53 protein-coding genes (1 of these 53 cut by a window edge) are annotated in these 56626 nt (G+C 73.0%); 34 read left to right on the top strand and 19 right to left on the bottom strand.

Going from position 1 to position 56626, the window contains the following annotated elements:
- Together ABZ805_RS14075 and sdhC are read right to left on the bottom strand one after the other, a co-directional pair.
- Positions 1-73 carry the start of a succinate dehydrogenase hydrophobic membrane anchor subunit gene (locus ABZ805_RS14075; protein WP_224955936.1) on the bottom strand. Its footprint begins 347 nt before the window's first position, so only the first 73 of its 420 coding nucleotides appear in the window; it begins with the start codon at positions 71-73; the stop codon falls past the left edge of the window.
- 3 nt (positions 74-76) lie between these two features.
- The gene (gene sdhC, locus ABZ805_RS14070; protein WP_224955935.1) at positions 77-514 is read right to left on the bottom strand and encodes a succinate dehydrogenase, cytochrome b556 subunit; all 438 of its coding nucleotides are present in this window, start codon (positions 512-514) and stop codon (positions 77-79) included.
- Between the two features lie 417 nt (positions 515-931).
- On the opposite strand from sdhC, the gene ABZ805_RS14065 reads away from it, so the two are divergent.
- The 6 genes from ABZ805_RS14065 (at position 932) to ABZ805_RS14040 (ending at position 8340) form a co-directional block, all read left to right on the top strand.
- Positions 932-2098 (top strand): BMP family ABC transporter substrate-binding protein, encoded by a 1167-nt coding sequence (locus ABZ805_RS14065; protein WP_358439239.1) that lies wholly within the window; start codon positions 932-934, stop codon positions 2096-2098.
- A 224-nt stretch (positions 2099-2322) separates the two neighbouring features.
- Positions 2323-3894: an ABC transporter ATP-binding protein gene (locus tag ABZ805_RS14060; protein ID WP_358439236.1), complete on the top strand. Its 1572-nt coding sequence runs from the start codon at positions 2323-2325 to the stop codon at positions 3892-3894.
- Positions 3894-4955, top strand: coding sequence for an ABC transporter permease (locus ABZ805_RS14055; RefSeq protein ID WP_358439233.1), 1062 nt, complete (start codon positions 3894-3896; stop codon positions 4953-4955). Before ABZ805_RS14060 ends, ABZ805_RS14055 begins: the two co-directional genes overlap by 1 nt.
- Positions 4952-6208, top strand: coding sequence for an ABC transporter permease (locus ABZ805_RS14050; RefSeq protein ID WP_358439230.1), 1257 nt, complete (start codon positions 4952-4954; stop codon positions 6206-6208). Before ABZ805_RS14055 ends, ABZ805_RS14050 begins: the two co-directional genes overlap by 4 nt.
- 174 nt (positions 6209-6382) lie before the next feature.
- A complete protein-coding gene (locus ABZ805_RS14045) occupies positions 6383-6760 on the top strand; it encodes a cytidine deaminase (RefSeq protein WP_358439227.1) in 378 nt (125 codons plus the stop codon).
- 302 nt (positions 6761-7062) lie between these two features.
- Entirely contained in the window at positions 7063-8340 is a 1278-nt protein-coding gene (locus ABZ805_RS14040; RefSeq protein ID WP_358439224.1) for a thymidine phosphorylase, read from the top strand.
- A gap of 136 nt (positions 8341-8476) precedes the next feature.
- Here the strand turns inward: ABZ805_RS14040 and ABZ805_RS14035 are convergent, their stop codons facing one another.
- Positions 8477-9682 (bottom strand): hypothetical protein, encoded by a 1206-nt coding sequence (locus ABZ805_RS14035; RefSeq protein WP_358439221.1) that lies wholly within the window; start codon positions 9680-9682, stop codon positions 8477-8479.
- Between the two features lie 289 nt (positions 9683-9971).
- Between ABZ805_RS14035 and ABZ805_RS14030 the strand changes: the two genes are divergently transcribed.
- On the top strand, positions 9972-11060 hold the full coding sequence (locus ABZ805_RS14030; RefSeq protein WP_358439219.1) for an adenosine deaminase: 1089 nt from the start codon (positions 9972-9974) through the stop codon (positions 11058-11060).
- A gap of 188 nt (positions 11061-11248) precedes the next feature.
- Here ABZ805_RS14030 and ABZ805_RS14025 read toward each other — a convergent pair whose 3' ends face one another.
- Positions 11249-12481: a primosomal protein gene (locus ABZ805_RS14025; protein ID WP_358439216.1), complete on the bottom strand. Its 1233-nt coding sequence runs from the start codon at positions 12479-12481 to the stop codon at positions 11249-11251.
- 265 nt (positions 12482-12746) lie between these two features.
- Here ABZ805_RS14025 and ABZ805_RS14020 point away from each other — a divergent pair, with 265 nt between their 5' ends.
- The 3 genes from ABZ805_RS14020 to ABZ805_RS14010 all read left to right on the top strand — a co-directional run bounded on the left by ABZ805_RS14020 (position 12747) and on the right by ABZ805_RS14010 (position 14380).
- The gene (locus ABZ805_RS14020; RefSeq protein WP_358439213.1) at positions 12747-13271 is read left to right on the top strand and encodes an SMI1/KNR4 family protein; all 525 of its coding nucleotides are present in this window, start codon (positions 12747-12749) and stop codon (positions 13269-13271) included.
- Between the two features lie 153 nt (positions 13272-13424).
- Positions 13425-13778 (top strand): PadR family transcriptional regulator, encoded by a 354-nt coding sequence (locus ABZ805_RS14015; RefSeq protein WP_358439211.1) that lies wholly within the window; start codon positions 13425-13427, stop codon positions 13776-13778.
- A complete protein-coding gene (locus tag ABZ805_RS14010) occupies positions 13775-14380 on the top strand; it encodes a hypothetical protein (RefSeq protein WP_358439208.1) in 606 nt (201 codons plus the stop codon). Before ABZ805_RS14015 ends, ABZ805_RS14010 begins: the two co-directional genes overlap by 4 nt.
- 180 nt (positions 14381-14560) lie before the next feature.
- Here the strand turns inward: ABZ805_RS14010 and ABZ805_RS14005 are convergent, their stop codons facing one another.
- From ABZ805_RS14005 to ABZ805_RS13985, 5 genes are all read right to left on the bottom strand, one after another.
- Positions 14561-15445 (bottom strand): aldehyde dehydrogenase family protein, encoded by an 885-nt coding sequence (locus ABZ805_RS14005; RefSeq protein WP_358439205.1) that lies wholly within the window; start codon positions 15443-15445, stop codon positions 14561-14563.
- A complete protein-coding gene (locus ABZ805_RS14000) occupies positions 15435-16868 on the bottom strand; it encodes an aldehyde dehydrogenase family protein (protein ID WP_358439202.1) in 1434 nt (477 codons plus the stop codon). The genes ABZ805_RS14005 and ABZ805_RS14000 overlap by 11 nt, the downstream gene beginning before the upstream one ends.
- Positions 16865-17842 (bottom strand): deoxyribose-phosphate aldolase, encoded by a 978-nt coding sequence (gene deoC / locus ABZ805_RS13995; protein ID WP_358439200.1) that lies wholly within the window; start codon positions 17840-17842, stop codon positions 16865-16867. The genes ABZ805_RS14000 and deoC overlap by 4 nt, the downstream gene beginning before the upstream one ends.
- A gap of 72 nt (positions 17843-17914) precedes the next feature.
- A complete protein-coding gene (locus ABZ805_RS13990; protein ID WP_358439197.1) occupies positions 17915-18235 on the bottom strand; it encodes a CU044_2847 family protein in 321 nt (106 codons plus the stop codon).
- A gap of 79 nt (positions 18236-18314) precedes the next feature.
- Entirely contained in the window at positions 18315-22250 is a 3936-nt protein-coding gene (locus ABZ805_RS13985) for a trypsin-like peptidase domain-containing protein (protein WP_358439195.1), read from the bottom strand.
- A 212-nt stretch (positions 22251-22462) separates the two neighbouring features.
- On the opposite strand from ABZ805_RS13985, the gene ABZ805_RS13980 reads away from it, so the two are divergent.
- The 5 genes from ABZ805_RS13980 to ABZ805_RS13960 all read left to right on the top strand — a co-directional run bounded on the left by ABZ805_RS13980 (position 22463) and on the right by ABZ805_RS13960 (position 26225).
- Positions 22463-23596: a glutathione-independent formaldehyde dehydrogenase gene (locus ABZ805_RS13980; protein ID WP_358439192.1), complete on the top strand. Its 1134-nt coding sequence runs from the start codon at positions 22463-22465 to the stop codon at positions 23594-23596.
- A gap of 107 nt (positions 23597-23703) precedes the next feature.
- Complete coding sequence (gene upp / locus ABZ805_RS13975) at positions 23704-24327, top strand: uracil phosphoribosyltransferase (protein WP_358439190.1); 624 nt, start codon at positions 23704-23706, stop codon at positions 24325-24327.
- A gap of 49 nt (positions 24328-24376) precedes the next feature.
- Positions 24377-24583 (top strand): type II toxin-antitoxin system VapB family antitoxin, encoded by a 207-nt coding sequence (locus ABZ805_RS13970; RefSeq protein WP_358439187.1) that lies wholly within the window; start codon positions 24377-24379, stop codon positions 24581-24583.
- 14 nt (positions 24584-24597) lie between these two features.
- Entirely contained in the window at positions 24598-24978 is a 381-nt protein-coding gene (locus ABZ805_RS13965) for a Fic family protein (protein WP_358439184.1), read from the top strand.
- 77 nt (positions 24979-25055) lie between these two features.
- A complete protein-coding gene (locus ABZ805_RS13960; RefSeq protein WP_358439181.1) occupies positions 25056-26225 on the top strand; it encodes a glycosyltransferase family 2 protein in 1170 nt (389 codons plus the stop codon).
- A gap of 58 nt (positions 26226-26283) precedes the next feature.
- On the opposite strand, the gene ABZ805_RS13955 is transcribed toward ABZ805_RS13960, so the two are convergent.
- From ABZ805_RS13955 to ABZ805_RS13935, 5 genes are all read right to left on the bottom strand, one after another.
- The gene (locus ABZ805_RS13955) at positions 26284-26622 is read right to left on the bottom strand and encodes a hypothetical protein (RefSeq protein WP_358439178.1); all 339 of its coding nucleotides are present in this window, start codon (positions 26620-26622) and stop codon (positions 26284-26286) included.
- Between the two features lie 599 nt (positions 26623-27221).
- Positions 27222-27677, bottom strand: coding sequence for an NAD(P)H-dependent oxidoreductase (locus ABZ805_RS13950; protein WP_358439175.1), 456 nt, complete (start codon positions 27675-27677; stop codon positions 27222-27224).
- A 19-nt stretch (positions 27678-27696) separates the two neighbouring features.
- Entirely contained in the window at positions 27697-29367 is a 1671-nt protein-coding gene (locus ABZ805_RS13945) for a phospho-sugar mutase (RefSeq protein ID WP_358439172.1), read from the bottom strand.
- 301 nt (positions 29368-29668) lie between these two features.
- Positions 29669-30478, bottom strand: a complete 810-nt coding sequence (locus ABZ805_RS13940; protein ID WP_358439169.1) for a purine-nucleoside phosphorylase — start codon at positions 30476-30478, stop codon at positions 29669-29671.
- A 118-nt stretch (positions 30479-30596) separates the two neighbouring features.
- Positions 30597-32288: a protein kinase gene (locus ABZ805_RS13935; protein ID WP_358439166.1), complete on the bottom strand. Its 1692-nt coding sequence runs from the start codon at positions 32286-32288 to the stop codon at positions 30597-30599.
- Between the two features lie 492 nt (positions 32289-32780).
- Between ABZ805_RS13935 and mbhE the strand changes: the two genes are divergently transcribed.
- The 13 genes from mbhE (at position 32781) to ABZ805_RS13870 (ending at position 44977) form a co-directional block, all read left to right on the top strand.
- Positions 32781-35186, top strand: a complete 2406-nt coding sequence (gene mbhE, locus ABZ805_RS13930) for a hydrogen gas-evolving membrane-bound hydrogenase subunit E (protein WP_358439163.1) — start codon at positions 32781-32783, stop codon at positions 35184-35186.
- Positions 35183-35752 carry an MnhB domain-containing protein gene (locus ABZ805_RS13925; protein ID WP_358439160.1) on the top strand — a complete coding sequence of 190 codons (570 nt, stop codon included), beginning with the start codon at positions 35183-35185 and terminating at the stop codon, positions 35750-35752. Before mbhE ends, ABZ805_RS13925 begins: the two co-directional genes overlap by 4 nt.
- Positions 35749-36183, top strand: coding sequence for a Na(+)/H(+) antiporter subunit C (locus ABZ805_RS13920; protein ID WP_358439158.1), 435 nt, complete (start codon positions 35749-35751; stop codon positions 36181-36183). The genes ABZ805_RS13925 and ABZ805_RS13920 overlap by 4 nt, the downstream gene beginning before the upstream one ends.
- Positions 36180-37709: a Na+/H+ antiporter subunit D gene (locus ABZ805_RS13915; protein WP_358439155.1), complete on the top strand. Its 1530-nt coding sequence runs from the start codon at positions 36180-36182 to the stop codon at positions 37707-37709. The genes ABZ805_RS13920 and ABZ805_RS13915 overlap by 4 nt, the downstream gene beginning before the upstream one ends.
- Entirely contained in the window at positions 37706-38275 is a 570-nt protein-coding gene (locus ABZ805_RS13910) for a Na+/H+ antiporter subunit E (protein ID WP_358439152.1), read from the top strand. The genes ABZ805_RS13915 and ABZ805_RS13910 overlap by 4 nt, the downstream gene beginning before the upstream one ends.
- The gene (locus tag ABZ805_RS13905) at positions 38275-38541 is read left to right on the top strand and encodes a monovalent cation/H+ antiporter complex subunit F (protein WP_358439149.1); all 267 of its coding nucleotides are present in this window, start codon (positions 38275-38277) and stop codon (positions 38539-38541) included. Before ABZ805_RS13910 ends, ABZ805_RS13905 begins: the two co-directional genes overlap by 1 nt.
- Positions 38538-38885, top strand: a complete 348-nt coding sequence (mnhG, locus tag ABZ805_RS13900; RefSeq protein ID WP_358439146.1) for a monovalent cation/H(+) antiporter subunit G — start codon at positions 38538-38540, stop codon at positions 38883-38885. The genes ABZ805_RS13905 and mnhG overlap by 4 nt, the downstream gene beginning before the upstream one ends.
- Before the next feature lie 142 nt (positions 38886-39027).
- The gene (locus ABZ805_RS13895; RefSeq protein WP_358439143.1) at positions 39028-39567 is read left to right on the top strand and encodes a hypothetical protein; all 540 of its coding nucleotides are present in this window, start codon (positions 39028-39030) and stop codon (positions 39565-39567) included.
- 120 nt (positions 39568-39687) lie between these two features.
- Complete coding sequence (locus ABZ805_RS13890) at positions 39688-39978, top strand: hypothetical protein (protein WP_358439141.1); 291 nt, start codon at positions 39688-39690, stop codon at positions 39976-39978.
- 536 nt (positions 39979-40514) lie between these two features.
- Entirely contained in the window at positions 40515-41804 is a 1290-nt protein-coding gene (locus ABZ805_RS13885) for an amidohydrolase (protein ID WP_358439138.1), read from the top strand.
- A gap of 113 nt (positions 41805-41917) precedes the next feature.
- On the top strand, positions 41918-43150 hold the full coding sequence (locus tag ABZ805_RS13880; protein WP_358439294.1) for an amidohydrolase: 1233 nt from the start codon (positions 41918-41920) through the stop codon (positions 43148-43150).
- A 78-nt stretch (positions 43151-43228) separates the two neighbouring features.
- Positions 43229-44035, top strand: a complete 807-nt coding sequence (locus ABZ805_RS13875) for a hypothetical protein (RefSeq protein ID WP_358439135.1) — start codon at positions 43229-43231, stop codon at positions 44033-44035.
- A gap of 153 nt (positions 44036-44188) precedes the next feature.
- Positions 44189-44977 (top strand): HAD family hydrolase, encoded by a 789-nt coding sequence (locus ABZ805_RS13870; protein WP_358439132.1) that lies wholly within the window; start codon positions 44189-44191, stop codon positions 44975-44977.
- 5 nt (positions 44978-44982) lie between these two features.
- Here ABZ805_RS13870 and ABZ805_RS13865 read toward each other — a convergent pair whose 3' ends face one another.
- Positions 44983-45747 carry a DeoR/GlpR family DNA-binding transcription regulator gene (locus ABZ805_RS13865; RefSeq protein ID WP_358439129.1) on the bottom strand — a complete coding sequence of 255 codons (765 nt, stop codon included), beginning with the start codon at positions 45745-45747 and terminating at the stop codon, positions 44983-44985.
- Between the two features lie 106 nt (positions 45748-45853).
- Positions 45854-46306 carry a gamma-glutamylcyclotransferase gene (locus ABZ805_RS13860; protein ID WP_358439127.1) on the bottom strand — a complete coding sequence of 151 codons (453 nt, stop codon included), beginning with the start codon at positions 46304-46306 and terminating at the stop codon, positions 45854-45856.
- Positions 46307-46477: 171 nt separating this feature from the next.
- On the opposite strand from ABZ805_RS13860, the gene ABZ805_RS13855 reads away from it, so the two are divergent.
- Together ABZ805_RS13855 and ABZ805_RS13850 are read left to right on the top strand one after the other, a co-directional pair.
- Positions 46478-47881: an NAD(P)H-quinone dehydrogenase gene (locus ABZ805_RS13855; RefSeq protein ID WP_358439124.1), complete on the top strand. Its 1404-nt coding sequence runs from the start codon at positions 46478-46480 to the stop codon at positions 47879-47881.
- Between the two features lie 76 nt (positions 47882-47957).
- Positions 47958-48341, top strand: coding sequence for a DUF393 domain-containing protein (locus ABZ805_RS13850; RefSeq protein WP_358439121.1), 384 nt, complete (start codon positions 47958-47960; stop codon positions 48339-48341).
- A gap of 458 nt (positions 48342-48799) precedes the next feature.
- Here the strand turns inward: ABZ805_RS13850 and ABZ805_RS13845 are convergent, their stop codons facing one another.
- Both ABZ805_RS13845 and ABZ805_RS13840 read right to left on the bottom strand, forming a co-directional pair.
- The gene (locus ABZ805_RS13845; RefSeq protein WP_358439117.1) at positions 48800-49960 is read right to left on the bottom strand and encodes a macrolide family glycosyltransferase; all 1161 of its coding nucleotides are present in this window, start codon (positions 49958-49960) and stop codon (positions 48800-48802) included.
- 700 nt (positions 49961-50660) lie between these two features.
- Positions 50661-51683 carry a tetratricopeptide repeat protein gene (locus tag ABZ805_RS13840; protein ID WP_358439114.1) on the bottom strand — a complete coding sequence of 341 codons (1023 nt, stop codon included), beginning with the start codon at positions 51681-51683 and terminating at the stop codon, positions 50661-50663.
- Between the two features lie 398 nt (positions 51684-52081).
- On the opposite strand from ABZ805_RS13840, the gene ABZ805_RS13835 reads away from it, so the two are divergent.
- The 4 genes from ABZ805_RS13835 to ABZ805_RS13820 all read left to right on the top strand — a co-directional run bounded on the left by ABZ805_RS13835 (position 52082) and on the right by ABZ805_RS13820 (position 54765).
- Positions 52082-52921 carry an NAD(P)H-binding protein gene (locus tag ABZ805_RS13835; protein WP_358439111.1) on the top strand — a complete coding sequence of 280 codons (840 nt, stop codon included), beginning with the start codon at positions 52082-52084 and terminating at the stop codon, positions 52919-52921.
- Positions 52918-53865, top strand: a complete 948-nt coding sequence (locus ABZ805_RS13830; RefSeq protein WP_358439108.1) for an alpha/beta fold hydrolase — start codon at positions 52918-52920, stop codon at positions 53863-53865. Before ABZ805_RS13835 ends, ABZ805_RS13830 begins: the two co-directional genes overlap by 4 nt.
- Positions 53866-53908: 43 nt before the next feature.
- Positions 53909-54448 carry a GNAT family N-acetyltransferase gene (locus tag ABZ805_RS13825; protein ID WP_358439105.1) on the top strand — a complete coding sequence of 180 codons (540 nt, stop codon included), beginning with the start codon at positions 53909-53911 and terminating at the stop codon, positions 54446-54448.
- A gap of 173 nt (positions 54449-54621) precedes the next feature.
- Positions 54622-54765 carry a hypothetical protein gene (locus ABZ805_RS13820; RefSeq protein ID WP_358439102.1) on the top strand — a complete coding sequence of 48 codons (144 nt, stop codon included), beginning with the start codon at positions 54622-54624 and terminating at the stop codon, positions 54763-54765.
- A gap of 247 nt (positions 54766-55012) precedes the next feature.
- Here ABZ805_RS13820 and glpK read toward each other — a convergent pair whose 3' ends face one another.
- Positions 55013-56512, bottom strand: a complete 1500-nt coding sequence (gene glpK, locus ABZ805_RS13815; RefSeq protein WP_358439099.1) for a glycerol kinase GlpK — start codon at positions 56510-56512, stop codon at positions 55013-55015.
- Between the last annotated feature and the right edge of the window lie 114 nt (positions 56513-56626).

The raw sequence follows: 56626 nt of genomic DNA, 5'->3' as shown, positions 1-56626 counted from the left end.
TGCTGCGGCGAGCGGCCGGGCGGTGCGGGGACCGCGGCTTGTCGACCGACAGCGGCGCGTCGATGGTGGTCATGGGTCAGTGCCCCCCGAACAGTTCCGTGACGGCGCGCGTGAGCATGCTGATGGCGGCGGGCACGATCAGCACCAGCCACACCACCAGAACGGTCCAGAGCATCGGCTTCTGGTATTTCGGCCCGTTCGACCAGAAGTCGACCAGCATGACGCGGATGCCGTTGAACGCGTGGAACAGCACCGCCGCGAGCAGACCCAGTTCGAACAGGATCATGATCGGGCTTTTGTAGGTTTCGATGACCGTGTCGTACGCCTCGGGCGATACCCGCACGAGAGCGGTGTCCAACACGTGCACGAACAAGAAGAAGAATGTGAGCACGCCCGTGATCCGGTGCGCTACCCACGACCACATGCCCAAGTCACCGCGGTAGAGGGATCCCTTGGCACGAGGGTTGCCCTCGCGCTGGGGGGCCTCCGCCGCGGAGGCGGTGGTGCTGGCCATGGTGGAAGGCCTCCAACGTCGCTGGTGGACTGACGGCCCGTTCGGGAACATGACGACCGGTCCGAGTCGTCGTCATTCGTACGCCCGTCACCGGCCACCTGAACAAGGCCTGGACGTCTCGGATGCTAGACCTGCACCATCCGTGCGGCCTACTCGCCTGTGCTCTGTGTGATCGACCAGACAAAGGCCGCTACCTGGTGGATCGATGTAGAAATCAACTCGTGACACCGGGGCAATACGCAAGCAGCAGGGTCAAGCCTTAATTTCGAGAGCCACGTCACCGGACGTGTGCTGCGTATCGGCCCGCATTCCCCGGAAGGGGAACGGGCCGCGGTCCGCGCCCCGCGATTCGCTCCGATCCGGAGCGGTCACCGGGGCGCGGAGCTGTGCGGCGGGGTTGTCGAAAGGGGAACGGCGATGCGGCGAACGGCCGGCTCGTCCAAGGGGTACGGGGCGGGGTGGCGGCGCTCCGGCGCCGCGCTGACCGCGGTGGCGCTGGCGGGGGTGCTGGCGCTGTCGGGCTGCGCCAAGGACGCCCGCGGCGGCGGGGGCGCCGTCGAGGGGCAGCCGTGCCGCACCGAGCAGCCACCGGCGGTGACGGCGCCGGTGAGCACGTCGGAGCGCGCCGACGCACCCGCGCCGGACGCGAGCCGGATGCAGGTCGGGCTGGCGTTCGACATCGGCGGCCGCGGCGACGCGTCGTTCAACGACGCCACCGTCGCCGGTCTGGAGCGCGCGAAGTCCGAGATGGGGCTCACCCGGACCAAGGAGCTCGACGCCGCCGCCGGTGAGCCGGAGGACGCGAAGCAGACCCGGCTGCGCCAGCTGGCGCGCGAGGGCTTCAACCCGGTCATCGCCGTCGGCTACGCCTACGCGGACTCGGTGAAGGTCGTCGCCCCCGAGTTCCTGGGCACGAAGTTCGCGCTGATCGACGAGAAGATCGACGGCATCCCGAACGTCACCTCGCTGGTGTTCGCCGAGGAGCAGGGTTCGTTCCTGGTGGGCGTGCTCGCCGCGCACAAGTCCCGGAATTGCAGCATCGGGTTCGTCGGCGGGGTGGAGACGCCGCTGATCCAGAAGTTCCAGGCCGGGTTCGAGCAGGGCGCGAAGGCCGCCGCGCCGGACGTGCGGATCCAGACCGACTACCTCACCCCGGCCGGGGACTTCTCCGGCTTCCAGGACCCGAACAAGGGGTCCGAGGTGGCGCGGGGCCAGCTCGACGCCGGGGCCGACGTGATCTACCACGCGGCCGGTGCCTCCGGGAAGGGCGTGTTCGCGGCCGTGGCCGGGGCGGACGCGATGGCCGTCGGCGTGGACTCCGACCAGTACGTGCAGCCGACCGTGGCGCAGTACAAGGACGTGATCATCACCTCGATGCTGAAGCGGATCGACCTCGCCGTGTTCGACTACGTGGCGGCCGTCGCGCGGGGCGATCTGTCCGCGGTGCCGCCGAAGTTCGACCTGTCGATGGACGCGGTCACCTACTCCACCTCCGGCGGGAAGGTGGACGACCTCACCGCGGTCGCCGACGCCTACAAGGCCGCGATCGCCCGCGGCGACATCCAGGTCAGCCCCACCCCGTGACCCGGCGGCGGGCCGCCCCCACCGGCGGCCCGCACCGGTCCCGAACCCGTGCCCGCCGCATCCGCGGACCTGGCGCACCAGCCGCGCCGGCGCGGCACCGAGCCGCCGCGCACCGGCGCGGCCCGGAACGGCCGCCGCATCGGTGCGCCCCGAGAGACCGCCGCGCACCAGCGCGGCCCGGAGATCCCGCCGCGCGACGGTGCGCGGCCCGGAGACGGAGTCAGATGAGCACCACCAGACCGGACGACCCCGGTCCGCCCCTCGCCGCGGCAGGCGTCCCCGATCAGGGACCGCCCGCCGTCGCGCTGCACGGCATCACCAAGTCGTTCCCCGGCGTCGTCGCCAACTCCGACGTGCACCTGACCGTGCGCGCCGGGGAGGTGCACGCGCTGTGCGGGGAGAACGGGGCGGGCAAGTCCACCCTGATGAAGATCCTCTACGGCATGCAGTCGCCGGACGAGGGCACCGTCGAGCTCGGCGGCGAGCAGGTGCGGCTGCGCACCCCTGCCGACGCGATCCGGCACGGCGTCGGCATGGTGCACCAGCACTTCATGCTCGCCGACAACCTCACCGTGCTGGAGAACGTGGTGCTCGGCGCCGAGCAGGAGCACGGCATCGGCGCCCGGGCGCGGCGCCGCATCGCGGAGCTCGCCGAGCAGGCCGGGTTCGCGGTGCGGCCGGACGAGCTGGTGGAGCGGCTCGGCGTCGCCGACCGGCAGCGGGTGGAGATCCTCAAGGTCCTCTACCGCGGCGCCCGCACGATCATCCTCGACGAGCCGACCGCGGTGCTGGTGCCGCAGGAGGTCGAGGAGCTGTTCACCACGCTGCGCGCCATGCGGGAGCGCGGCTTCACGTTCCTGTTCATCTCGCACAAGCTGGACGAGGTGCTGGCCATCGCCGACGCGGTGACCGTGCTGCGCCGCGGCACCACCGTCGGCACCGTGCCCGCGAGCGAGGTGACCACCCGCGAGCTGGCCGAGCTGATGGTCGGCAGCGAACTGCCCGACCCGTCCACCGGCGACTCCACCGTCACCGATCGCCCGGTGCTCACCATCACCGGACTGTCCGCAGTGGACGGTGGGCGGGCGGTGCTGGACGACGTCGACCTCGTGGTGCACGCGGGCGAGGTCGTCGGCATCGCGGGCGTCGAGGGCAACGGGCAGACCGAACTCGTCGAAGCCGTGCTCGGGATGCGGCCGATCAGCGCGGGCGGCATCCGGCTCGGCGACACCGACCTGACCCGGCTGTCCACGCTGCGCCGCCGCGCCGCGGGCATCGGCTACGTGCCGGAGGACCGGCACCGGCACGGCCTGCTGCTCGACGAATCCTTGTGGTTCAACCGGATCCTCGGTCACCAGACCCGCAGGCCCGCCGCGCGCGGGCCGTGGCTGGACCGGGCGGGCGCGCGCGCCGACACCGAGCGCATCGTCGCCGAGTTCGACGTGCGCACCCCCGGCATCGACGTGGACGCGGTCGCGCTCTCCGGCGGCAACCAGCAGAAGCTGGTCGTCGGCCGGGAGCTCTCCGGTGATCCGGAGTTGCTCATCGCCGCGCACCCCACCCGGGGCGTGGACGTCGGCGCCCAGGCCGGGATCTGGGAGCACCTGCGCACCGCAAGGGCCGCCGGGCTCGCGGTGCTGCTGATCTCCGCGGACCTCGACGAGCTGATCGGGCTGTCCGACACGATCCGGGTGCTGTTCCGCGGCGCGCTCGTCGCCGAAGCCGATCCGCGCACCGTCACGCCGGAACGGCTCGGCGCGGCCATGACGGGAACTTCCGGGGGAGGTGCCGACTGATGGGGGCGAAGCGCTCGACCCTGCTGCCGCCGGTGCTGGCGATCGCGTTCGCCGTGGTGCTGTGCAGCCTGGTGCTGCTGCTGTCCGGGGCGAACCCGATCGCCGCGCTCGGCGAGATGATCACCCAGGTGGGCACCGGCACCACCGCGGTGGACATCGTCAACACCGCGGCCGCCTACTACCTGGTGGCGCTGGCCGCCGCCGTCGGGTTCCAGATGAACCTGCTCAACATCGGCGTCGAAGGCCAGTACCGGCTCGCCGCGTGCGTGGCGGCCATCGTCGGCGGCTCGCTGAGCCTGCCGTTCGGGGTGCACGCCCTCGTGGTGATCGTCGTCGGCGCGGCCACCGGTGCCGCGTGGGCGGGCATCGCCGCGCTGCTGAAGATCTACCGCGGCGTGTCCGAGGTCATCTCGACGATCATGCTGAACGTGCTGGCGGGCGGCGTGATCGCGTTCCTCGTCAAGCAGTTCGGCGAACTGCGCGGCAACACGCAGGGCACCGCGCTCATCGGCGAATCCGGGCAGGTGCCCGGAATTCCGCTCGGCTCCGCCGGAACCGTGTTCGGGCTGGTGCTGCTGGCCGCCGTCGTCGGCGCCGCCTACTGGGTGCTGCTCGGCCGCACCCGGTTCGGGTTCGAGCTGCGCGCCACCGGGCTGTCGCCGACCGCTGCGCTGGCAGGCGGGGTGAGCTCGAAGAAGATGGTGCTCGGCGCGATGCTGCTCTCCGGCGGCGTCGCGGGACTCGCCGGGCTGCCGGAGATCCTGGGCCGCGACCACACGTTCACCATCACCTTCCCCACCGGCTACGGCTTCGCCGGGCTGGCCATCGCGCTGCTCGGGCGCAACCACCCGGTGGGGGTCGCGTTCGGCGCGCTGCTGTGGTCCTTCCTGGACAAGAGCTCGCTGACGCTGGACAACATCGGCGTACCGAAGGAGATCGTGATCATCTTGCAGGGCACGATCGTGCTGTCGGTCGTCGTCGCCTACGAACTGGTGCGGCGCCGCAGGCTCGACGCCGAACAGCGCCGCGTCGGCCAGGTCCTGTCCGGAGGTGCGGTATGACCGCCACGCTCACCCCCGGCCCCACCCGGCCCGCGACCCGTCGGCGCACCATGCCCGGCTGGGCGCGCGCCGCGCTGTGGGTCGCCGTCGCGGTCGTCGCCGTCTCCTACACCTCGTACGCGACGGGACTGCCCGAGCTGACCGCCTCCGGCACCGTGCAGTCCGCGGTGCGCCTAGGTGTGCCCATCCTGCTCGCCGGGCTCGGCGGGCTGTGGGCCGAACGCGCCGGTGTGATCAACATCGGGCTGGAGGGCATGATGGTCCTCGGCACCTGGGGCGGTGCCTGGGCCGGGTACCAGTGGGGACCCGTCGCCGGGCTCATCGCCGCGGCCGCGTTCGGCGCCCTCGGCGGGCTCGTGCACGCCGTCGCGACGGTGAGCTTCGGGGTGAACCACATCGTCTCCGGCGTCGCCGTCAACCTCCTCGGGCTCGGCGTCACCCAGTACCTGTCGAGCCTCGTGTTCGAGCCGATCTCGCAGAACCCGCGGGAATCGCCGCCGGTGCCGAAGTTCGACACCTACTCGGCCTACCCCTTCGGGGAATGGCTGCGTTCGCTGGAATCCCTGCAACGGGTGGGGATCTCCGACGCGGCGGGCATCATCGGCGGGCTCGTCACCGGGGTGTCGCCGCTGACGATGCTGGCGTACCTGCTGGTGCCGGTGAGCTACCTGGTGCTGTGGCGCTCGCCGTTCGGGCTGCGGCTGCGGTCCTGCGGGGAGAACCCCGTCGCCGCCGCCTCGCTCGGCGTGCCGGTGCAGCGGTACAAGTACCTCGCGGTGATCGTGTCCGGAGCGCTGGCCGGGCTCGGCGGCGCCGCGCTCATCCTCAACCCCGGGCAGGCCGGCTACCTGGAGAACCAGACCAACAACCGCGGCTACATCGCCCTCGCGGCGATGATCTTCGGGAACTGGCGGCCGGGCGGGCTGCTCGGCGGGGCGGCGCTGTTCGGCTACTCCGACGGGCTCCAGCTGCGCAGCGGCGAGACCACGGTGCACGCGCTGTTCTACGCGGCCACGCTGGTGCTGGTGGTCGTCTCCGCCGTGCAGGTGTACCGGCGCCGGTGGTTCGCCGCGGGCATCGCCGCCGTGAGCGCCGCGGTCGTGTACTCGGTGTACTGGTACACCGACCAACTGCCGGAGGAGCTGACCGCCTACACCCCGCATCTGGTCACCCTCGTGGTCCTCGCGGCCGCCGCGCAGCACCTGCGACCACCCGCCGCGGTCGGCGTCCCGTACCGGCGCGGCGAGGACTGACCCGGCGGCCGCGGACCGGTCCGGCATCGACCGACCGGCTCGGCATCAATCGACCGGCCCGGCATCGACCGACCGGCCCCGGGCACCGCGCCCGGGGCCGGTCCGCACGGCGGAAGCTTTCCCGCCGCGCGCGTGCGAAGGTCTTCCGGACACCGGAACGAGCTCGGGAGCGATGTGGACACCATCAACTGGGAGGCCCTGCGGGCCGCGGCGGTCGAAGTCGCGGCGAAGGCCTACTGCCCGTATTCGAAGCTCCAGGTCGGCGCGGCCGCGATCTGCGACGACGGGCGGCTCGTCGTCGGCTGCAACGTGGAGAACGTGTCCTACGGGCTGACGTTGTGCGCCGAGTGCACGATGGCCGGGCAGCTGCGGCTGACCGGTGGCGGCCGGTTCGTCGCCGTCGCCTGCCGCAGCGGGGAGGGCGAACTGCTGATGCCGTGCGGGCGGTGCCGCCAGCTGCTGCAGGAACTGGGCGGCCCGGACTGCCTGGTGGACACCCCTCGGGGAGTTCTCCCCATGCGACAAGTTCTCCCGGACGCTTTTGAGTTGTGAAAGGCCTCCGGGGGGCGTCTTGCGAGGTGGGGCGGGTGGCGGAACCTCAGCGCTCTCCTCGCTGCGGGATCGTTTTCACAGGTGGCTCCGCCACATGCGAAAACGCTGTCCTCGCGAGGAAAGCGCTGAGAACCCGCTGCGGTGCCGGTGGCTCTGGTGGTCGGCAGTTCAGCGACTGCGTCGCTGAGAGGAACGACCGGGCTGCCGGATGATCGGCGGCCTCGTCGGTGTCGTGGGGACTGCGGAAGTGATCTGATCGGGGTGGCGCTCGGCAGCGGGTCGGGCTCGGTGGAGGGAATGGCATGGCGCACTCGGTGATCGACGTGATCCGGGCGAAGCGGGACGGCGGGCGGCTCGCCGACGAGCAGATCGACTGGGTCGTGGACGCCTACACCCGCGGCGCGGTCGCCGACGAGCAGATGTCCGCCCTGGCCATGGCGATCCTGCTGCGCGGCATGGACCGCGCCGAGATCGCCCGCTGGACCGCGGCGATGATCGCCTCCGGAGAGCGGCTGGACCTCGGCGGCGTGCCCCGGCCCACGGTGGACAAGCACTCCACCGGCGGCGTCGGCGACAAGATCACGCTGCCGCTCACCCCGCTCGTCGCGGCCTGCGGCGCCGCGGTGCCGCAGCTGTCCGGGCGCGGCCTCGGGCACACCGGCGGCACGCTCGACAAGCTGGAATCCATCCCGGGCTGGCGGTCCGGGCTCACCGCGGCCCAGATCCGCGCGCAGCTCACCGAGCTCGGCGCCGTGGTGTGCGCCGCGACCGAGGGCATCGCGCCCGCCGACCGCAAGCTGTACGCGCTGCGCGACGTCACCGGCACCGTCGAATCCATCCCGCTGATCGCCAGCTCCATCATGAGCAAGAAGATCGCCGAAGGCGCCGGATCGCTGGTGCTGGACGTGAAGTGCGGTTCCGGCGCGTTCATGAAGGACCAGCGGCAGGCCCGCGCCCTCGCCGACGAGCTGGTGTCCATCGGCACCGCGCACGGGGTGCGCACCAGCGCGCTGCTCACCGACATGTCGGTGCCGCTGGGCGTCGCCGTCGGCAACGCGCTGGAGGTCGCGGAGTCCGTCGAGGTGCTGCAGGGCGGCGGCCCGGCCGACGTCGTCGAGCTCACGCTGGCGCTGGCGCGGGAGATGCTCGCGCACGCCGGACTGTCCGATGTGGACCCGGCGGAGGTGCTGGCGTCCGGGAAGGCGTACGACTCGTGGCGCGCCATGATCGGCGCCCAGGGCGGTGATCCGGAGGCACCGCTGCCGCGCGCCGCGCACGTGGAGACCGTCGCCGCGCCGGAGGACGGCGTGCTGTCCGCGCTGGACGCCTACGCGGTCGGCCTGGCCGCGTGGCGGCTCGGCGCGGGCCGGGCCCGCAAGGAGGACGCGGTGCAGCACGCCGCGGGAATCCGCTGCCTCGCCAAACCCGGCGACCGGGTCACCGCGGGCGCTCCGCTGCTGGAGCTGCACACCGACGACGCCGGCAAGATCCCGGCCGCCCGTGAGGCGCTGACCGGCGCGATCGCCGTCGCCGCCGCGCACACCCCGGCCGACCTGATCATCGACACGATCCGCCCCTGACCTCCCGGGCGAACGGCCTGCCCGCCCGGCCGGATCGGGGCGGGCAGGCCACCCGGTGCGGGAACGCGGCAGGGCCGCGGCTCCCGGAGGAACCGCGGCCCTGTCGGTGCTGCGGAGATCAGCCGTGCTGCGGAGCTCAGGCGCTCTCGGCGGCGTAGCCCTCGTCGGACGAGTCGTCGGAGCCCAGCGCCTTCGCCTCGCCGTCGCGCTTGGCGCTCTTCGAGCGGCCGCGGTTGCGCTGCTGGCGGGGCAGCGTGGTGGGCGGCGGCGGGCTGGACGGGCCGCTGCCGCCGAGGATCAGCTCGGCGAACGTGGCCATGGCCTCGTCGAGCTGGCCCGCGTGCTTGCGCTCGGTCTCCTCGCTGGCCTCGCGCACCATCGAGTTCACCGCCTCGGAGTCCGGGCGGGACGCGAGGGTGCCGCTGATCTGCGACAGGTTCTGCGCCAGCGTGCCGCCGAGCTCGCCGAACCCGGTCTTGACGCCCTCTTCGACCGTGTCCAGCCGGGTGCTGACGCCCTGCTCCACCGCTTCGATGCGGGTGTGCACGTTGTCCTCGACGTTGTCCAGCCGCCCGGAGACGCGGTCCAGCCGCTCGGTGAGCTGCTCGAGGCGCTCGGCGAGCTTGTCCAGCTTGTCCGTCGGGTCCACCGCGGGGCGCTGCGCGAGGGCGTCGATGCCGGTCTGCAGCTGGTCGCGGCCACCGGTGACGGCTTCGGTGACGGCGTTCTGCACGCCGCTGCCGGTCTCGGTGACGGCGCGCTGCAGCGTTTCGCGGGTGCCGTCGAGGTGCTCGTGCACGCCCTCGTCGATCTCGGCGAACCGGCCGCGGAGGCTGGTCTCCAAGCCGTCGATGCGCTCGCGGACCGGGCCGGTGACCGAGCCGGGCAGCGCCTCCAGGCGGGAGTCCTGCTTGTCCAGGTGGCCGCCGAGCTCGTCCAGGCGCTTGTGGATGTGCGCGAGCTTGTCCTCCAACCCGTCCATCCGGCCCGCGACGCCGTCGAAGCGGCCGGACACGCCGTCGAGGCGGCCGTCGAGCTGCGCGAACGGCTTGGCGAGCTTGTCGAACAGGCCCTCCACCGCGGCCTTGACGTCACCGATCACGCCGTCCTGGGCGTCGATCTTGGTGAGGGCTTCGTCGACGCGCTCGGTCAGCACGCCGAGCTCGGTGCGGTCGGGGAGTTCGGACAGCCGCTTGCGAACCGAGCCCAACGATTCCAGCGGGGACATCCGGGCGTGGATCTCGTCGAGTGCGTCGAAAATCTGCTGCTGCTCGCTCTCGCGGATTTCGGCCGCACGCGTGAGCATGTTCCGCATGCGGTCGAAGGACATGTTCTCGTTCACGGCTCGGACGTCCTTCGTCGAGGGGCAGGTTGAGGACTCAAGGAGCGTAGCTAGTCGTTTCCCGGGTTCCCAGCCGCCCCCGGATACATTGAGTGAGGTTCAGGTGAACCATCACTCCGAATGGTGGGCCTTCGCTGGGCTGTTCGGCCGAAGATTTCGAGGTGCCGTTGGGCCTCCGGAGTCACCCTTGGTCTGTACGGGTGACTTCCCGGACGACGTGCATTCGGGTGGTCTTCGCAGCCGCCGCCGCGCGCACCGGACGACCGTGGCCGGGTTGTAACGTAGGGCCATGTCAACACCGGTGAGCTTGGACACGATCCGACTGGCCCCCAAAGTCCTGCTGCACGACCACCTCGACGGCGGTCTGCGCCCGCAGACGGTGATCGACCTGGCCACCGCGGCCGGGTACGACGGGCTGCCGCACCAGGACGCGGCCGAACTCGGCGCGTGGTTCCGGGAAGCGGCCGATTCCGGCTCGCTGGAGCGCTACCTCGAGACGTTCTCGCACACCGTCGCCGTCATGCAGACGGCGGATGCGCTGCGCCGGGTGGCCGCCGAATGTGTCGAGGACCTGGCCGCCGATGGGGTGGTCTACGCGGAAGTCCGCTACGCGCCGGAGTTGTTCCAGGAAGGCGGACTGAGCCTTTCCGAGGTCGTGGAATCCGTGCAGGACGGATTCCGCGAAGGTGAGCGTCGTGCGGAATCGCAAGGAAAGCTTGTCCGGATCGGAACATTGCTGTGCGCGATGCGGCAGAACGCCCGTTCCGCGGAAATCGCGGAGCTCGCGGTCCGCTACCGCGACGCCGAAGTCGTGGGCTTCGACATCGCGGGTCCGGAGGCCGGCTTCCCGCCCACCCGCAACCTGGACGCCTTCGAATACCTGCGCCAGCAGAACGCGCACTTCACCATCCACGCCGGTGAGGCGTTCGGGCTGCCGTCGATCTGGGAGGCGATCCAGCACTGCGGTGCCGAGCGGCTCGGGCACGGGGTGCGGATCGTCGACGACATCAAGGTCGACGAGGACGGCGAGGTGCACCTGGGCAGGCTGGCGTCCTACGTGCGGGACCGGCGCATCCCGCTGGAGATGTGCCCCTCGTCGAACCTGCAGACCGGTGCCGCGGCCTCGCTGGCCGAGCACCCGATCGGGCTGCTGAGCAGGCTGCGGTTCCGCGTCACGGTCAACACCGACAATCGGCTGATGAGCCACTGCTCGATGTCCAGCGAGTTCGCCGCGCTGCACGAGACCTTCGGCTACGGCTGGGCGGACATGCAGTGGTTCACGGTGAACGCGATGAAGTCGTCGTTCCTCGGCTTCGACGACCGGCTCGCGGTCATCAACGACGTGATCAAGCCGGGCTACGCCACGCTGATGGGGTGACGGAACGGCCCTGAACCCCGCCCGGCGGGTCTTGTCGGTTTCCCGTCAGCGGCGGAGCCGCTGAGCCGACGACCACCCGAGATGCCGGCACCGCCGCGGGTTCTCAGCGGTTTCCTCGCGAGGAAACCGCTGAGGTTCCGCCACCCGAGCGCTCTGCAGCAGAAGTAGCGAGACTCCGCTGCGCGGGGTCAGTGCTTGCGCAGGCGCTGGTCCTCGAACTGGGCCACGAGTTCCCGCCAGGCCGCGACCTCGTCGTCGAACGGCGGGCTCGGCGGCATCCGGTTCGGGTTGGGGCGCAGCACGAACGACACCAGCCAGCCGAGCAGCTCGGAGGGCTGCAGCGCCTCGTCCACGGTCTTGTCGTCGGCCCAGGCCGCCGCGTCCAGCAGCAGCTCCTCCGCCAGGTCCAGCTGGTTCGCGTCCACTTCGGACGGTCCGGCGGCGAGGTCCTCGTCCAGCCCGGTGAGCACGTAGCTGTTGTCCGCCCCGACCTCGATCTCCAGCTCGCCGCCGGTCGCCCGCTGCGCCACCTGCGGCCAGGTCGCGACCCGGGTCAGGTCGTTGTCCTCCAGCGCGGCGTCCTCGGCGAGGAAACGGGCCAGCGCGCGCGGCGAGCCGAACACGTCGATGCGCCCGTCGGAGCCGAGGAACACCGGGTCGTCGTCCAGGTAGCAGCGCAGCGAGTAGAACTCGCCCTGCGCGGTGGTGATGCGGATCGGGTCGATGCCGATCTCGCCCCAGAACCCGGGCTCGGACTCCTCGTCCACCGGGTCCACATCGGAGTCGTCGTCGGACTCGGAGCTCTCCGCGCCGTCGTGCTCCATCGCCTCGGCCAGCTCGGTCTCGGCGGTGGCGACCGCGTCCGCGGGTACCTCGGGGGTGGCCACCACGCCGTCGAGGGCGTCGAGCAGGTCGTCCCAGCGCTCGGCGACCACGGCGCACAGCTCGGACCAGCGCTTCTGGCCGTCCTTGCCGGTGAACACCAGGGTTCCCTGGTCCAGCAGGCTGAAGCCGGTGGCGGCGTCGAGCACCTCGTGCACCGTGTCCAGCTCGCACACGTCGGCCAGCGAACGCGCGATCTCCACGATGTCGTGCAGCTCGTTGATCGTCCACACGTCGGGGGTGTCGGCGACCAGTTCGGGCACGCCCACCAGGTCGAACTGGTGGTCCTCGTCCGGGTTCAGCTCGACCGCGGACAGCGCGGGGACCACGTGCCAGGCCGGGTGGTCGTCGAGGTCGTGCTCCCGGGCGGTGCGCACGAACGCGGCCAGCCGGGCGGCATCGGGGAAGGCGTAGAGGTCCTCGTCGTGGCCCAGGAACGCCTCCCAGTCCTCGCCGTCCTCCCGCCAGCGCGGTGCCCACAGGGTCACCACGTCGCCTTGCGGCAGCCCCAGTTCGATGGGGACGATGTCCTGCGCCATCTTCCTACCTCCGGTCGCCGAACAGACGTCCGCGAAGCCTACGGGTTCCCCACCGCACGCCTGCCGTCCGGTCGGGCTGCCCACCGTATCGACCATGTCGAGCGGCCTCGCAACCGAACCGGCGGGACGGGTCGTCCGAGGTGAGCCGGGTGGGCATGATCACGGTTGGCGGTACCGGCGCCCGGTGGCCCCGTCGATCATGATGCGAATGGATGTCACGGAGCTGTGGACGAGAATCGTGCTTTGGTTGGGTGAGCACGCACCGGTGACCGCAGCGGCCCTGCTCCCGCCTTCCCCGCCGCCGGATTTCGCCGAACTGGAGGCGGAATTCGAGATCCGGTTGCCTGCGGAGCTGCGCGAGTGGTGGTCGACCTGCGGTGGGACCGAGGGTGACGTCCTCGCCGACGTGCTGCCGCCGTTCTACACGCCCTACAGCGCGCAGCGCGCGTGGCAGGTGTGGGCCGGGCACCGCGAGATCTGGGCGGCGCAGTGGGAACGGCCCGCGTGCGACTACTACGCGGGTTCGCCGGGGTCGAGCTACCACCCGGCGTGGATCCCCATCGCCGGGGACGGGTTCGCCGACGAGCTGGTGGTGGACCTGCGGCCCGGGCCGATGCGGGGCTGCGTGCTGGAGTGGGAGCAGGAGGCGGGGCAGGTGCAGCGGCCGGAGTGGCGGGACATCTCGTCGATGCTCTCCGACGTGCACCGCTCGCTGACCGAAGGAGCCCCCGCCGGGTACAGCCACCCGACGGTCACCGAGGACGGCAGGTTGGACTGGCAGGTCCGCTGATCCCGCCGGTGGTCCGCGTCCCGGTCGGGGACGCGGACCGTTGCTCCGCACCGCCCACCCGGATCGCCCCGGGTGGGCGGTTTTTTCGTCCGCACCAACCCTGGCTCGGCCTACTAGTTGGCCTCGCCTACTAGTTGGTGTTACCTTGGGGATGTGCCTGAGAAGAAGCCCGATGCGCGACAGACCCAATGGCTGCGCGGTGTCCTCGACCTCGCGGTCCTGGCGCTGCTCGCCGAGAGCCGGGAGGGCTACGGGTACCTGCTGCTGCAACGGCTCGCCGAGGCCGGACTGCCGGACATGAAAGCGGGAACGCTGTACCCGCTGCTCAACCGGCTGGCCGCCGACGGGCTGCTGAGCACCGAGTGGCGGGCGGGGGAGAGCGGCCCCGGCCGCAAGTTCTTCGCCCTCACCGAACGGGGACGCGCGGTGCTCGCCGAACAGGGACCGAAGTGGACGGAGTTCGCGAAGAGCGCGAGCTCGGTGATCGAACGGGGGACGGGACGATGACGATCGAGGCTCAGAAGTACCGGGACGAGCTGCTGATCGCGCTGCGGGGGCACGAGATCTCCGGCGCCCGCGTCGGCGACGTGCTCGCGGAGGTGGAGGCGCACCTCGCCGAATCCGGTGAAGACCCGGTCGAGGCCTTCGGCACTCCGCGCGAGTACGCCGCCCACGTCGCCGCGCAGCTGGAGGGCGATCCCGCGAAGCGGTCCCGGCCCGCCGTTCTCGGCAGCGCGCTCGGCACCGCCGCGCTCACCCTGTTCGGGCTGGAGTTCCTCGTCGACGGCGTCGGCGGGCCCGTGCCGTTCGCGCTCGCCGACGCGGTCGGCGCGGTGTGGATGCTGCTGCTGGTCGTGGTGGCCGTCGGGGCGGCGTTCCGCGCGGGGACCGCGCTGCGCGGCAGGCGCTGGTACGCCGCCGGTGCGGTGGTCGCGGGCCTGCTCGCCATCGCGGGCACGAACGTGGTGGATCGGTTGCTCGGCGACGGGCCGGTGCTGTTCGAGCTGCCCGGCTGGGTGGCGATCGTCCTCGGCGCGGTCCTGCTCGCGGGCGCGGTCCGGGTGCTGATCCTCGCGATCCGGCGCTGCCGGGTCGTTCCCCCGGCCTGAGCGGAGGACCCGGTGGCCGGGTGCGCGGAGCCGGTCGCGCCGCGCACCCGGGTGGGGACCGCGGCCGCGAGGTCGGTCCGGCGGTCCACCTGCTGAGCAGGTGGCGCCCGTCCGGAACGCGGCACCGGGGCGGCCACCGCGTTCCGCCGTCGCAGTCCGCCGCCGCGCGGCGGCGAGCGGTCAGGTGCCGATCGGGTGCCAGGTGGTCTTGATCTCGGTGAACGCGCGCAGCCGCGCCAAGCCGGGGGCGGCGGCCCAGTCCGGTTCACCGCGTCCGGCGCGCAGCACCCGCTTCACGCTGCCCGCGGCGGCCCGCTCCAGCTCCGGGCGCAGTTCCGCGTCCGCGCCGGTGAGGTCGAGCGCATCGACCTCGCCGTGCGCGGCCAGCCACGGCCCGAGCTCCGCGGCCCGCCCGGTGAGCAGGTTCGCCGCGCCACCCGGCACGTCGGAGGTCGCGAGCACCTCGGCCAGCGTCACCGCGGGCAGCGGGCGTTCCGCGCTGGTCACCACGACCGCGGTGCAGCCCGTCGCCAGCACCGGCGCGAGCACGCTCACCAGTCCCAGCAACGAGGAGTCCTGCGGGGCGAGCACGCCGACGACGCCGCTCGGCTCCGGCACGCTGAACGAGAAGTACGGCCCCGCAACGGGATTCGCCGCCCCCAGCACGCCCGCGATCTTGTCCGTCCAACCGGCGAACCACACCACCCGGTCGATCGCCGCGTCCACCACGGCGGCGGCCGCGTCCGCACCGAGGCCCTCCGCGGCGCCGACGTCCGCGGTGAACTGGGCGCGGCGGCCCTCCATCACCTCGGCGATGCGGAACAGCACCTGGCCGCGGTTGTAGGCGGTGGCCCCGGACCAGCCGGGGAACGCCCCGCGCGCGGCCACCACCGCGTCCCGCAGGTCCTTGCGCGACGCGTGCGCCACGTTCGCCAGCGGTGCTCCCGCCGCGTCGCGCACCGGGTACACCCGGCCGGACTCGGAGCGGGGGAACTTCCCGCCGACGTAGAGCTTGCAGGTCTTGGCCACCGCGACCCGGGCGGGCTCGTGCTGCTCAGACGTCAAGGTATGCCTCCAGACCGGCGCGGCCGCCCTCGCGGCCGAACCCGGATTCCCGGTAGCCGCCGAACGGCGCGGTCGGATCGAACCGGTTGAACGTGTTGGCCCACACCACGCCGGCGCGCAGCCGCTGCGCCGCCCACAGCGCGCGGGAACCCTTCTCCGTCCACACGCCCGCGGACAGGCCGTACGGGGTGTTGTTCGCCTTGGCGATCGCCTCGTCCGGGGTGCGGAACGTCAGCACCGACAGCACCGGGCCGAAGATCTCCTCGCGCGCGATGCGCATCGACTGCTGCACCTCGCCGAACACGGTGGGGGAGAAGAAGAAACCGCGCTCCGGCAGCGGGCACGAGCTGCTCCACCGGGTCGCGCCCTCGGCCTCCCCGGCCGAGACGAGGTCGGTGATGCGGGCCAGCTGCTCGGCCGAGTTGATCGCGCCGACGTCGGTGTTCTTGTCCAGCGGGTCGCCGACCCGCAGCAGCTCCACCCGGGAGCGCAGCTTGCCGAGCAGCTCCTCGGCGATCGACTCCTGCACCAGCAGCCGCGATCCCGCGCAGCACACCTGGCCCTGGTTGAAGAAGATGCCGCCGACGACGCCCTCCACCGCCTGGTCCAGCGGCGCGTCGTCGAACACGATGTTCGCGGCCTTCCCGCCGAGCTCCAGGGTGAGCTTCTTCCCGCTCCCGGCGAGCGTCCGCTGGATCTCCTTGCCGACCGCGGTGGAACCGGTGAACGCGACCTTGTCCACGTCCGGGTGCGCGACCAGCTGCGCGCCCACGTCACCGGCGCCGGGCAGGACGTTCACCACACCGGGCGGCAACCCGGCCTCCTGGCACAGCTCGCCGAACACCAGCGCGGACAGCGGCGTGGTCTCGGCCGGTTTCAGCACCACGGTGTTGCCGCAGGCCAGCGCGGGGGCGATCTTCCACGCCAGCATCAGCAGCGGGAAGTTCCACGGGATCACCCCGGCGGCCACGCCCAGCGGCCGCGGCTCGGGGCCGTACCCGGCGTAGCCGAGCTTGTCCGCCCAGCCCGCGTGGTGGAAGAAGTGCGCCGCGGCGGTGGGGATGTCGGAGTCGCGGGACTCCTTGATCGGCTTGCCGTTGTCCAGCGTCTCCAGCACGGCCAGCTCCCGGCCGCGCTCCTGGATGAGCCGGGCGATGCGGAACAGGTACTTCGCGCGCTCCGCGCCCGGCATCGGGCCCCAGGTGGTCTCGAACGCGCGCCGCGCCGCCCGCACCGCGGTGTCCACATCGGACTGGGCGGCGGTGGCGACCTCGGCGAGCGGTTCGCCGGTGGCCGGGTTGATCGTGGTCAGCGGGGTGCCCGCGCCGTCGGTGAACTCGCCGTCCACGAACATCCGGTACCGGTCGCGCAGGTTCGCCACGGCCGCCGACTCCGGCGCGGGCGCGTACTCCCAGTCGCTCATGCGTCCACCGCCACGTGGTGCGCGGCCGCGTAGTGGCCGGTGCGTTGCGTTCGTCGTTGCATCAGCAGATCTCCCAGCAGGCTCGACGCGCCGAAGCGGAACAGCGCCGGGGTCAGCCACTCCGGCCCGGCGACCTCGCGGACCGCGACCAGGTAGCGCATCGCGTCCTTCGTGGTGCGGATGCCGCCCGCCGGCTTCACCCCGCGCGGCTCACCGGTGCGGTCCCGCCAGTCCCGCACGGCCTGCAGCATCAGCGTCGTCACCGGCAGCGTGGCCGCGGGGGAGACCTTGCCGGTGGAGGTCTTGATGAAATCGCCGCCCGCCAGCAGCGCCAGCCAGGACGCGCGGCGCACGTTGTCGTAGGTGGCGAGCTCGCCGGTCTCCAGGATCACCTTCAGGTGCGCGTCGCCGCAGGCCGCCTTCACCTGCTGGACCTCCTCGAAGACCTGGCCGTAGCGACCGGACAGGAACGCGCCCCGGTCGATCACCATGTCCACTTCGGACGCTCCGGCGGACACCGCGAGCGCCACCTCGTCCAGCTTCACCTGCCGGGCCGACCGGCCGGACGGGAACGCCGTCGCCACCGAGGCCACGCCGACACCGGAACCCGCCAGCGCCGCCACCGCCGTCGCCGCCAGGTCCGGGTACACGCACACGGCCGCGACCGGCGGGGTGTCCGGGTGCTCGGCGTCGGGGCGGCGGGCCTTCGCCGCCAGCGCGCGCACCTTGCCCTCGGTGTCGGCGCCCTCCAGCGTCGTCAGGTCCACCATGCCGATCGCGGCGTCGATCGCCCACGCCTTGGCGTCCTTCTTGATGCTGCGGGTGGCGAGTCCCGCGGCGCGCTGCTCCAGCCCCACCTGGTCCACGCCGGGCAGGCCGTGCAGGAATCGCCGCAGCGACCGCTCGTCCCGGGTGACCTCGGCGAGTTCCGGCGGCAGCGCGCCGGTGCGCGGACCGTCCAGTGGTTCGACCATGCCGCGCAGTCTAGGTCAGCACCGCCGCGGTGAACGGTCCGTTCGCCCGCCCGGCTCGGTCGAACGGGCCACTCACGAGCCCGTCGGCTCCCATTCCAGCGTGACCGTGAAGTTGGCCTCGCCGGAGGTCTTCGCCACCGCGAGGTTCGCCTCGCCGGTGAGCTTGACGCCGAACTGGACCTTGATCTTCGAGGGGGTGGTGTCCATCGCGCGGAACTCGTCGAGCACCGCCTCGGCGGCCGGGCGGACCTTGCCCAGCGACTCCTGCAGCGTCTCGCCGGCGCGCCGCACCACGTCGCCGCGGCCGACGCGCTGCGCGCCCGAGGCGTCCTCGGCGGCCTCGATGAGCACCTCGCCGCCGCCCGCCAGCGGCATGCTGACCACTTGACCCATGTTCCGCTCCCGTGCCGGTGAACCGATCCGAGATCAAGTTAGCGGCCCGGCGGGCCGCGGCGGGGCCGATCGGCGCGGATCACCGGTCGTCCAGCACCGAGCAGGGGCGGTCCGGGCGGGAGTCGGCGGGCAGCAGGGCGCGTTCCTCCGCGGTGAACTCGTGGTCGTCGATGCGGCACAGCTCGCCGACGAGCTCCCACGGGTCCAGCGGGACGCGCACCGGGTCCTGGTCCTGCCAGCTGACGACCAGCGACCGGCCGTCGGAGGTGGTGGTGGCGTCGGTGAACGCCGGCTGCGCGATCGTGCGGCGCTGCGGGGTGAACCACACCTGCGGCGCCGAACCGTCCTCCACCAGCAGCGGGGGGACGAAGGCGGCCACCGCGGAGAGCGTCTCCAGCTCGGACACCACCCGGCCGCCGTCCAGGTCCACGACCCGGGCCTGCGTCGAGCTGGAGACCACCAGCTGCGCCCCGTCCGGCGAGGCCGTGAGACCGGTCGCGTCCTCACCCGGGCCCGGGATGGTGCGGATCGCGCGCGCCGGGCCGCCGGGGGAGTCCAGCCGCCAGAGCTGCACCGAGTCGCCCCTGGCGAGCACGAGTTCGCCGGGATGCCCGGGCCGGGCGAGGAGCGCACCCGGTTCCTGCGGCGGCACCGGCGTCGCGGGCAGCGGATCGGCGGCGAGCCGCTGCCCGGTGCGCGGATCCAGCCGCAGCAGCGCATCCGCGGCGAGCACGGCGACCTCGCCGGGCCCGAGCTCGGCGATCGGCGGCGGATCCTCCTGCGGCGGCAGCGGAATCTCCCGCTCCACGTGCAGGTCGTCGGCGCGGTACACCACCAGCCGGTCCGGCCGCGTCTCGTACAGCAGCGAGCCGTCCGCGCTGAACAGCACCTCGGTGTTCCCGTCCGCGGCCGGGCCGCGCGCGAGCACCTCGCTGCGGCCGCGGCCGAGCAGCAGCAGCGCCCCGTTCTCGTCGAAGGCGGCGGACTTCGTCCCGTCCGCGGAGGTCGCCTGCGGCTTCGACACCCCGCCCGGGTCGGGCAGGCCCAGCGCGGGCGGCAGGGTGGCGGCGAACAGCGCGTCCTGCTCCAGGAAGACGGCGGTGACGGTCCCGCCGGCGCCGGGGAACGCCGTGATCAGCCGCCCCTGGGACACCGGGCCGTTCACCAGGTCGAGCGCGTACCGCAGTCCCGTCTCCCCGTCCAGCAACGTCGAACCCCGCTCCACCAGGTAGCGGCCCACCCGGTCGGTGGTCAGCGGGCAGTCCGCGCCGGGCTGCCGCCGCGCGGTGGTGCGCGTCGCCACGTCCAGCACCACCGGTGGTTCGCCCCGGCCGCAGCGCAGCACCTGGGCGCCGTCGCCGAGCAGCCCGTTCGCCACCGCATCCGAGCTGACGACGTCGAGGGCACCCCGAGTCGCGGTGAGCACGTCGCTGCCGGGCACCTGGACGACGACCACCGCCGGATCCCCGGTCGGGTACAGGGTCGAGATCGAGTCCAGCGGTACCCGTGGCGATGGCAGCGCCGCGCGCGTCGCCACGTCCCACAGCACCGGTCGGACCTCGGTGCCCGGAGCCGCCGCGTTCCGCGAAGGCAGGTACAGCAGGTGCCGTCCGTCCGCGCTGAAGTGCAGGACCGGTCCCGCCCCCGAGGTGTCCGGGGGCACCGACGGGGCCGGGCCGGGCAGCACCCCCAGCTCCCGCCCCGTCGCCGCGTCCCACAGCGACACCGCGTTCCACCGGTCCGACACCGCCACGAGCGCGCCGTCCGGGCTGAGCTCCGCCGCGACCACGTCCCGGGTCGGCACGGTGCGCACCTGCGGCCGCGCCCGGTCCGTCCCGCGCACCACGTGCAGCGGGGTCGGACCGACGTGTCCCGAGGTCAGCGCCAGGACCGAGCGGCCGTCCGCCGACGCCGACGCGCCGCTCAGCTCCGCGGGCGGGATCGGCAGCGCGCTGCGCACCCCCTGCAACCGCGCCCGCTGCTCCAGCAGCAGCCCCCACGCCGACGGATCACCCGGCGACTCGTGCCAGGCCGCCAGCGCGAGTTGCAGCGCCAGGCGCGGCCGCGAGATCCGCTGCTCCCGCGCGGCCGCCACCAGCTGCCCCGCGTTGATCTGGTGGATCCGCTCGCTCAGCGACCGGTTCCCCCGGTACAGGCCCAGCGCCAGCAGCGAGGCGACCAGTGCCAGCACCACCGCCAGCGCGGTGATCGTCCACCACTGCCTGCTGCGGCGGCGCGCGTGCCGTTCGCCGTGCCGGATGAAGTCCTGCTGGTCCGGGGTCAGCCAGTCCGCGCGGTCGCGGAGGTGCTCGGCGGCGGTGACCAGCGCGGCCCCGCGCAGCAGCCGCTCGGGGTCGCGCCCGGAGTCCAGCCAGCGCCGCACGCCGCCGCGCAGCTCCTCCTGCCAGGCCACGAACTCGGCGTCGGCGCGCAGCCAGCCGTCCAGCCGGTCCCAGTGCGTGATCAGCGCCTGGTGCACCAGTTCCACCCGCGGTTCGGCGCCGTCCTCGATCACCAGCAACCGGCGGGCGGCCAGCTCGCGCACCAGGTCGTGCAGCCGCGGCGGGATCTCGCTCCACCGCACCGCGCTGCGCGCGAAACCACCGCCGTCCCGCCTGGTGAGCAGCACCAGCAGCCGCCGCGCCGCGTCCCGGTCCCGTTCGGGCAGCGCGGCGAACGCGGCGTCGGCGGTGCGGCGCAGCGCGCCCCGCACCTCGCCGGTGCGCTCGTAGGCGTCGTGGGTGAGGAAGCCGCCGACCCGGTGCTGCCAGAGCAGGTCCAGCACCAGCGAGACCAGCGGCAGCGAACCGGGTTCGGGCGGCGCGTCGGCCAGGATGCGCTCCACCAGGCCCGCTTCGAAGGCCAGCCCGCCCGTCTCCGCCGCCGGTCCGGTCATCGCGGCCCGCAGCTGCGCGCGGGTCATCGGGCCGAGCAGGTGGGTGCACTCGTTGAGCCAGCTCGTGGTGCGGGCACCGGCCAGTTCCTCCAGCGAGCCGGGGCGCAGCGTCAGCACCGGTCGCGGGCCGCCCGCGGGCTGGTCGGCCAGCCGTTCCAGCAGGGCGCGGGCCGCAGGCGGGTCGGCGCTGGTGTACTCCTCGAACTGGTCCAGGAACAGCAGTTCCGCGTCGGCGGGCACCGCGGCCAGCACCGCCTCCGGCGTGGCGCCGGGCTCCGGGCGCAGCGCGTGGACCCGCGTGCCGCGCGCCCGCAGCCGCGGCAGCAGGCCCGCCCGCACCAGCGAGGACTTGCCCGCCCCGGACGCCCCGGCCAGCACCAGCCGCCCCTCCCGGTCCAGCACCGCCAGCACCGCGTCGACGTCCGCGTCGCGGCCGTGGAAGAACGGTGCGTCCCGCTCCTCGTAAGCGCGCAGACCGCGGTACGGGTCGACCAGGCCCGCCTGCCAGGACTCGCCGAGCTCCGCCGTCGGCAGCAGGTGCGCGGTGGTGTCGCTGTCGGTCGCCGAGGTGACCACGATGCCGACGACGCAGCGCAGCGCCTCGTCCCACACCGGGGTGCCGCTGTAGCCGGGCCGGATCGTGGGCTGGTGCGGGTCGGCGCGCATCTGCCGCCAGCCGGTGCCCTGCGCGCCCAGCAGCTCGCCGGTCACCCAGAGCCCGTCGTCGTGGCCGCGGGGGAAGCCGAACACCCGGAACGGATGCCGCCAGACCTCTCCGGTCACCCGGGCGGGCGCGGGTAACGCGCCCGCGGGGGCGGGGCCGGTGAGCCGGAGGATCGCCACGTCGCCGCGGCCGTCGGAGCGGATCGGGCGCCAGTCGGCGACCTCCGCGTCGACCGCGGGGGCGCCGGGCAGCAGCGGGAACTCCAGCCGGATGACGCCCGGCGGTGCGTCCGCGGCCTCCGCGTCGGCGCCGAGCGCGGTGGCCGCCACGTGCGCGCAGGTCGCCACCCGGTCCGGGGCGAGCAGCACGCCCGCACCGACGACCTCGCCGTCCGCCCGCAACCGGACCAGTGCGGTGCTGAGCGGGTCCTGCTGGTGCTCGTCGTCCGACCGCACGCGCCACCCCGGTTCTCGCGCCGTCGATCACGTCCGCCGGTGAACCTAACCAACGGGGTTCCGCGGGCGGTGCGGTTTCCCGGTTCCTCCCGGAATCGCAACCTCCCCACTCGAACGGGGGACGCTAGGTCGTGCGGTGCGGGGTAGTCCGGAAGCAGCGCGCATCGGCACGGGGCGCGCACCGGACACGGGTCCTCCGGAGGTGGTTCCCCATGAAGGCAGTCGTCTACCGAGAACCGTTCGCGGTCGCCGTCGACGAGGTCGACCGACCGGCCATCCAGCACCCCGGCGACGTGATCGTCCGCGTCACCTCCACCGCGATCTGCGGCTCCGACCTGCACATGTACGAAGGCCGCACCGCCGCCGAACCGGGCATCGTGTTCGGCCACGAGAACCTCGGCATCATCGACGAGGTCGGCGACGGGGTCGTGAGCCTCAACCGGGGCGACCGGGTCGTGATGCCGTTCAACGTCGCCTGCGGGTTCTGCACGAACTGCACGGCCGGGAACACCGCGTTCTGCCTCACCGTCAACCCCGGCTTCGCGGGCGGCGCCTACGGCTACGTCGCGATGGGTCCGTACACCGGCGGGCAGGCCGAATACCTGCGGGTGCCGTTCGCCGACTTCAACTGCCTGGTGCTGCCGCCGGACTCCAGCAAGGAGTCCGACTACGTGCTGCTGGCCGACATCTTCCCCACCGGCTACCACGGCTGCGAGCTCGCGCAGGTCGCACCGGGCGAGACCTGCGCGGTCTACGGCGCCGGGCCGGTCGGGCTGATGGCCGCCTACTCGGCGCTGCTGCGCGGCGCGTCCCGCGTGTTCTGCGTCGACCGCATCCCGGAACGGCTCGCGAAGGCCGAGGAGATCGGCGCCATCCCCGTCGACTTCAGCGCGGGCGACCCCGTCGAGCAGATCAAGGACCTGACGGAGGGCGTGGGCACCGACAAGGGCGTGGACGCCGTCGGCTACCAGGCGCACACCGCCGACGCGGGCACCGAGGAACCCGCCGTGGTGCTCAACTCGCTGATCCACACCGTGCGCCCCACCGGCAGGCTCGGCGTCCCCGGCCTGTACGTGCCCGCCGACCCCGGTGGCCCGGACGACAACGCCAAGCAGGGCATGCTGCTGGTCGCCATCGGGAAGATGTTCGAGAAGGGCCAGGTCGTCGGCACCGGGCAGTGCAACGTGAAGCGCTACAACCGGCAGCTCCGCGACCTGATCACCGCGGGCCGGGCGGCGCCGAGCTTCGTGGTCTCGCACGAGCTGTCGCTGGCCGAGGCGCCGGACGCCTACCGCAAGTTCGACCAGCGGATCGAGGGCTACACCAAGGTCGTCCTGCACCCGTGACGGCGGCCGCGCCGGCTCCCCGCCCCTCGGGGACCGGCGCGATCCGGCGCACATCCGCCGGTCTCCGCCGCCGCCCGCGGCACACCCGGCCGTTAGTGTCCACGGCCATGGACGTTCGGGTCGTGGACCACCCGCTGGCGAAGTCGAGGCTCTCGACGATGCGCGACGCGCGCACCGAGAACGCGGCATTCCGCGCAGCGCTGCAAGAACTCACCCTCATGCTGATCTACGAGGCGACCCGCGACGCCGAAGTCGCCGAGGCGCCGATCCACACCCCGGTGGCCCGCACCACCGGCTACCGGCTGGCGAACCCGCCGCTGCTGGTGCCGGTGCTGCGCGCCGGGCTCGGCATGGCCGACCAGGCGCACCGGCTCATCCCGGAGGCGCAGATGGGCTTCGTCGGGCTCGCCCGCGACGAGGAGACGCTGCAGCCGACGCCGTACCTGGAATCGCTGCCGAAGGACCTCTCCGGCCTCCCGGTGCTGGTGCTGGACCCGATGCTGGCCACCGGCGGTTCGATGCTGCACACCATCCGGCTGCTGGTGGAGCGCGGTGCCACCGACGTGACCGCCATCTGCACGCTCGCGGCGCCGGAGGGCGTCCAGCACCTGGCGGACTCCGGCCTGCCGCTGCGCGTCGTGACCGCCAGCGTCGACGAACGGCTCAACGAATCCGGCTACATCGTCCCCGGCCTGGGCGATGCGGGGGACCGCGAGTACGGCGCGGTGTGACCCGGACGCTGCTTGGACCGGGTGGTATCAGCGAGATACCATCCGGTCCATGGCCATGACGCTGCGGCTGACCGACGAGGAGAGCGCTCGGCTGGCGGAGCTCGCCGCCGCCGAAGGCCGCTCCAAGCAGGAGATCGTGCGCGCCGCGCTCGCCGAACGGTGGGCCCGGCAGCGCAAGGACCAGCAGCTCGGCGAGGTCGTGCAGCGGGTGCTGCCGCACTACCGGGGATTGCTGGACGAACTCGGACCCGCATGATCGATCATTGATCGGTGCTGGTCTACCTCGACGCTTCCGACCTGCTGCTGCTCGCCACCGCCGTCACCCGGGGTGACCTGGTGGTCCGGGACAGCGGCCTGCTCGACTCGGCCGCCTACCGGCCGCGGGCCGAAGTGCTCGGCGTTCCCGCCTACGAGACGTTGTGGCTGAAGGCGGCCGCGCTGCTGGACTCGCTGGTGCGCACCCGGCCGCTGGTCGAGGGCAACTGGCGGCTCGGCTGGGTCGCCGCGGTCGCGATGTGCGACGTCAACGGCTGGTGGATCGACGCGGACGAGGCCGAGGCGCTGCAGCTGGTCCGCGACGTGGGCCGGGACCACCGGGAGGTCGCCGAGATCGCCGACTTCCTGGAGCGCTCCGCCAAGCCCAAGGGCTGATCACGGCCGCGGGTGTTCCTGGAGTGTTCGCCCGAGCGATCTCGGGTGTTTCGCCCGTTTCGTGGCACGCTGGACCGGTGGCTCACCGAAGATCCGCCGTCGCGACCGCGCTGCTGGGCGGAGCGGTCGCGGGGGTCTGCTACCGCAGCGTCCGCACCGTGCGCCAAGTCCGTTCGCTGGTCCCGCTGCACGAGGCGCCACCGGAACCGGGCGTGCTCCCGGCCGCGGTGACCGTCGTGGTGCCCGCCCGCGACGAGGCCGCCGTGATCGACGACTGCCTGCGCGGCATCCGCTCCCAGACCTATCCGGACCGGGATCCGGCCGCGCTGCGCGTGGTCGTCGTCGACGACGGCTCCTCGGACGGGACCGGCGAGCTCGCCCGCGCGCACGCCGCCGCCGACGAGCGGGTGCGGGTGGTGCGGGTGGCAGGCCCGCCGCCGGGCTGGGCGGGCAAGGTGCACGCGATGCACGTCGGCGTCGAGGCCGCCGGGCCGCCCAGCGCGGGGGAGTGGCTGCTGTTCGTGGACGCGGACACGGTGCTCGCCCCCGACCTGCTGAGCAGGCTGCTGGCCACCGCCGAAGCCGTGGACGCCGACCTGGTCTCCACCCCGGGCGGGCCGCCGCCGCGGCGCTCGGCGGCCTGGCCGCTGCTGATGCCGCCGGGGCTGCAGATGATCGGGGAGAACGCGGCGCCGGACGGGCGCGGGGCGAAGGCCTTCGCCATCGGGCACTGCATCCTGGTGCGCCGCTCGCACTACGAGAAGATCGGCGGCTGGGAGTCGATGGCCGCGCTGCGCAACGAGGACATCGCGCTCGCCACCTCGGTCCGCGACCACGGCGGGACCACGCGGATGGTGGACGGGCTGGACCACGTGACGACCACCGGCATGGACCCGTTCGCGCAGGGCTGGGCGTCGTTCCGGAAGAGCTTCGTGGCGGGAACCCGGCAGTCGGTGCCGGTGCTGCTGGGCGGCGGGCTCGGCCAGGTCGCCCTGTCGCTGGCCGCACCGGCCGCGGTCGCGCTGGGCCTCCGGCGCAGGCGGCCGCTGCTGGCCGCGGCCGGGGCCGTCGGCTGGGTCGCGCAGGGCGTCGCGCACGCGCACACCGCGCGCTACATGCGGGCCGGGCCCGAGTGGGCGCCGCTGGCGCCGTTCACCGGCGCGCTGTTCGGCGGGGTGCTGCTGGACGGGGCGGTCCGGGTGCTGCGCGGGACCGCGTCCTGGAAGGGGCGCCGCAGCGGGGGCTGACGCCCAGGTGTGGCCCGCTCCGCGGAACGGGCCACACGGTGGGGGATTCCGTCAGAGATCAGTCTTCGACGTGATCCGATTCGTGCTTACGGAGGGCGAGTGGCGCGCCGGCCAGGTCCTCTTCGTTGCAGAGCAACTTCAGTTCGTAGTACGGCGCACCTTTGCGGTCGTCGTAGTCCAGGTGGACTGCGATGACGTCCACGGCCTCGCCCAACCAGGACTGCGCTTCGCGCAGCCAGCGGGCGGACCGTTCCAATGCGGACGGCAGATCGTCGTCGCGGAACTCGACCGGCCGGTAGGGCACCCCGTGCACCTGGTCCCCGGGATGTTCGGGCTGGGGCAGATCAACGGAGACACCGGAGTCGTCGAGTTCGAGTTCGATCGTTTCCTCACTCACCGTGAAAGGGTAACGCGTGGCCGGTGACCTGGTCGAATGTCGGTGCGGTGAGCGGTCGGCCGACGTCAGGGCAGGCTCTGCCGCGGAGGCGGTGCGCTGGTCGGCCCGGTCACCGGGCGATGTGCGGGAGGGACGCCCCGAACTCGACTCGACAGTTGAGGGAAGGCGGGTCATCGCCCAGGGCGCCCCGTTCGCCGCACGGGTGCGCGTCCCGGCGACGCAGATCACCTTACCGGGTGATCCGCGATCAAGATCAACAGGGGGGTTTCCGGCCCTGTCAAAGGAAAATCTCCGCGCACCGGCCCACCCGGGTGCAGATCACCCGCACGCCCCACCCCCTCGCGCAAGATCCCAGCCCCCACCACACCGCGACGAGCCCCGCATCCGAACGAGCACACCGGGTCACCCGCGCCTGTCCGCGGCGAAGCCGATGAGCAGCGACCACGCACGCAGCCCGGCCACCCGCGGGTTCTCAGTTGCCTCCTCGCGAGGACAGCGTTTTCGCATGCGGAGCCACCTGCGAAAACGATCCCGCAGCGAGGAAGCAGCTGAGCGTTCCGCCACCCGCCCCGCCTCGCAGCACGGGAGGAGCAGGGAACTCAATCAGGCATCAACCCGGCGGCGAGGGTCGCTCCCAGTTCCCAGCACGCCGAGAGCCCTGCCGCGTCGGGCGTCCCGGACAGCACCACCGGCTCGGCGACCTGCTGCCACGACAGCCCCGAAGTGATCGTCGTGATGGCCCGCAGCGCGCCCTCGGTGCCTTCGTTCCCGTGCACCCAGCAGCCGAACGGGCGTCCCGCGGTCGAGTCCAGGCACGGGTAGTAGACGGTGTCGAAGAAGTGCTTCAACGCCCCGCTGATGTAGCCGAGGTTCGCCGGGGTCCCCAGCAGGAACCCGTCCGCGGCCAGCACGTCGGAGGCGGTCGCCGCCAGCGCGGCGGTGCGCACCACCTCGACGTCCTCGATCTCGTCGGTGGTCGCCCCGGCCACGACCTGCTCGAACATGGCCTGCATCCCGGGTGAGGGCGTGTGGTGCACGATCAGCAGTCTGGGCATCGTCGCCTCCGTTCTCGGGTCAGGGGTGGTCTTGGACGAGGGCGGTGACGGCGGCGTCGAGGCGGGCGAGGCGGTCGTCGGCTCGCCGCTTCGCCGCCGGGAGGTCGCCGTCCGCGGCTTCCACGACCTGGAAGTAGCACTTGAGCTTCGGTTCCGTGCCGGACGGGCGCACCACGAGCCGCAGCCCGCCCGAGCCGGTGATCACCAGCGCGTCGGTGTCCGGCAGCAGGTCCTGCACCCGCACCGCGGTGCCGAGCAGTTCGGCGGGCGGTTCGGCGCGCAACCGGCGCATGGTCGCGGCGATCACGTCGAGGTCGGTGACGCGCACCGAGACCTGGCCGGTGCGGTGCACGCCGTGCTCGGCGGAGAGCTCGTCGAGCAGGTCCGGCAGGTCGCGGCCCCGGTCCCGCAGCGTCGCGGCCAGGTCGCAGGCCAGCACGGCCGCCGAGATGCCGTCCTTGTCCCGCACCCGGTCCGGGTCCACGCAGTGCCCGAGCGCCTCCTCGTAGGCGTAGACGAGCCCGGTGCCGCTGCCGTCACCGGAGCGCACCAGCCACTTGAACCCGGTGAGCGTCTCGTCGTAGCGCGCGCCGTGCTTGCGGGCGAGGGAGCGCAGCATGGTCGCCGAGACGATCGTGGTGGCCACCAGCGGATCGGGGTGGGCGTCCCGGTCGAGCCCGGCCAGGACGTGCTCGCCGAGCAGCACGCCGGTCTCGTCGCCGCGCAGCATCCGCCAGCCGTCCCGGTCGCGGACGCCCAGCGCGCAGCGGTCCGCGTCCGGGTCGAGGGCGATCGCGAGGTCCGCGGAGACGTCCGCGGCCAGCGCCAGCAGCAGGTCGGTCGCGCCGGGCTCCTCCGGGTTCGGGAAGCCGACGGTGGGGAAGTCCGGGTCCGGTTCGGCCTGCTCGGGGACCCAGTGCACGTCGGTGAACCCGGCGAGCTCCAGCGCCTCCTGCAGCGTCCGGGCGCCGACGCCGTGCAGCGCGGTCGCCGCCACCCGCAGCGCGCGCGCCGTGCCGTGCGGCAGCGCCGCCACCGGCGCGAGGTAGTCGGCCGAGGCCCGCTCGTGCACCGGGTGGCCCGGCCGGCGCGGCACCTCGTTCGCGGGCGGGCTGTCCGCGATGCACCGCTCGATCTCCGCGTCGGCGGGGCCGACGAGCTGCGTGCCGCCGGCGAGGTACAGCTTGTACCCGTTGTCCTGCGGCGGGTTGTGCGAGGCGGTGACCTGCACTCCGGCGACGGCGCCGAGCGAGCGGGCCGCGTGCGCGAGCACCGGGGTGGGCAGGGCACCGGGCAGCACCCGCACGTCGTACCCGGCGGCCGCGAACACGTCGGCGGTGTCCGCGGCGAACTCAGCGGACCCGTGCCGGGCGTCGCGGCCGACCACGACGGTCCCGCCACCGAGGCCCTGCTCGGTGAGCCAGCGGGCCACGCCCCAGCTGGTGCGCACGACCACGGCCCGGTTCATGCCGTTCGGCCCGGCCCGGACGGGGCCGCGCAGCCCGGCGGTGCCGAACGTCGGCATCCCGGACGTGCGCTGCGCCAGGTCGGCGGCCGCGGCCGGGTCCCCGCCGGTGGCGGCGTCGAGGACCGCGGTCAGCTCGGCGCGCGCCGACTCGTCGACGTCCGCGTCGATCCAGGCCCGAGCGGCTTCCGCGCACCGGGGGTCGAGGTGCTGTGTGGTGACCACGACGTCACTTCCTTCGCTGGTGGACCGGCCGCAACCGGCTCGGCGCGTGCCCCGGCACGCAGATGATCTCGAAACGGCACCGCCCGAACAAGCCGACCCACGGCCGCCCGGGAGCGGCTGCGCACCTTCTTGCCCGGAAGCAGCGGAGCAGCGGCCCGGCACGCGACCGGCGCCGCCGCGGGTCCTCAGCGGCGTCCGCGGGCGGACGGCGTCGCCGGAGCCACCCGCGAGAACGATCCCGTAGCGGCGGCGCGGCGCGGCGTCCGCCACCCGCCCCCTCCGCGCCAGGCCCCGAGCAGGATCAAGCGGACTCGACGAGGGAGCGGAGCAGCTTGCCCATCCGGCCCGCGGACGCCTTCCCGGCCTCCAGCACTTCTTGGTGGTTCAGCGGTTGCCCGGACAGCCCGGCGGCCAGGTTGGTCACCAGCGACAGCCCGAACACCTCGGCACCGGCGGCGCGGGCGGCGATGGCTTCGGCGACGGTGGACATGCCGACGAGGTCGACGCCGGAGCCGCGCAGCATCCGGATCTCGGCCGGGGTCTCGAAGTGCGGGCCGGGCAGCCCCGCGTACACGCCTTCTTCGAGCGAGTCGTCGATCTGCCGGGCGAGACCGCGCAGCCGCGGCGAGTACAGGTCGGTGAGGTCCACGAAGTGCGGTCCGACGAGCGGGGAGCGCGCGGTGAGGTTGATGTGGTCGCTGATCAGCACCGGCTGCCCGACCGACATGCCTTCGCGGAGCCCGCCCGCGGCGTTGGTGAGCACGACGGTCCCGCATCCGGCGGCGACCGCGGTGCGCACGCCGTGCACCACCGAGTCCATGCTCTTGCCCTCGTACAGGTGGGTGCGGCCGAGGAAGACCAGCACCTGCTTGCCCGCGACCGGCACGGACCAGATCCGGCCGCTGTGCCCGCTGGCGCTCGGCGGTTCGAAGCCGGGCAGGTCGGACATGGTCACTTCGGCGGCGGGGGTGCCGATCTCTTCGGCGGCGGGCCGCCAGCCGGAACCGAGCACGACGGCGAGGTCGTGGTGGGCGGCGCCGGTGCTCTCGGCGAGGGCCGCCGCGGCGGCGCTGGCGGTGGCGAACGGGTCGGAAGCAGCAGAGGAAGTCACGAGCGCTCAGCGTAGTCATCTCCGCCGCGCCGTCATCCCGCTTCCGCCGCCGCCGACCGCTCGGGTGAGCGGCCCGCGGCCCGACCTGCTCGGACGTGCGGGCCGCGCACCCGGTGGCTCAGGAAGTGAGCTTGAAGCCGTTGAGCGATTCGTCGAAGAGCCGCTGGTTCTGGTCGGCGTCGGCGACCGGCGTGGTCACCCGCAGCACCCACAGGTCGTTGCCGCGGGGCATCAGCTGCGAGGTGGTGACGCGTTCGGAGCCCTCGACGGCCGGGCCGATCACGCCGCCCTGGCTGGCCGTGTAGCGCAGGTGCCGGTCGGTCTCGCCGCTGGTGGGGTCGGTGGCACCGGTGGGTTCGTCCTGCTGCACCCGGAAGGTCCCGTGCGCGCCCGCGGAGCGCTCCTGGAGCACGTCGACGTAGTCCTGCGCGGAGTGGCGGCCGTAGTAGCCCTCGAACCGCTCGACGGCGACCTCGGCGCTCCCGTCCGGGGAGATCAGGTAGACCACCATGCTCTCGCTGGGCTGGTTCCGGCTGCCGCGGAACACGTCCCAGCCCTCGGGGGCGGCGACTTCGAAGCCGCCGCCGCCGTTCTGGCTGCGCTTGGCCTCGTCGACGTAGCGGGCGAGCCGCGGGGAGGTGGGTTGCGGCGGCGCGGGGACGTCGAACTCGGGCAGCACCTCGCGTCCGGCGAGGGCGCGGGTCGCGGCGAACCCGCCCGCGGTGGAGGCGGCGAACAGCACCACGGCCGCGAGGCCCAGCGCGATGGCGCCCCAGGGGAACCGCCTGCGCGGCCGGGGCGGCGGCTCGCTGAGCATGAACGGCAGCGGGCCGGGGTCGGCGGCCAGCGGCGCGGGGCCGTCGTCGGCAGGGGCCTCGGCGGTGCCCGGCGAGGTGCTGGGGAGCTTGCGGACGCGCACGGTCGGCGCCTCCGGGTCGAGCAGCATCTCGAACGGCCGGGTGCCGGAGGGCGGCAGCAGCTGCTGCACGTGGCGGCGCACTTCCTGCGTGGTCATCCGCTGCGCCGGGTCCTTGACCATGAGCCCGGCGATGATCTCGCCGATCGGGCCGGGCCGGTGCGGGGCGGGGACCGGGCCGCGCACCACGGAGGTGATGGTGGCCAGCGGGTCGTCGTTCGCGCCGTACGGCGCGGCGCCCTCGGAGGCGGCGAACAGCGTCGCGCCCAGCCCCCACAGGTCGGCGGCGTCGGTGACCGCCTCGCCGGAGGCGATCTCGGGGGCGATGAACGCCGGGGTGCCGAGCATGATCCCGGTGCTGGTGATGGTGTGCTCGGAGACGTTGCGGGAGATGCCGAAGTCGCTGAGCTTGATCCGCCCGTCGTCGCCGATGAGCACGTTGCCCGGCTTCACGTCGCGGTGCACGATGCCCGCCCGGTGCGCGGCGTCGAGCGCGGCGGCCACGCCGTCGGCGACCAGCGCCAGCTGCGGGTCGGCGAGCGCGCCGTGCTCGGCGAGCACGGCGGCGAGGCTCTGCGAGGGCACCAGCTCCATGACGACGAACGGTTCGCCCTCGTGCCGGGCCACGTCGTACAGCGTCACCACGTTGGGATGGGTGACGAGGGCGATCGCGCGGGCCTCGCGCAGCGCGCGCTCCCGCAGTTCGGCGGCCTCGCCTTCGGGCATCCCCCTGGGCAGCAGCACTTCCTTGACCGCGACGGGCCTGCGCAGCAGTTCGTCGGTGCCCGCCCAGACGATGCCCATGGCGCCGCCACCGATGCGCTGTTCCAGCCGGTAGCGGTCGGCGATCAGCCGGTCGGCGCCTGCGGCGGCCTGTTCATCAGTCGTGGGCACCCGCTCATTCTCCATCCCGCGTCGTCGGGTCCGGTCGAAACCCGCTCGTTCAGCTGCCAACAGGGGAAATCACTCGGAGTGTTCAGTCGAGTCCGTTGGGCGGGACGGCGGTGTTACCGGTAGTGAAGTTTCCCACGTGGCCGGTGCCGGGCCGTGACCGCACCAGGTGCCCAAGATTATTTCGAGACAACGAAAAAACCGCTCCGACCGGCACCGTCGACCGCCACGGCGGTGCGGCGCGGAATTATGACCAGTCGGGGCGATTCGGATAAGTTGGGCGCGGCCGGGACCACCGCCAGCGGGAGCAAACCGTTCGGCGACCCCGTCACGCACCGCTCGTCATCCGCCCCTCGGGCGGGTCGGCGGGAGTGCCCGAAGGCCCCATCGGACCCCCGGTGGGGCCGCGCGATGGTGGGCGCAGCGTGAGTGACGAACAATTCCACGGGGTCGCCTGGTCCACGGTCTGATCACCGGCTCGCCGAGGAGGTGCCCTTGTCCGCGTTCGTCCTCGTCCACCTGCTGGTGGCTCTGGCGTTGCCGATCGTAGCCCGGCGCAACACCGGGATGGCCTTCGCGATCGCCGCCCTGCCGCCGGCGGCCGCGCTGACCTGGGTGCTCGCCCGGTCGGGCGCGGTGCTCAGCGGGGACGCCATCGTGGAGGAGGTCCCGTGGTCGCCGCTGCTGGGTCTCGAATTCACCTTCCGGCTGGACGCGCTCGCGGTGCTGATGACGCTGCTGGTGTCCGGCATCGGGGTGCTGGTGCTGGTCTACGCGATCGGCTACTTCCACGCGGGCAGCGGTGACGCCCGCCGTTCCGCGCCGCTGCTGCTGACGTTCGCGGGCACCATGTTCGGGCTGGTCCTGGCCGACGACCTGCTCACCGTCTACGTCTTCTGGGAGCTGACGACGGTCTGCTCCTTCCTGCTGGTCGGGCAGGCGGGCATCAGCCGCGAGTCGCGGCGGTCGGCGCTGCAGGCGCTGATGATCACGACGATGGGCGGGCTGGTGATGCTGCTCGGCTTCGTCGTGCTCGGCGAGGCCGCGGGCACCTACCGGATCTCGGAGATCATCGCCGAGCCGCCGGGCGGCACCCCCGCCGCCGTCGCCGCCTCGCTGATCCTCGTCGGCGCGCTCACCAAGTCGGCGCAGGTGCCGTTCCACAACTGGCTGCCGACCGCGATGGTCGCGCCCACCCCGATCAGCGCCTACCTGCACGCGGCCTCGATGGTGAAGGCCGGGGTGTTCCTGGTGGCCCGGCTCGGCCCGGTGTTCGTCGGGGTGCCCGAGTGGTGGGTGCCGACCGCGGTGTTCGGCCTGGTCACGATGGTCTTCGGTGGCTGGCGGGCGCTGCACGAGACGGACCTGAAGAAGCTGCTCGCCTACGGCACCGTCAGCCAGCTCGGCTTCCTGATGGTGCTGGTCGGGCAGGGCACCTACGCGGCCGCGCTGGCCGGGGCGGCGATGCTGCTGGCGCACGGCATGTTCAAGGCGACCTTGTTCCTCGTCGTCGGCATCGTCGACCACCAGACCGGCACCCGGGACGTGCGGGAGCTGTCCGGGCTGGGGCGGCGGATGCCCGCGCTGGCGACCATCGCGGCGCTGGCGGTGGCCTCGATGGCGGGCCTGCCGCCGATGCTCGGCTTCCTCGGGAAGGAGGCCGCGTTCGGCGCGTTCCTGGAGGAGGGCGGCGGCACCGGGCTGCTCATCGACCTCGTGCTGCTGCTCGGCTCGGTGTTCACCGTCGCCTACAGCGCGCGGATGCTGTGGGGCGCGTTCGCCCGCAAGCCGGGCGTGGCGCCCACCGCCGGGAAGCAGCCCGGCGCCGTGCTGCTGGTGCCCGCGGCGATCCCCGCGTTCGCCGGGGTGGTGCTCGGCATCGGGTACCCGCTGACCGACGAGCTCGCCGGGTCCTACGCGGCCGTGTTCGGCGTCGGTGCCGACGCGCCGCACCTGGTGCTCTGGCACGGCTTCGAGCTGCCGCTGCTGTTCTCGGTGATCGCGGTCGCCGCCGGGCTGTGGGTGCACTCGGTGCGCACCCCGCTCACCGCGCTGCGGGCCAGGCTGCCGAAACCGCTGGACGCGCAGCGCGGCTACGAGCGGATCATGGCGCTGCTGGAGCGCACCGCCGTCGGCGTCACCGGCCGCACCCAGGTCGGTTCGCTGCCGACCTACCTGGCGATCATCCTGCTCACCGTGGTCGCCGTCCCCGGATCGGTGCTCGTCTACCACGCGCACGTGCCCGCGGACATGGCGCTGCACCACAACCTGCTGCAGATCCCGCCCGCGATCCTGGTGGTGATCGCGGCGATCGCGGTGGTGCGGGCGAAGCGGCGGCTCACCGCGGTGCTGCTGGTCGGCGTGATCGGCTACGGCATCGGCGGGCTGTTCATCGTGGACGGCGGGCCGGACGTGGCGCTGGCCCAGTTCCTGGTCGAGACGCTCACCATGGTCGCGTTCGTGTTCGTGCTGCGGCGGCTGCCCGCCCGGTTCACCAAGGGCGACGCGGCGCGGTCGCTGCGCTGGCCGAAGCTGGCGCTGTCGGTGGCGGGCGGCGTGGTGATCGCGCTCGGCGCGGTGCTGTTCAGCGCGGCGCGGCAGCGGCCGCCGGAGGCCAGCGCCGAGTTCATCGCGCAGTCCGAGTACGGCGCCGGGGCCACCAACATCGTCAACGCGATCCTCGTCGACTTCCGGGCGTTCGACACCGTCGGCGAGATCTCCGTGCTCGCCGTCGCCGCGACCGGCGTCGCCAGCCTCGTGCTGGCCTCCCGGTTCGACCGCAGGCGCCGCAGCTCCCGCGGCGCGCAGGCGTCGGCCCCCGCGGAACGCCCCCAGGTCGTGCTCAGCGGCAACGGGAACGGGAGCGGGAACGGGCGGAGCCAGGAGGAGGAACAGGCATGACCGACCCCAGGATCACCGCCCCCCGCAACGGGGAACGCCGCGGCGTGCCGTGGACCGGGTGGGACGCGCCGCGGGAGCGCTGGCTGCTGTCCGGCTTCCCCCGCGACGGCCGGGAACGGGCCGTGCTGCTCGAACTCGCGGCCCGCATCGTGTTCCCGACCGTGCTGGTGCTGTCGATCTACCTGCTGTTCGCCGGGCACGACCGGGCCGGCGGCGGGTTCAGCGGCGGCCTCGTCGCCGGGCAGGCGTTCGCGCTGCGCTACCTCGCAGGCGGCCGGATGGACGACAGCGCGATCATCTCGCTGCGGCCGCCGGTGCTGATCGGGCTCGGGCTCACCATCGCCACCCTCACCGGGTTCCTGCCGCTGCTGTTCGGGCACGAGCTGCTCGAAAGCGCCATCTTCAAGATCGCCGTCCCGCTGCTGGGCGAGATCAAGTTCGTCTCCAGCATCCTGCTCGACATCGGCGTCTACCTGCTGATCATCGGCGTGGTGCTGGACCTGCTGCGCACGCTCGGCTCCGGGGTGGAGACCGACGCGGTCGCGGCGGAGAGGGGACAGGCATGACCGCCAACCTCACCGTGAACCTCACCATGGCCGTGGTGCTGGCGACGCTGTACTCCGCGGGGTTCTACCTGCTCATGCAGCGCTCGCTGATGCGCATCCTGATCGGCACGGTGATCGTCGGGCACGGCGCCAACCTGCTGCTGCAGCTGGCGGGCGGGCCGCCCGGGCGGGCCCCGATCCTCGGCGACGCGGCGCCGGAGCAGATGACCGACCCGCTGCCGCAGGCGATGGCGCTGACCGCGATCGTGATCACCTTCGCGCTCACCACCTTCCTGCTCGCGCTCGCGTACCGCTCGTGGGTGCTGCTCGGGCACGACGAGGTCCGCGACGACGTCGAGGACCGCCGGATCCGGCGGCTGGAGCGCAGGCTCGCCGAATCCGAGGACGACAAGGCGAACGAAGACGAACTCGAACGGGAGGCCACTCAGTGACGGTCCTCGTGGCCCTGCCCGTCCTGCTGCCGCTGGCGGCCGCCGGGATGTCCCTCGCCCTGGGCCGGTTCGCCGACTTCCAGCGCATCATCGGCCTGGTCGTGCTCGCCGCGATCATCGTCGACGCCGGGTTCCTGCTGTACCTCACCGACCGCACCGGTCCCGTCGTGCTGCAGCTCGGCGGCTGGGCGGCGCCCGCGGGCATCACGCTGATCGCGGACCGGCTGTCCGCGCTGCTGCTGGTGGTCTCGGCGGTGGTGACCTTCGCGGTGCTGATCTACTCGATCGGGCAGCGGCTCACCGACTACGGCCGGGAACGGGCCAGCACCACGTTCCACCCGATGTACCTGGTGCTGTGCGCCGGGGTGTCGCTGGCCTACCTCGCGGGCGACCTGTTCAACCTGTTCGTCGCGTTCGAGATCATGCTGTCCTCCTCGTACGTGCTGATCACGCGGCGCACCACGGCCAGCCGGGTGCGCGCGGGCATGACCTACGTGATCGTCAGCCTCACCTCGTCGCTGCTGTTCATCACCATGATCGGGCTGGTGTACGCGGCGACGGCCACGGTGAACCTCGCCGACCTCGGCGGGAAGGTGGCGCTGCTGCCCGAAGGCCTGCAGGTGGCGCTCGGGCTGATGATGGTGATCGTGTTCGGGGTGAAGGCGGCGATGGTGCCGCTGCACTTCTGGCTGCCGGACAGCTACCCGACCGCGCCCGCCCCGGTCACCGCCGTGTTCGCCGGGCTGCTCACCAAGGTCGGCATCTACGCGCTGATCCGCACCCAGACCCTGGTGTTCAGCCACGACCGCAGCTGGACGCTGATGCTGGTGATCGCGCTGGTCACCATGCTGGTCGGGGCGCTGGGCGCGCTCGCGCAGAACGACCTCAACCGGATGCTGTCGTTCCTGCTGGTCAGCCACATCGGCTACATGCTGTTCGGGCTCGGCGTCTACGACGTCATCGGGCTGACCGGCGTGATCCTCTACGTGGTGCACCACATCACCGTGCAGGCCACGCTGTTCCTGGTCAGCGGGTTGATCACCCGGCACACCGGCACCGTCGCGCTGAGCCGGATGGGCGGGCTGGCGAAGGCCGCGCCGATGATCGCGGTGCTGTTCGCGCTGCCCGCGCTGAGCCTCGCCGGGGTGCCGCCGTTCTCCGGGTTCGTCGCGAAGCTGGCGCTGCTGCAGGCGGGCATCGGCGCCGGGACCTGGTCGGCGTACGTGGTCACCGCGGGCACGATCCTCACCAGCCTGCTCACGCTGTACGCGATGGCGCGGGTGTGGACCAGGGCGTTCTGGGGGCAGGTCCGCGCGCCCGAAGCCGACCCCGACCCGGACGACGAGCTCGTCGTCGGCACCGGGAACTCCACCCGCCCGATGGTCGCCGCCACCGGGGTCCTGGTCACGGCCAGCGTGGTCATCGCGCTCGTCGCCGGGCCGCTGGCCGGGGTCAGCGAGCGGGCCGCCGACGACCTGATGCAGGGCACGACCTACCGCGAAGCGGTGCTGGGAGGTGCGCGATGACCACGCCGGCCCGACGAGCGCTGCGCAGGCTGCCGCTGGTGCTGTGGCTGACGGTCGTGTGGATCCTGCTGTGGGGCACCCTCGACCTGGGCACCCTGGTGTTCGGCCTGCTGGTGGCGCTGCTGGTGACGACCGTGTTCCCGCTGCCGCCGGTCACCACGCACATGGTGGTGCGGCCGCTGTCGATGCTGCGGCTGGTCTGCTACCTGGCGGTGGACCTGGTGGTGTCCACGGTGCGGGTGTCCTGGCAGGCGATCCGGTACGGGCCGCGGACCAGCGCGGGCATCGTGCAGGTGACGCTGCTGACCGATTCGGACCACCTCACCGCGATGGTCGCCAACGCGGTGTCGCTGGCGCCCGGCAAGTTCGTCATGCAGATCGATCGGGCGCACCGCATCTGCTACGTGTACGCGCTCGGGATGCGCGCCGGCGGCGAGGACCTGGTGCGGCGCGAGGTGCTGGCGCTGGAGCGGCGCATCGTCCGGGCCGTCGGCTCCGCCGCGGAGCTGGAGCTCGTCGGCCGCATCGAGCGGTCCACCGAGGTCGAGGGGAAGGAGGACGCCTGATGGACGTCGTGTTCGTCGTGACCTTCGCGCTGCTGTGCCTGGCGGCGCTGCTCGCGCTGATCCGGATGATCCTGGGCGCGTCGACGCTGGACCGCATCGTGGCGCTGGACGTCATCGTCACGCTGATCGTGGCCGCCACCTGCGTGAGCATGGGCTGGCTGCGGGACGGCTCGAACATCGCGCTGCTGACCACGTTCGCGCTGCTGGCCTTCATCGGTTCGACCAGCGCGGCCCGCCTCGTCGAGAAGAAGGAGCCGTACCGGTGAGCGTGCTCGACGTGATCTCCGCGTGCTGCCTGGTGCTCGGCGCGCTGTCCTGCCTGCTCGGCTCGATCGGGCTGCTGACGTTCCCCGACGTCACCGCCCGGCTGCAGGCCGCGACGAAACCGCAGACGCTCGGGCTGATCCTGGTGCTGATCGGCACCGCGCTGCAGCTGGACTTCCACTACTCGCTGGCGCTGGGGCTGGTCGCGTTGTTCCAGGTGCTCACCGCGCCGGTGCTGGCGCAGCTGGTGGGGCGCGCGGCGTACCGGACCGACAGCATCCGCCAGGAGAACCTGGTCGTCGACGAGATGGGCGAGCGCATCGGCCGCGAATCCGACCGGCCTTGATCCGCCCGCGTGCGCTGCGGGTACCGTTCCGCCCGGAGAGGTTGTGCGCCCGCGCAGTGTTCTCCCCCACACCCGATCAACCCGGGTGATCGGCCCCGCGTCCCACGGACGACGAGGCGGCACAGGCAACGAGGGAGCACTCATGCGCGTCGGACCGGTGGCCGGAGCGGTGATCGCGGGGCTCTGCCTCGCCGGGTGCGGGGGCGCCCCCGAGGCCGCGCCCGGCCAGGACCCCCCGGCCGTGGTCACGCTGCCCAAGCCCATCTCGCCGCCGGCCGCGGGCGCGCCCACCAGCGCGACCCCGCCCGATCCCGCGGTGAGCACCACCGCGACCACCGGCCGCACCACGAAGAACACCAGCACGCCGGACGACGAACCGACCTCCGCCGCCGACGAGACGAGCACCGAACCCGACCGCGGGGACGTCGCCTGCGGCACCATCACCAACAAGGCGGGCACCAGCTACCAGCTGTTCGCCGGGCGCAATGACGCCGGTGCGGTGCTCAGCTGCGGGGAGGCCGATCGGGTGATGACCAAGTACCTCTCGCTGCCCCGCGACGAGTACCAGGGCAGCGGCAGGTTCGCGAACTTCGAGGACTACGGCTGCGCCAGCACCCCGACGGACCGGACGAAGTCGCAGTGCGCCACGTCCGACGGCAAGTCGTCCTACATCACCGACTGACACCATGTTGCGACGATCCGGGCATCCTGCCGCGCGCAGCGGCGAGCACCCCCGGCTCTGTGATCAAATGACCTGGTGCGGCGGTCGTCGCCGCGAAGCGCGGAAAGGTGTGGAGTGCTGATGGCACGCATGGGGCGACTGCTCGCGGTCCTGACGCTCGGCGGGGTTCTGCTGTTCTCGCCCGCGGCCGGTGGCGCCGCCCCAGCGGAGGCCGCCGCGGCTCCCGTCGCAACCGCCGCGGTCCTCGCGCAGGCGCCGCCCGGGCCCGATCTGACCGGTGACCGCCAGAACGCGGCCGAGGACAAGCAGCGGCTCATGACCGGTATCGCCGGGATGGTGCTCATCGCCGCGGTGCTGCTCTCGCGGAAGGCGCGCAAGCGACCGGTCTTCAGCTTCAAGTGGAAGCGATAGGGATTTCCCTCGCCGAACCGACCGGGAAAAAGGGCAACGCGGTCGGTTTTCGGCATTCTTTTCGAAGATTTCGCGCTATGGCCTAGACCTGGCGGGCTAACCTGTGGGATTTTCACAACTGCACGGGTTGTGCGCGCCGCTCCGGGCGTGCCGCGCGCTCCCGGCAGGACGGTTCGACACTTGGGGTTCGCGCCCCTCGCAGACGTGGGCCGGCACCGGGAAGCCCCCCGACCGGTGCCGGCCCACACCCTACTTCCGGGTGATCGCCCGCAGTACCGTCCGACCGGGTGGAATATCCACTGCGGAATCCCCGTCGCGGATGTTCCCGCTGGGCACGGCCCGCGGAATTGCGGAACGGGTTTTCGTCGCCGGAGCGGCCCGGCGCTCACTTGGAATTCGCGGAAGAAGTTGACGGTGAAACTTCTACTCCTCGGCTGAACACGCGATGCCGCTGAGCGCAATCCGCCGACCGGCTGGCGGTTCGGGACGTCGACTCCGGGTTCCCGGCCCGTCCGGTCGTGCAGGATGGTCGGCACATGAACCAGGACCCCGCCGCCGACACCGCGCTCCGCTCCGAAACCCGCGCCACCTGCCGGGAGATCGTCCGACGCCACGAGCGCGCACTCGTCGAGCTCGCCCGCGGGCTGCACGCCGAGCCCGAGACCGCCTTCGCCGAGCACCGCAGCGCCGCGAAGGTGCGCGAGCTGCTCGCGGCGCACGGGTTCGAGGTGACCGCGCCCGTCGCGGGGCTCGACACCGCCTTCACCGCCGACCGCGGCACCGGTGACCTGGTCATCGGCATCTGCGCGGAGTACGACGCGCTGCCCGAGATCGGCCACGCCTGCGGGCACAACATCATCGCCGCGGCCGCGGTGGGCGCCGCCCTCGCCCTCGCGGAGGTCGCCGACGCACTCGGCATCACGGTCCGCGTCATCGGCACCCCGGCCGAGGAGCTCGGCGGCGGCAAGGTGCTCATGCTGGAACGCGGCGCGTTCGACGGGCTCGCGATGGCGATGATGGTGCACCCCGGTCCGGACGAGGTCTGCGCGCCGCGCTCGCTGGCCATCAACGACCTCGAGGTGCGCTACACCGGCCGCGCCGCGCACGCGGCGGCCGCGCCCGAGCTCGGCGTCAACGCCGCCGACGCGCTCACCGTCGCGCAGGTCGCCATCGGGCTGCTGCGCCAGCACCTCGAATCCGGGCAGATGGTGCACGGTATCGTCACCTCGGGCGGTGCCGCGCCGAACGTCGTTCCCGCCCGTACCGCGGCGATGTACAACCTGCGCGCCGCCGAATCGGCCTCCTTGGAGCGCCTGGAGAACCGCATCCGGGCCTGCTTCGAGGCGGGAGCGACCGCGACCGGCTGCACCAGCGAGGTCGTGCAGATCTCACCGGTGTACGCCGAACTGTCCTGCGACGACGAGCTCTCCGAGGCCTACCGCGCGGCGATCACCGAGCTCGGCAGGGAACCGGTGCCGCGCGCCGAGCAGGCCGACCGGGTCATCGGCAGCACCGACATGGGCAACGTGTCGCAGCTGCTGCCCGCGATCCACCCGATGATCGCGCTGGACTGCGGCGACGCGGTGACCCACCAGGCCGAGTTCGCCGCCGCCTGCGCTTCGCCCTCGGCGGACCGAGCGGTGCTCGACGGTGCGGTGGCGATGGCCTGGACGGCGGTCGCGGCGGCCACCGACCCCGGCCTGAGATCGCGGCTCGCGAACTCGGCCGAAGACCGCCCGGGGCGGACCGGGAAGCACAACTCGGCCGGGCAGGGGGACGCCCCCGGCCCGGTGCGACGGCAACACACGTCGGGAGGCGTGGCGTGACGGTACTGGATTCACGCGGCCCCGAGCCGCGCAAGACACCGAACGACGGCGGATCGGGCATCGCAGCGGACGCCCGGCAGGCCGAACTGGGCGCCGGCCCGTCCGGCGAGCCGATCGGCGACGGCGGCGACACCATGTCCGGCGTGGAGGACCTCGGCGCCGGACGCGGCCCGGCCTGGCTCGACTCCTGGCTCGACGCCAACGCGGGGCAGGTGGTCGCCTGGCGGCGGCACATCCACGCGAACCCGGAGCTCTCCCGCGCCGAGCACGAGACCACCGCGTTCCTGTTCGACCGGCTCACCGGAGCCGGGCTGAGCCCGCGGGTGCTGCCCGGCGGGACCGGACTGCTCTGCGACATCGGCCCGGAGACCGGCCAGCCGCGGCGCACCGTCGCGCTGCGCGCGGACATCGACGCGCTGCCGCTGACCGAGGCGACCGGGCTGCCGTTCTCCTCGGGCACCGACGGGGTCGCGCACGCCTGCGGGCACGACGCGCACACCACGGTCCTGCTGGGCGCGGCGCTGGCGCTGGCGACCGCCCGGTCCGAACTGCCCGGACGCGTTCGGTTGATCTTCCAGCACGCGGAGGAGGTCATGCCGGGCGGTGCGCTGGACGTGCTGGCCGCGGGCGGGCTCGACGGGGTGGAGCAGATCTTCGGGCTGCACTGCGATCCGCGGCTGCCGGTCGGCCGGATCGGCGTGAAGTCCGGGGCGATCACCTCCGCCAGCGACCTGCTGGAGCTGCGGCTGAACTCGCCGGGCGGGCACACCTCGCGGCCGCACCTGACCGCGGACCTGGTGCACGCGCTCGGCACGGTGATCACCGGGCTGCCGACGCTGCTGTCCCGCCGCGTCGACCCGCGCACCGGCACCGTGCTGACCTGGGGCGCGGTGCACGCGGGGGAGGCGCCGAACGCGATCCCGCAGACCGGCGTGCTCACCGGCACGCTGCGCACCGGCGACCGCGGCACCTGGGCGGAGCTGGAACCGCTGACCAGGGAACTCGTCGCCGGGCTGCTGGCGCCGCTGGGCGTGGGCTTCGACCTGCAGCACCGCCGCGGCGTGCCGCCGGTGGTCAACGACGCCGCGAGCACCGAGCTGATGTCCGCGGCGATCCAGGAGGCGCTCGGCGAGCACGCGGTGACCGGGACCCCGCAGTCCTCCGGTGGGGAGGACTTCGGTTGGTACCTGGAGCACGTGCCGGGGGCGTTCGTGCGGCTCGGGGTGCGCTCCGGGCAGGCGCGGGCGCGGGACCTGCACCAGCCGACGTTCGACCTGGACGAGCGGGCGCTGCTGGTCGGCATCCGGGTGATGGTGGGGACGGCGCTGGCGGCGCTGACACGTTGACCTGCGGGAACGGCTCCGCCATCGGGTCTTCACCCGATCGAGGTGTATCTGTGCGGGGGTGCGCGGCCTCTTCAGGGCATGACCGCGAACCTGCGCACCGCCACCCGTGGCGGATCCGCCGCCCCCGCCGCCACTGATCGCGCCACCGAGCGCCCCGACCCGGTCGGCCCGCGCGCCGCTCCGGCCCAGCGCCACCGGGGTCGCTTCGCACCGAGCTGCGGACGACGACCAGGCGCCTCGCGGCACGGCGCGCTCACCCGTCCCGTCGCTGAGGAACTCCTCGGCGCGGACGGGCTGAGCGCCGAACTGGACGCGGGCCGCTGGGTCGAACCGTGGGGCGGCGTCGTGCTGCCCGCCCGCCGCGCCCGGGACCCGCTCGCGCGGGCCGAAGCCGCACTGCTGCGCGCCGGTCCGCACGCCGTGCTCACCGGGCCGACCGCCGCCGCGATGCACGGCTGCACCGAGGCGTTCGACGAGGCGGCCGTGCACCTCGCCGTGCCCTACCACCGCCAGCCCCGCTCGGTCCGCGGCCTGTCGATCAAGCAGATGTGCTTGCGCGAGTCCGAGGTGCTGGAACTCGACGGGCTGCGGGTGCACGCGCTCGAGATCGCGCTGGTCGAGATGCTCTGCACCGGGGAACGGCGCACCGCGCTGGCCTGCCTCGAACAGGCGCTGGCCGCACTGGGCCCGGCCGCAGCGCGGTTCCACGCCGTGGTGGCCGAACAGGTCGACCGCAGGCGGGACCGCCGCGGCACCCGGCGCGCCTGCGAACTGCTCGACCTCGCGCGGCTCGGCCCGTCCGGCGCGATCCCGGTCATCGCCCGCATCGAAGCCGCCGCCCCGCCCGCGACCGCGCTCGCCGGGCGGCCCGGAGGTGCGTCGTGAACGAGCTCCGCACCATCACACGAACGGCTGTGATGACCGCATCGGAATGCGTTATGTTCAGCGAGGAACCCGGTATTCCGGCCCGATCCGGCAGGTGCTCCCGCCGCGCCGATGCGCGGATTCGCCGGGGCCGCGGGACGAGGAGGACGCGAAGTGGCACGCAACGACGAGCGGTTCCCGGACCCGGCGCGGAGCTCGGCCCCCGTCCTGCCCGGCGGGACCGCGACCACCGGCACGGCGGAATCCCGCGCGGCGCTCGGCGAACCCGTCGAGCTGGTGCTGCTGGACGTGGGCGGGCCGGTCTACGACGACTCCTGGTACCGGGAAGCGCTGCTGCGGGCGACCTGCGAACTGGTCGCGGAGAACGGCGGGATGCTGCTCGAAGCGGAGTTCCAGCGCGTCTACGACGCGCGCAGGCAGTCCCAGGAGGGCTCGCTGCGGACCGCGATGGCCGAGCACTTCCTCCGCGACGGCGACCGGGAACGGCTGTCCGACCGCGCCGAGAGCTACTGGTTCTACCCGCCCGCCGCGCTGCACCCCGATGTGCTGCCCGCGCTGCGGCTGCTCTCCGAGCGCTGCTCGATCGCCGTGGTGGCCAACCAGCGGGCGCTGGTCGTGGACGCGCTGCGCCGCGACGGGGTGGCCCCGTTCATCGATCACTGGGCGATCTCGGAGCTGGTGGGGGCGGCCAAACCGGACCCGGAGATCTTCTGGCACGCGCTGAACCGGGCCGAGGTGCTGCCGCGGAACGCGGTGCACGTGGGCAACCGGCTCGACTCCGACGTGCGCGGCGCGCAACGGCTGGGGATGCGCACCATCTGGGTGGTGCGCGGCGAAGCACCGCCCGACCCGACCCCGGAACAGCTGGCCGAACCGGACATCGCGGTGTTCTCGCTGGCCGACGTGCCCGCCGCGGTGGAACGCCTGCAGCGGCCCCGGTAACCGGGTCAGGCCTCGGCGACCTCCACCGCGATCCCGCGCTCGCGCAGCTCCGCCAGCACGGGACGCGGGGTGGCGGCGTCCACCACGACCAGGTCGAACTCGGTCAGCGGAGCCAGCTCGTGCACCGCTCGCCGCTCGAACTTGGAGTGGTCGGCGAGCAGGACGCGGGTGGCGGCGGTGCGCATCAGCGCCCGCTTCACCTGCACGGACTCCTGCGACCGGTGCAGGCAGTGCCCGTCCACCACGGCCGTCGCCGACAGCAGCAGCACGTCCGAGCGCAAGGTGCCCGCCATGTCCGCGGTGTGCAGGCCGAAGAACGCGTCGTAGTCCGGGTGGTAGTCGCCGCCGAGCCCGATCACGTGCACGTCGTCCTCCTCCCGCAACCGGTTGATCACCGGGAGGAAGTGGGTGACGACGGTCAGCGGGGCCAGCCCGCCGAGCAGCTCGGCGACCGCGAGTCCGCTCGTGCTGTCGTCGAGCGCGACGACCTGGCCGGGGGAGAGGTGGCGCAGCGCGTGCCGGGCGATCGAGGACTTGGCCGCCGCCGCGTCGGACCGGCGGGCGCCGACCGACCTGGGCAGCAGCGAGCCCGGGGTGGAGGTGGCGCCACCGCGCACCTTGCGCAGCCAGCCCTGGCGTTCGAGCACGTCCAAGTCCCGGTGGATGGTCATGCCGCTGACGCCGTACGCCTCGACGAGCCGTTCGATGCGCACGGTGCCGTCGGCGAGCACCTCCTGCCGGATTCGCTCGCGCCGTTCGTGCTGGGACACCGCTCCGCTGACCTGGCCCACACCCACCTCACCACCGACGTGTGCCGTCGGTGTGATTATCACACGCGGGACGTGGAACTCAGGTCGCTCGGCGGTGCCGAGCGGATCACGGCCCGACGTTGCCGCAGGGGCGGGTGCGCAGCTTCGCCACGTAGTCCTCGGGTGCGCCCGCCGCCTCCGCGGCATCGGCCATCACGCCGAGGTAGCGGGCCGACGGCAGACCACCTTCGTAGGCGTCCAGCACGTACAGCCAGGCGAGCACCGGGCCGTCCAGGGTCTGCACCCGAAGCCGCAGCTTCTTGTGCATCGCCAGCTCGGCGCCCTCCCAGCGGTCGAGCTGCCGTTCGTCCTCGGGGCTGACGTCATACAGCACGGTGAAGACCTGCTCGCCGGGGTGCTCGACGATCGTCGCCAGCGCACCTTCCCAGCCGTAGTCCTCACCACCGAAGGTCAGCCGCCAGTCCATCAGCCAGCCCGTTCCCGCCAGCGGGGAGTGCGGGGCTCGCTCGGTCATCTGGGCCGGATCCATGTTGGACCCGTACGCGGCGTACAGCGGCACGCCCCACAGGGTAGCGATCGATGGGCCCGATGTCGGAGTGGACCGCGTCACCGCGGCGGGCGAGTCGCGGGCCGAACGCCGCGAACCGGCGGGTACCGCCCGAATCACCGCGAGCGGACGAGACATAGGGTGGTGGTGCCCACGAGGCTCGGAGTACGGAGGGACCGCGAAGTGACCCGCATCGTGATCATGGGAGGTGGGCCTGCCGGTTACGAGGCGGCCCTGGTCGCAGCGCAGAACGGCGCCGACGTGACGCTGGTGGAGCCGGACGGGCTCGGCGGCGCGTGCGTGCTCTACGACTGCGTCCCGTCCAAGACCTTCATCGCCTCGGCCGGCGCGCGGTCCGCGGCTCGCGACGTCCGCGAACTGGGCATCCGCAGCGACCCGGACGGCGTCGAGGTGGACACCGCCGTGGTGCACGGCCGGGTGAAGGGCCTCGCGCTGGCGCAGTCCGCCGACATCCGCGCCCGGGTGCGCCGCGAAGGCGTCAAGATCATCGCCGGGCGGGCGCGGTTCACCAACCCCGCGCACGGCATGGCCCAGCACCGCATCGGGGTGGACCGGGCCGACGGCGGTACCGAGGAGCTCGTCGGCGACGTGGTGCTCATCGCCACCGGAGCCACCCCGCGGGTGTTGCCGGGTGCGGTGCCGGACGGGGAGCGGATCCTCAGCTGGCGCCAGCTCTACGACCTCCCCGAACTGCCCGAACACCTGGCCGTGATCGGCTCCGGAGTCACCGGGGTGGAGTTCGCCTCCGCCTACACCGAGATGGGCGTCAAGGTCACGCTGGTCTCCAGCCGGGACCGGGTGCTGCCGCACGAGGACGCGGACGCCGCGGGCGTGCTGGAGGAGGTCTTCGCCGAGCGCGGGACCGAGGTCGTCAAGCACGCCAGGGCCGAACGGGTCGAGCGCACCGAGAAGGGCGTCGTCGTGCACCTCGCCGACGGCAGGCGAGTCGAGGCCAGCCACGCCCTGATGACCGTCGGCTCGGTGCCCAACACCGAGGACATCGGGCTGGACCGGGTCGGCCTGGAGACCGGCCGCGGCGGCTACGTCAAGGTGGACCGGGTGTCCCGCACCCAGGTCCCCGGCGTCTACGCCGCGGGCGACTGCACCGGGCTGCTGCTGCTCGCGTCCGTCGCAGCCATGCAGGGCCGGATCGCCATGTGGCACGCGCTCGGCGAAGGCGTCAGCCCGATCAAGCTCAAGACCGTCGCGGGCAACGTGTTCACCCACCCCGAGATCGCCACCGTCGGCATCAGCGCGCAGGCCATCGACAGCGGCGAAGTGCCCGCGCGGACCGTGACGCTGCCGCTCGCGACCAACCCGCGGGCGAAGATGGAAGGCCTGCGCCGCGGGTTCATCAAGATGTTCTGCCGCCCGCAGACCGGTGTGGTCATCGGTGGCGTGGTCGTCGCGCCGAACGCGAGCGAACTGGTGCTGCCGATCGCGTTGGCGGTGCAGAACCAGGTGACGGTGGAGAACCTGGCGAACACCTTCTCCGTGTACCCGTCGCTGTCCGGATCGCTCACCGAGGCGGGGCGCCAGCTCATGCGCCACGACGATCTGGACTGAGCGGTCGCCCCGGCCCGCTCCCGCGGCCTCGACGGCGGCGGGGCGGGCGCGGACCCTGGGAACGGGAGGCATCGTCATGCGGACACCGGTGCTGGTCTACGACGGGGACTGTGGCTTCTGCACCCGGAGCGTGCGGATCGCCGAGAAGCTGCCGCTGCGCGCGCGGATCGTGCCGTGGCAGGAAGCGGACCTGGCCGCGCTGCGCACCACCGAGCAGCGCGCCCGGCACGAGGTGCTCTGGGTGGGCGAAACCGGCCGGGTCGCCGGCGGCGCGGACGCGGTGGCCGCGCTGCTGCGGCACTGCGGGCTCCCGTGGTCGGTGCCGGGAGTGCTGCTGTCGCTGCCGGTGCTGCGCGCGATCGCCCGCTTCGGCTACCGCCGCATCGCCGCCAACCGGCACCGCCTGCCCGGCTCGACCCCCGCCTGCGCCCTCCCCGCAGACCAACGGCCTGGGACTTGATCGGGGCGGGGGCCGTCTCGTCCTGCGTGGGGGTCGGGTGGCGGAACCGCACTGCCTGTCTCGTTGCTGCTGTCGCGTAGTGCTCGGGTGGCGGAACCGCAGCGGCTTACTCGCTGCGGGATCGATGTCTGCTGTGTGTCCGGCACGTGGCGACATCGCTGTCCTCGCGAGGAAGCCGCTGAGAACCCGCGGCGGTGCGAGTTGCTCGGGTGGTGGCTGCTCAGCGGCTTCGCCGCTGACAGGAAACCGACGAGACCCGCCGGGCAGGTTCGGCGACGGGCAGCCAGCGGTTCCCCCGCTGCGGGATCGATTGCGCAGGTGGCTCCGCATGCGACATCGCTGTCCTCGTGAGGGAACCGCTGAGAACCCGCGGCGGGGCCGGTTGCTCGGGTGGTGGCTGCTCAGCGGCTTCGCCGCTGACGGGAAGACGACACCACTCGCCGCGGGGCCGCGGCTGATCAGGCCTGCCCGAGCCTGGATTCGACGATGTCGGCGGCCGTGCGGGCGCCGCCCGCTTCGTCGATCTCGTGGCGCATCGCCGCGGACCGGGCCAGCACGTCCGGATCGGTGGACACCCGGTGCAGCGCCGCCCGCAGGGCGTCCGGTGTGGCCTCCTCCTTCGGCAGGTGCACGCCGAGGCCGAGCTCGGCGATCCGCGCCGCGTTCGCGAACTGGTCCGCGGCCTGCGGGATCGCGATCATCGGCACCCCCGAGTGCAGTGCCTCCATCGTGCCGCCCATGCCCGCGTGCGTGATGAACGCGTCGGCCTGGGACAGGACGTCGAGCTGCGGCACCCACCGGTGCACCTCGACGTTCGACGGCACCTCGCCGAGCACCGCCGGATCGACGACCTTCCCGATGCTCAGCACCACCTGCCAGTCGAGCCCGCCGAACGCCGCGAGGCAGTCCCGGTACAGCTGCGGCTGGTCGGTGAAGGCCGAGCCCATCGAGATGAGCAGCACCGGACGCTCGCCGGAACGCCGCCACGTCCCCTGGAAGTCCCGGCCGGTCAGCATCGGCCCGACGAACGTGTGGTTCGCCGCCACCGATTCGGCGTGGTACTGGAACGAGCGCGGAATGGTGACCACGCTGCACTCCCGGTCCATGGTCGCGAACGTCAGCGGCGCACCGTGCTCGGCGAAGAACGCGTCGGCCTTCGCGTGCACCGCCTCCAGCTCGGGGGATTCGTCGAAGCCGAAGAGGTCCTCGATCCCCTCGAACCGCACGTGCGTCGGCGACAGGCAGATCGCCGGGACGCCCCACTCGTGGGCGAGCACCGGCGCCTGCAAGGCCCCGATGTCGTAGACGACCAGGTCCGGGCGCTCCGCGTCGTAGGCGGCGGCCAGCTGGGGGTGCACCGAGATCATCTCGTCGACGAACAGCAGCACGGCGGCCGCCTGGTCCTCCGGCCATTCCTGCTGGGTCGCCGCCGACGGCAGCGTCGAGGTGTAGCGGACCGGTTCGGCACCGGCCTCCGCGACCTGCGGCGCGAAGTCGTCCGTGACCGCGTAGGTGACGCGGTGTCCCCGCGCGGTCAGCTCGGCGACGAGGCCGAGACCGGGGTTGATGTGGCCGTGCGCGGGGACGGCCATGAAGGCGATGTGGGCGGATTCGGACACGGAGGTGCTCCTGTTCGAGTTGACCCGGCATGCGAGCAGTCGAGCCCGGGCTTCGAGTTGACCCGGGAGTCGAGTCGAGCTGGGAGTCGAGTCGAGCCGGGGAGGCGAGCTCAGCCCCTGGGTGCGAGCTCAGCCGAGGGGCTGAGCCGAGCAGGCCTGGAGCCGAGCCGGGATTCGCGGCCGGACGGGCGCCCGCTGCTGCGAGCGCGTGGGCGCGGGAGCGCGCGGCCGCGCATCACCGGGAACGGTGGTGCGGCGCGCGGCGGCGCGGATCAGAGGTAGTGCTGGTGCCCGAACATGGCGCCACGGTAGCCCGCTACCTGCGGTGCGGTCCTCCCATTTTTTCGCCCGCCCGCCCGCCCGGCCGACCGCCGCGGCCCGGCAGTCCGCCGCCCCGGTTGACAGCGGCCACTGCTGACTGAGGCTCCGGTGGCTGCGGCTCCGGCTGACCACGGCCGCTGCCGACCGCGGCTCTGGACCCGTCCCGGTGGGACCACGCCACCCGCCGACCGGCGAGGTCGTGCAGCGGAACGAGTCCCCGGTAACGCCTCCGACCACGGATCGCCACCGACAGCGCAACGCCTCCGACCACGGATCGCCACCGACCACGGATCGCCACCGACAGCACAACGCCGCCGACAGCGGAACGGCCCGCCCGACCGGCGCGAACCGGTCGAGCGGGCCGCGCGCCCCCTCGCGCTCAGGCGGTGCGTTCCGCGATCGCGTTCTCCACCATCGTGCGGGTCTGCCACAGCTCGTTCCCGTTGACCTCGTCGCGCAGCGCCACGAGGTCCGCCATCGTCGCCTCCGCGGGACGCCCCAGCGCGTCGAGGCTCTTGAGCAGCCCCAGCCGGGCGAGCGCCATGCCGCGCGGCTCGCGCAGCGCGCGGAACTTGTCGTGCGCGTCCCGGTAGGTGCGGGCGGCCTCCTGGTGGCGCCCGGCGCGGAACTGGACGTTGCCGCGCATCTTGCGGTTGTAGGCGAGCGCGCTGGACAGGTCCATCCGCCGGCAGGTCCGCTCGGCGGCGGAGAGCAGTTCGAGCGCCTGGTCGGCCTCGCCGCGCAGCGAGAGCACGTCGGCCTGCCCGCGCAGCGCCCACGCGTGGCCGCGGTCGTCGCCGGAGTCCTCGGCGACCTGGGCGGCTTCGGCGAACCGGGCCGCCGCCGAGCCGAGATCACCGGTGTTGCGCTCGATCTGGGCGAGGCCTTCCAGCGCCCACACGATGTGCCGGGACTCCTCGCGCTTGCGGGCCTCGGTGAGCACGTGCTCGTGCAGGCCGCGCGCCTGTTCGAAGTCCCCTTGGATGCGCAGCGTCTCGGCGACCCCGGCGAACGCGTACCCGTAGGCGGTGATGTCCCCGGCCTGCCACGACAGGTCCCGGCCCCAAGCGAGCAGCCGCAGCGCCAGGTTGAGCTCGCCGCGCTGGCGGGCCAGGGTGCCGCCGCTCCACAGCGCCCAGCCGCGGACGCCGTCGTCGCTCGCGGTGCGGGCCGCGCGGTAGGCGGCCTTCCACGACCCGTCGGCCTCTTCCAGGTGGCCGAGCCTGCGGCAGGCTTCGGCGACGGCGAGCTCGGCCTGCGCGAGCTCCAGGGCGGTGCCCTGGGCGGCCGCCCACCGGGACCGGTCGCGCGCCTGCTCCAGGACGTCCTCGTACGCCGTGTTCACGGACATGTCCCGCAGCGCGCCCTGGTACTCGGGGGCGAAAGCCTTGTTGCCGTTCATCGAACCTGCCTCACTCGCCGCGCATCGCTGCCCGGCCGTCGTTCCTCGCTGATGCGGGTGGCCGCCGCCCGATGCCCCGTGGCGGTGGCCACCCGCGTTCCCCCGAACCCCCGTACCCCTGACCCGAGATGAATCTAGGTGAGCGAGCGGCTGCTCCGGATCGGCCGATGCGTCGCGGGCCGCTCGATCGATAGGCCGTGGAATCTCCGGCTCCTCGTACTTTCGGCCGGACCCGGCCGACCGGTCGATCGGTCCGCGGGCGCGCCAGATAGGTCTCCGCGGCGCCGGTCAACGTGATGATCCGAATGCCCGAGACGCGTGCTCAGGGCTGTGACCTGCGCGTACGGTCGCGGATCGAGAAGGCGGGGAAGCCCGTCCGCGAGCTGCTGGGGGATGTCATGACGGTGCTGGTGACCGGGGCGACGGGGTCGGTCGGCCGGGAGGTGGTGCGCGGGTTGCTGGCGGCAGGCGCGCCGGTGCGGGCGGTGACCCGTGATCCGCGCCGGGCGGAGCTGCCCGCGCGGGCGGAGGTGGTGCCCGGTGATCTGCAGCGCCCCGCGGAGCTGCGCGCGGCGTTGGACGGCGTGTCGGCGGTGTACCTGTTCCCGGTGCCGGACGGCGCGCGGGAGTTCGCCGAGCTGGCGGTGCGGGCGGGCGTGCGGCGGATCGTGGTGCTGTCCTCGGCGTCGGTCGTGGCGGGCGGGCCGGCGAACCTGAGCGCGCAGCAGCACGCCCCGGTGGAGCGGGCGGTGCAGGAGTCGGGCGTCGCCGAGTGGACCCACCTGCGTCCCGGGGCGTTCGCGGCGAACGTGCTGGACTGGGCCGCGGATGCCTGCACCGAGGGGGTGGTCCGGCTCCCGTTCGCGGCGGCGGCGCAGGCGCTGGTCCACGAGGCGGACGTGGCGGCGGTCGCGGTCGAGGCGCTGCTGGGCGAGGGCCACGCCGGGCGGGCCTACGAGATCACCGGCCCGGCCGCGATCTCCCAGCGGGAGCAGGTGGCGGCGATCGCCGAGGCGATCGGCGAACCGGTCCGCTTCGAGGAGCTCACCGCCGAGCAGGCCCGGCAGGTCCTGCTCGGCCGGGGTTGTCCGCCGGAGGTCGCGGAGATGTTGCTGGACTACCTGGCGGCCGCGGTCGAGTCGCCGGACGTGCCCACTTCCGCCGTGCGGCGGCTGACGGGCCGCCCGGCGCGCGGGTTCGCCGAGTGGGCGCGCGACCACGCGGCGGACTTCCGGTGACGGCGCGAATGGTCCGCTCCGGCGACGTGCGGTTGTGGAGCGAGTCGATCGGCGACCCGGCCGCACCGCCGCTGCTGCTGGTGGCGGGGGACGTGACCTCGTCCCGCGGGTGGCCGGACGAGTGGGTGGCGCTGCTGGTGGCGGCCGGGCTGCGGGTGCTGCGCTACGACCACCGCGACACCGGTCGTTCCACGCACCGCGAGTTCGCCGCGCACCCGTACGGCTTCGACGACCTGGCGGCGGACGCGCTGGCGGTGCTGGACGGCTGGGGCGTGGCGTCGGCGCACGTGCTCGGCATGGGCCTCGGTGGCGGGCTGGTGCAGCTGATCGCGGTGGCGGCCCCGGATCGGCTGCGCAGCGCGACGCTGCTGTGCACGCACGCGCTGGGCGTGGACTTCGCCCGGAACTGGGCTCTGGCGCGGGCGGGCGAGCCGAGTCCGGACGAGTTCCCGACGCCGCGGCCGTGGTTCGTGCGCCGCGGCGAGCAGCCGTCGGCGGCGGCGGACCTGGAGTCGGCGCTGGCCGAGCGCGTCGAGTGGCACCGGCTGCTGTCGGGGGAGGAGCTGCCGTTCGACGCCGCCGAGTTCCGCCGCATCGAGCTGCGGGACGTCGAGCACACCGGCACCTGGCGCAGCCGGGAACCGCACCCGCACGCGCTCCTGCCGCAGGTCCTCGTCGAGCGCGGCGCGGGCCTGGCGCGGATCAGCACTCCGACGCTGGTGCTGCAGGCGCCGCTGGACCCGATCAACCCGCCGCCGCACGGCAGGCTGCTGGCCGCCGCGATCCCCGGGGCGCGGTGCGCGGAGATCGCGGGCATGGGCCACGCGTTGCCGGACGCGGTGCACCGGCCGCTGGTGCGGCACCTCCTCGACCAGGTGCGGCGGGTCGAGCAGCGGAGGCCGTCAGATCAGGAGGAACCGGGCGAGGGCGGGACGGGGACCTGAAATTCGGTACCGCCGGGGTGCGGAGTGCAGCAGACTCCGGCGCATGGAGCCGAGCGAGCAGTTGCACCACGACGGAGTGGACCTGCGCCGGTGGCGGCTGGAGGACGCGGGCACGGCGCTGCGGGTCGTGACCGAATCCCTCCGGCACCTGGGGCCGTGGATGCCGTGGGCGACACCGGGCTACGGGATGAAGGAGGCCACCGATTTCGTCGGCAAGGCCGACCGCGAGTGGGTGGACGGGAAGGCCTACACCTACGCGGTGCTGGACCCGGTCGGGCGGGTGATCGGTTCGGCGGGCCTGATGGACCGGATCGGCCCGGGCGGCCTGGAGATCGGCTACTGGCTGCACCCGGACTTCGAAGGCCGCGGCATCGCTCGCCGCGCGACGCTGGCGCTGGTCGACGAGGCGTTCCGGTTGGGCGCCGGGCACGTGGAGATCTGGCACGACGAGGCGAACGAGCGCAGCGGCGCCATCCCGAAGGCGTTGGGCTTCGTCGAGGTGGGTCGCTCGCCGGCCGCACCGGAGCAGGTCTGCCCGGCGGGAACCGGGGTACTCGTCGTCTGGCGCCTCGCCCGGTCATGACGCCACCCGGCTGATCCGCAACGGGATCCGATCACCGGGTCGGCGTGGGACCGGGCGGTCGGGGCGGTGGTGCCGCAGAATGCCGGAGCCGGTGGGCCGCCGCGGACGAGCGGGTGGCCGGGGGCGAGGCCGTCGTCGGGCGGCACCCGCACCGGCCGGGACGAGGGGGACGCATGCCGAAGGTGTCGGCGTCGTGGGCGTTGGCGGTCGCCGCGCTGATCGGGGTGGTGCTGGTGGTGCTCTCCGGCGGGGAACCCATCGAACCCCGCCACGCCGAGTTCACCGGCGTCCCGGCAGCGGAACGAACGGCCCCCTGATCCAACCGCTGACCGCCCGTCTCTGAACCCGCCCGGCGGGTCGTGTCGGTGTCCTGTCAGCGGCGAAGCCGCTGAGCCGACGACCACCTGATCAACCGGCACCGCAGCGGGTTCTCAGCGGCTTCCTCGCGAGGACGGCGTTTTCGCCTGTGGCGGAGCCACCGGTGAAAACGATCCCGCAGCGAGGAAGCCGCTGAGGTTCCGCCACCCGAGCACTACACGGCAGAAGTAGCGACAGGCAGCGGGATCAAGCCCAGTCGAAGGTCTTGGTGACCGCCTTCTGCCACTGGGCGTACTCGTGCACCCGGCGCTCCTCCGGCATGACGGGGTCCCACTGCTTGTCCTTGGCCCAGTTGGACCGGATGTCGTCCTCGCCGGCCCAGAACCCGACGGCGAGCCCGGCGGCGTAGGCGGCGCCGAGCGCGGTGGTCTCGCTGACGACCGGCCGGATCACCGGGACGCCGAGGATGTCGGCCTGGAACTGCATGAGCAGTTCGTTGCCGACCATGCCGCCGTCGACCTTGAGCGATTTCAGCGGGACGCCGGAGTCGGCGTTCATGGCCTCGATGACCTCGCGGGTCTGGAAGGCGGTGGCTTCGAGCACGGCGCGGGCGAGGTGGCCGCGGTTGACGAAGCGGGTGAGCCCGACGATGGCGCCGCGGGCGTCGGACCGCCAGTGCGGGGCGAACAGCCCGGAGAAGGCGGGCACGAAGTAGGCGCCGCCGTTGTCGTCGACGCTGCGCGCGATCTGCTCGATCTCGGGGGCGCTGCCGATGAGCCCGAGGTTGTCCCGCAACCACTGCACGAGCGAGCCGGTGACGGCGATGGAGCCTTCGAGGCAGTAGACCGTGTCCTTGGACCCGATCTTGTAGCCGACGGTGGTGAGCAGCCCGTTGTCGCTCAGCACGGGCTCGGTGCCGGTGTTGAGCAGCAGGAAGTTGCCGGTGCCGTAGGTGTTCTTGGCCTCACCGGGCGACAGGCAGGCCTGGCCGAAGGTGGCGGCCTGCTGGTCGCCGAGGATGCCCGCGATGGGGAGCCCGCCGAACACGCCGCGCTCGCGGAAGTGCCCGTACACCTCGGAGGAGGAGCGGATCTCCGGCAGCATCGAGGTGGGGACGCCGATCTGGCGGCAGATGTCCTCGTCCCACTCCAGCTTCTCCAGGTCCATCAGCAGGGTCCGGGAGGCGTTGGTGGGGTCGGTGACGTGCAGTCCGCCGTCGGGCCCGCCGGTGCTGTTCCACAGCACCCAGGTGTCCATGTTGCCGAACAGCAGCTCGCCCTTCTCGGCGCGGGCGCGGACCCCGTCGACGTTGTCCAGGATCCAGCGGATCTTGGTGCCGGAGAAGTAGGGGGAGAGGGTGAGGCCGGTCTTGGCGTGGAACCGGTTCTGCCCGCCTTCGTCGGCGAGTTCGCCGACGATGGTGTCGGTGCGGGTGTCCTGCCAGACGATGGCGTTGTAGACGGGTTTGCCGGTGGCCTTGTCCCACACGACGGTCGTCTCGCGCTGGTTGGTGATGCCGACGGCGGCGATCTCGGAGGTCACCAGGTCGGCTTTCGCGAGCGCGCCCGCGCACACCTGGCGGGTGTTGCTCCAGATCTCCTCCGGGTCGTGCTCCACCCAGCCGGCCTTGGGGAAGATCTGCCGGTGCTCGACCTGGTCGACGGCCACCACGCGCCCGCCGTGGTCGAAGATCATGCAACGGGTGGAGGTGGTGCCCTGGTCGATCGCGGCGACGTAGGAGGCCATGATGTCGTCCTTTTCGATGGGTTCCGAGATGTGCGTGGGCTCGGGGTGAGTGTCGCCCGTCCGGCCCGGCCGGGCAGCCCCCCGGTGCGGGAATCGCGCGGTGCGGGCCCGGTC

The organism is Saccharopolyspora sp. NPDC047091, from assembly GCF_040643635.1.
Lineage (GTDB): Bacteria > Actinomycetota > Actinomycetes > Mycobacteriales > Pseudonocardiaceae > Saccharopolyspora_C.
The sequence above is the reverse complement of the archived record's forward strand: the minus strand, read 5'-3'. Positions and strand labels throughout refer to the sequence as shown.

Coding starts and splice junctions, on each gene's coding strand:
- ABZ805_RS13850 (WP_358439121.1), top strand. CDS start 47,958: ATGCGGACACCGGTGCTGGTCTACGACGGGGACTGTGGCTTCTGCACC.
- ABZ805_RS14065 (WP_358439239.1), top strand. CDS start 932: ATGCGGCGAACGGCCGGCTCGTCCAAGGGGTACGGGGCGGGGTGGCGG.
- ABZ805_RS13820 (WP_358439102.1), top strand. CDS start 54,622: ATGCCGAAGGTGTCGGCGTCGTGGGCGTTGGCGGTCGCCGCGCTGATC.
- ABZ805_RS13905 (WP_358439149.1), top strand. CDS start 38,275: ATGGACGTCGTGTTCGTCGTGACCTTCGCGCTGCTGTGCCTGGCGGCG.
- ABZ805_RS13885 (WP_358439138.1), top strand. CDS start 40,515: ATGAACCAGGACCCCGCCGCCGACACCGCGCTCCGCTCCGAAACCCGC.
- ABZ805_RS13920 (WP_358439158.1), top strand. CDS start 35,749: ATGACCGCCAACCTCACCGTGAACCTCACCATGGCCGTGGTGCTGGCG.
- deoC (WP_358439200.1), bottom strand. CDS start 17,842: ATGGTCGAACCACTGGACGGTCCGCGCACCGGCGCGCTGCCGCCGGAA.
- ABZ805_RS13825 (WP_358439105.1), top strand. CDS start 53,909: ATGGAGCCGAGCGAGCAGTTGCACCACGACGGAGTGGACCTGCGCCGG.
- ABZ805_RS13980 (WP_358439192.1), top strand. CDS start 22,463: ATGAAGGCAGTCGTCTACCGAGAACCGTTCGCGGTCGCCGTCGACGAG.
- ABZ805_RS14055 (WP_358439233.1), top strand. CDS start 3,894: ATGGGGGCGAAGCGCTCGACCCTGCTGCCGCCGGTGCTGGCGATCGCG.
- sdhC (WP_224955935.1), bottom strand. CDS start 514: ATGGCCAGCACCACCGCCTCCGCGGCGGAGGCCCCCCAGCGCGAGGGC.
- glpK (WP_358439099.1), bottom strand. CDS start 56,512: ATGGCCTCCTACGTCGCCGCGATCGACCAGGGCACCACCTCCACCCGT.
- ABZ805_RS14030 (WP_358439219.1), top strand. CDS start 9,972: ATGTCAACACCGGTGAGCTTGGACACGATCCGACTGGCCCCCAAAGTC.
- ABZ805_RS14050 (WP_358439230.1), top strand. CDS start 4,952: ATGACCGCCACGCTCACCCCCGGCCCCACCCGGCCCGCGACCCGTCGG.
- ABZ805_RS14000 (WP_358439202.1), bottom strand. CDS start 16,868: ATGAGCGACTGGGAGTACGCGCCCGCGCCGGAGTCGGCGGCCGTGGCG.
- ABZ805_RS13990 (WP_358439197.1), bottom strand. CDS start 18,235: ATGGGTCAAGTGGTCAGCATGCCGCTGGCGGGCGGCGGCGAGGTGCTC.
- ABZ805_RS13925 (WP_358439160.1), top strand. CDS start 35,183: ATGACCGACCCCAGGATCACCGCCCCCCGCAACGGGGAACGCCGCGGC.
- upp (WP_358439190.1), top strand. CDS start 23,704: ATGGACGTTCGGGTCGTGGACCACCCGCTGGCGAAGTCGAGGCTCTCG.
- ABZ805_RS13970 (WP_358439187.1), top strand. CDS start 24,377: ATGGCCATGACGCTGCGGCTGACCGACGAGGAGAGCGCTCGGCTGGCG.
- ABZ805_RS13875 (WP_358439135.1), top strand. CDS start 43,229: ATGACCGCGAACCTGCGCACCGCCACCCGTGGCGGATCCGCCGCCCCC.
- ABZ805_RS14010 (WP_358439208.1), top strand. CDS start 13,775: ATGACGATCGAGGCTCAGAAGTACCGGGACGAGCTGCTGATCGCGCTG.
- ABZ805_RS14040 (WP_358439224.1), top strand. CDS start 7,063: ATGGCGCACTCGGTGATCGACGTGATCCGGGCGAAGCGGGACGGCGGG.
- ABZ805_RS13890 (WP_358439141.1), top strand. CDS start 39,688: ATGGCACGCATGGGGCGACTGCTCGCGGTCCTGACGCTCGGCGGGGTT.
- ABZ805_RS13910 (WP_358439152.1), top strand. CDS start 37,706: ATGACCACGCCGGCCCGACGAGCGCTGCGCAGGCTGCCGCTGGTGCTG.
- ABZ805_RS13840 (WP_358439114.1), bottom strand. CDS start 51,683: ATGAACGGCAACAAGGCTTTCGCCCCCGAGTACCAGGGCGCGCTGCGG.
- ABZ805_RS13895 (WP_358439143.1), top strand. CDS start 39,028: ATGCGCGTCGGACCGGTGGCCGGAGCGGTGATCGCGGGGCTCTGCCTC.
- ABZ805_RS14060 (WP_358439236.1), top strand. CDS start 2,323: ATGAGCACCACCAGACCGGACGACCCCGGTCCGCCCCTCGCCGCGGCA.
- ABZ805_RS13835 (WP_358439111.1), top strand. CDS start 52,082: ATGACGGTGCTGGTGACCGGGGCGACGGGGTCGGTCGGCCGGGAGGTG.
- ABZ805_RS13950 (WP_358439175.1), bottom strand. CDS start 27,677: ATGCCCAGACTGCTGATCGTGCACCACACGCCCTCACCCGGGATGCAG.
- ABZ805_RS14025 (WP_358439216.1), bottom strand. CDS start 12,481: ATGGCGCAGGACATCGTCCCCATCGAACTGGGGCTGCCGCAAGGCGAC.